This window comes from Desmonostoc vinosum, assembly GCF_059505385.1.
Genome location: NZ_JCACKM010000041.1, coordinates 1 through 50,676 on the forward strand (window position 1 = coordinate 1; position 50,676 = coordinate 50,676).

Below are 50,676 nucleotides of genomic sequence, written 5' to 3' on the forward strand. Positions count from 1 at the left end.
AAAACAGGGAGTAGGGAGTAGGGATACAAAAACATTAAAAACTGTCTTTTGTGGGCATTGCCCACTGTTAGGAAAAGATTTGTGCTGAGATTGCTTGCAACGAGGCACAATGCGTCCTTACTTCAATCCCACGCCTTAAGGCGTGGGTTCCCTACTCCCTACTCCCACATCGCCACTCCCTCTGAAGAATTACGAATTACGAATTGGTATTAAGTCAGTTGGCAACTGCTCTAGAAAAAATTCTGTTTTTCTCATACTCTTTTATTCAGTACTCAGTTAATTTTTTTATGACACCAACTTTATTTGGTCGCTGGCAAACTCGATTATTATTACTAGCAACTGTAGGTGTACTAGTTTCTTTACCCTTTGCCATGGGTTTGATTGGTTCCGGCGCTAACTCAGTCTATTTTTGGATACTCGGCTATATTGCTGTTTTTGGCTTAATTTGGGATGTAGTTTATATCTACATACAACAATTCCGTTGGGACAGAGATTGGCCCGCAGCTTATCAACTTTCAGCTGGTATTTGGGAACTAATTTTTGTCTTCTGTGGAATTAAACTGTTTGGTTTCTTACCAATACCTCTACCCAAGGAAGAACTATCAGTTACAGATTTTCTCTTACACTATAGTGTTGTGTGGCTAGCAGTTTTCCTGATTTCTCAAAGTCTCATGCGGATTATATTTATCCGGTGGCGTTTTCGCGGTGGAGAGTGGTTCTAAAAAATAGGATTTTATGGGGTGCGTTACGGATTTGCCTAACGCACCTTATTACTAGCACAAACAATTTAATTTAATAGACCTCTTGCATAAATCTTTTTTACCGGGCTACGCCCCGCTTCGTTAACACGCAAAGACGCAAAGACGCAAGGAAGAAAGCAATCAACCAACCGTATTTTTAGTTATCTAGCATAGAAAAGAGTATTGTTGAATAACTTTGAGCAGGTTTTAGATAACGGAAACCAGATAGTCAATGTAGAGGAAACCATGCACACAGTTGTTCTTGTTCTGGTTGAGGTGTTGTTTATTATTGGACTGTCACGGCTGGTAGGGCTGGCATTCCGGTCAATTAAACAACCACTAGTAATTGGTGAAATTGTCGCTGGGATTATGCTTGGCCCATCTTTATTTGGGTTGATTGCTCCCCATGCAGCAGCTATCTTGTTTCCACCAGAAACTATTCCTTTTCTGAATGTTTTGTCCCAAGTAGGACTGATATTTTTCATGTTTCTGATTGGGTTAGAACTCAATCCAAAATACCTGAGCAATCAATTAGAAGTAGCGATTCTAACGTCTCATGTCAGCATTTTGGTGCCTTTTTCTTTAGGAACTTTACTAGCAGTACTACTGTATCCTTTAGTTTCCAATGCAAGTGTATCATTTACCGCCTTTGCCTTATTTTTGGGAGCAGCGATGTCGATTACTGCCTTTCCAGTGTTGGCGCGAATTATTACCGAAAATAACTTACAAGGAACACGCTTGGGGACGTTGGCGTTAACTTGTGCAGCGGTCGATGATGTGACAGCATGGTGTGTATTGGCAGTAGCGATCGCCGTAGCTCGAACTGGTGACTTTGCTGGTGCAATACCCACAATCATCGAAAGTATAGTCTATATTGGCTTGATGCTGACTGTAGGACGCTGGTTTCTCCAACGTCTTGCCACCCACTACCAACGAACCGGACGCCTCAGCCAACTGGTTTTAGCTGTGATTTATATGGCAGTGGTAGCATCTGCACTCATCACCGAATTCATTGGTATTCATTTAATTTTTGGAGCATTTTTATTAGGGGCCGCAATGCCCAAGAACGCAGATTTAGTTAGAGAATTGGCAGTAAAGACGGAAGATTTTGTGCTGATATTTCTGCTGCCAGTGTTTTTCGCTTACAGTGGTCTGCGGACGCAGATTGGCTTACTTAATCGTCCCGAATTATGGCTATTGTGTGGATTAGTTTTGGCAGTGGCGATCGCAGGTAAGTATATTGGTACTTATGTAGCAGCTCGTGTCAGTGGCATCAGTCAACGGGAAGCCTCAGCACTGGGTTGGTTGATGAATACCCGTGGTTTGACTGAGCTGATAGTCTTAAACATCGGTCTAGAATTAAAGGTAATCTCACCACTAGTATTTACCATGCTGGTAATTATGGCTTTGGTGACAACATTTATGACCTCGCCACTACTGGAATGGACATATCCCAAAAAGCTCATCAAGCTAGATATGGTTGAACCAGAACCAAAGCAACAAGCCATCGGTATCACAGCTGATGGTGAATCTCATGTCCGTCCTTACCGCGTTTTAGTGCCAGTAGCGAATCCCAATAGCCAACAAGGTTTGGTACAGTTAGCGGTCAAGCTCGCTCTTAATACTCAACAACCTGCGATCGTTTATCCCCTTAGCTTAATTGAATTTGAAGAAGACTACGCTTTTGAGAGTACTCCAGTTGAAGCGAACCGCTTGATTGACCAACGTCGCCAGCAGCTAGAAAATTTGATTAATACTTTACAACCGCCGACAATACACCCTTATGTACATCCTATCGTTCGTACATCCAGTAATGTAGCGCGGGAAACAGCACAGATTGCCGCACTAGAAGACATAGATTTAATTCTTGTGGGATGGCATCGTCCAGCTTTTAGCAACAATCGCTTAGGTGGACGAGTCGGACAAATTCTTGGTACTGCACCAGTAGATGTAGCAGTGTTTGTAGATCGGGGCAATGAGCGTTTAGAAAATTTATTAGTACCCTATTCTGCAAATATCCATGATGATTTAGCACTGATACTAGCCCTCAGATTGCTCATCAACTGCGAAACTTGTACACTACAAGTCTTACAGGTAATCACCGAAAATATTTTGAAAGATGAACTGAGTTACGAGCAGCACACGATGATTGGACAATTGCCAACTAGTGTACGCGATCGCATTGAAATCAAAGTCATCGAAGCTCCAGAGCCAATCCAAGCCGTAGTTGCAGCCTCAGAAAACGTTGATCTCACCATTGCAGGTACTAGCCGCGCTTGGGGTATCGAACGTCAAACATTAGGACGCTACACAGATGCATTAGCCATTCAATGCCGTTCTTCACTGCTAATCACCCGCCGCTACAGCCAAATCACATCTCATTTAGCCGCCGTACTTCCTGAAGTTAATCAACAAGGAAATCCAGTACTTTAATGAATCATTTCAACTTCAAATCATTGACTTTCTATGGAGTAGCAATAGGGTCAGTTCTGCTGTTATTTAAAGCTGTAACTGCCTATGGAGAAAATCATCTTCAAGCTTCTCCCATGATTAGCGATCGCTATCGTCTCACGCTAATTGAAAAGTTACCAAACTGTGAAAAATCAGACAAATTAATGTTAAATATTCAGCAATCGGGTATTTATTTAAATGCTTCACTATTACCGTTAAACACCAACGCAGAGAACGAAAAAAATCTGACTCTTACAGGCATATTTAAAAATCAACAATTAAGTTTATCTGGAAAAATTGACAGTTCCATTTTTTGTTTTGCAACTAAATCTCAGGATACTCCTTTAAAATCAGCCACAATGCAAATGCAACTAGCAGATAAAGGAGATATAACAGGTAAAATAATCATCAATGCTATCCCACGCACTTTAGGATTTACCGCCACACCCCAAAATTCTCAAGAAAAATCTCAGAATACAAACAAGCATTAACGAAAATTAAGAATAGTAAATTAGTGATTGGTAATTAGCCCCATACGCTCTTACCATTGCCGAAACATGTCTTATGGCTCAACACAATAAAGGTTCAAAACAATGGACAAGGGACAAAGGACAAGGACTAGGCAATTCTGCCAATTATACAACCCGCTGTGGGGTGTAAGTCTGTTTAGCTTGTTCACTGCGATCGCCACTGCTAGCACTAGTGCCGGCGTACCAGTTGCCAAACTCAATGAGTGGCACTTCAATCCCAAAGCACTACTACTAGAAGTTAATCTCTCAGCAGGCACAACCCCCACCTACTTTTACCTTGCCCAACCCCCTCGTTTGGTTGTAGATATACCAAATACCAAATTGGGTTATGTTCCTACCCAAAAAAATTATTCGGGAGCAATTCAGAGAATTCGTGTTTCTCAATTAAAAACCGATGTTACTCGCATGGTTCTAGATTTAGCACCAGGAACTGTTTTAGATCCAAAACAGGTGCAACTCCAACCTGTTTCCAAAAAAAATCACACTCGCTGGATATTACGTCCTATTATCGCTAAAAAATCCACTAATCCTGTAAAACCTCAATCCTCTCCACCTACATCTCAAAAGCAACCTCAGCCAACCTACAATAACTCACAGCCACTCAATAACCCAAATAACCAGCAACAGCCCTTACTCACAGTTCCACCTTCATCAAACAATCTACCTCCAACAACAACCAATCCACAACAGCAGCCTTTTGTAACTGTACCCCCCCTAACCCCTAGTCAACCTGCTCAACAACCCGCCTCTGTTCTTCCACCACCTACTTTCCCCACTCAACCCAGTAATTCCAGTAACTCAAATAATATTCCTCCTATTCAACCGCAATTACCAGTCCCAACAACCCCCGACAACCCATCTAATATTCCTAATCCTCAAGTAATTGAATTTGGTCAACCACTGCCTAAGAATGGGGAGTAGGGAGTGGGGAGTGGGGAGTGGGGGGATGAGGGGAAATTTTCTTTGCGTCCTCTTGTCCCCTTCCCAATTCCCCAACCCTAAAACCTATCCGTTTCTTGAGGCGCTGTAACTGCTCCTGGTTGAGATGTAAAGAAGTTTTGAGCAGCTTCGTTTTGATATATACACCTAATATCAGGATTTTCACTGTCTAAATTACCTGTAAAGCCGAAGGTATTCAGACGATTCTTACAATCTCTTACTTGATCTGATGTTACTAATTTGCGTTGTTCCAAGAGTGCCCAGTTATTTTGACGGATAACGCAGCCAGGACGCATACTTGGCTGAGCAACATAAACATTAAATGGGTTGAGAGTTACGAACAGTCTAGCGTCCATCACCATCGCGCTAGCTCCATACTGCACACAAATCTCAGGGTTCGGTGCTTTGGTATCAATGAATTCACGGGAAGCCACATTAGATGGACTTAACGTGGTTGTAGAACTAAAAGCAATACCAATTCCAATACCCAAAATAAACACCCCCGCCAAAATTGCGATGGTGATGGTGTTAAACATAGGGGATTGAAAAGTAGAGGGTTTAGAAGTAGTAGCTGATCTACCAGTAGATTTACGTCTCATTTTTGTTGAATCACCTTCACGCCAATGGCAGGGAGTGGTTTAAGGTTATCTCCCTCTTTCAGTATGCCGATTCTTGAGTGAAATTGTCTGCCACTTTCTTGGCAATATTACTACTAAATGACAAAAATAGCAGATTAGCTAAATGTTTTGCTGCGATCGCCCCTAGTAATTAAGGTCTCAAACAATGTAAATTAATTTTTAATAAAAATTTGATGAGTAGCTAAAAGTAAGTGATAAATCGTAGAGCGCTACACTTGGGCAAAAGGTTAAAAACTTCGCAATTTCAAACCCTCCTTGCTGATAGTTTGACTATTTTTTGGAGAGATTGGCTAGAGTTACGTATAAGATTGTTACCAATTGCTGCGTCAGGCTTAGTATCTCCACTGATATATATTTTAGCTTTTGGCTTAGGTTTAGGTAATTCAATTCAACCCGGCTCAGGAATTAGTAATGATTATGACAACTACTTGGAATTTATATTACCAGGAATGATCGCGCTGTCTTCAATGACGATTAGCTTTGGTGGTACGACATTTTCGATTTGTGGAGACAGACTGTTTAAAAAAACATTTGAAGAAATCTTGTTAACTCCCATACATCCTTTGGCATTACATCTCGGCAAAATGATTGGGGGAGTAGTGCGGGGGTTGATGACTGCTGGTTGCGTGATTTTGATAGCAGTAGTGTTAACAGGTAACTGGAACTTTCTCAGCCCGTTATTTCTAGTTTTGCTAGTGCTGAATTGTGCTGTATTTGCTGGTTTAGGGGTAATTGTGGGGTTGAGTGTGCGATCGCTCGAATCAGTAGGACTCTACAACAATTTTATTATCATTCCTATGTCCTTTTTAGGAGCTACTTTTTTTGACCCTAGTACATTACCAGCTGCCCTCAAAGTTGTAGTTTACCTCATACCATTAACCTACGCAAGCGTTGGATTGCGTGCTGCTGCTCACTTGCCATTGTCTCAGTTTCCTTGGTACAGCATACCGATTTTGCTAGTAACAGCGATCGCCCTTTCTCTTTGGGGCGGTTATAAATTTGCTCATCAGCAAGATTAAATAATTCGTAATTCGTAATTCGTAATTCGTAATTCAGTTTCTGGACTTTGGACTAAAAGGCTAGAGAAAAGCAGTCAGCAGTGACACTGACTGCCGTAAGGTTCAGACAGACCCCAACACAAAACTTGTCGATTATGGAACCGGGAGACTTAAACCCACGGAACTAGTTAACTAGCAACAAACAAAGTTTTCCAAAGTTTATCTTGCAAGGGGTCAACAAAACGATAATCTGACTGGGTAAGTGGATACAAACCCAGTAATGACTCAACCTTCTAATATTCGCCAGTTGTTAACCGATGCCAAGCTAGGACTATTGCCGCATCTAGACGATCGCCTTAGCGAGGTGGAACAATACATGCAGCAGCAGGAAAATCCACAGTTTCAGTCATATGATGTTCAGCTAGGAAACTGCACCACCCTAGCAGCAAACGAACCCAGACCACAGATTACCCAGTCAGTTTCCCTGAGATTTTTCATGACTGGTAGCACCAAAGATAAACTTGAGCTTTTCCTCTTAGGCTCAGAATTACAAAACACAGTAGACGCCGCAGTTTTCGAGTGGAGTAACCGCGAGTGGCATCAATTTGAGAAACCTCTGAAGCGACCAGTAACACAAATTACAGGCGGTTTAGATTACGAATTACTAGAAAATCCTGCCGACTCCTGTCGTGTAATTATCTACCGGGAATTTGATTTAATCTACCCCGTCGCTTTTTAGACGCGGTTAATTGCGTCTAACAAAAGTAAAGACGCGATTAATCGCGCCTTCTATAAATTATTTCAAATGACAAAGGACAAATGACTAACTAGCCAACAGAGTTTTTTCCAGAGATGTCCAACGGAAAGCGCGATCGCCACCTCTCTCAATCACTACCTTGACTCGTGGTTCCAAACTCGGCAAACTCGCCAAATACTCAAGTTCCTGATTGGAAAGAATATGCCCTTCAATAATCCACAAGACCAGTCCCTGAGACTTTGGTGGTAGCTGTTCTACATGCGAACTAACGATTGGTGGTAGATAGTATACATACCCTACCGCCGCACCACTACCAGTACTTTTTTTACCAAGATGAGGAGGTCTCACCCCATGAACTCCTGTCAAATAAGCGGCCACATCACCCAATCCTCTAGCAGTCATGTGGAGAGTGGTATAACCAGCGGCACGTAGTCGACGTTGATACCGACCCTCAAAACCACCTTCTAGAGGTACATACACACCAAGAGCGCCAAATTTCTCCAAGTCGCGAATGAAAGCATTGCCAGTGGTAATTAGTGCCATAAATTATTTGTCGTATCCCACTCAGATATCTCTATTATTTACCGTGAATCGTCATCTTAAGTTCAACAATTAACTTATGAATTAGATTTATGATTTCGCACTCCCCCCCAAATCGCCAACGAAAGCGCAAAAAATCACCTCCCTACTCCTTCCTCGGCGTCCTCGGCAGTTCGTTAAATCCTAAAAAATTTGTAGACAATAGCAAATAGATGATATATATTATTAGATTGTGACCAAACATGGAAATTAAGTTGCGTCTTCATTGCCATTTCTTTAGCTAGCCTAAGCATCAAAATTTGATGACTTAGTTCCAAATGGAAAAAAACTAGCTGAAACTGGTAGGAGGCTGGTAAACTAGAGAATCCTTGAGGTCAACTACTAAACTTGTGGTCTAAAATTAAGACTGGCCACAAAGCAAAAAGTCAACTTCCTCCTGAAACCCCTGAAAAAGTAGGTAAAACCTTAGACGATAGTTTAGGGTGATCAGTGAAGTAGAAACTGAGCGATAATGTTGATTTCATAGCATTGCATCAGTCTCAGTTAAAGGATACTGAGTGGTAAAAACTGCTTAAGTCCCACTACAAACAAGAAGTGCCAGAGCAATTGCTTGGATATGAGCATTGCTGCACGCAGCGTCAAGCTGTAGCGCCTTGCATTGATTCGAGAGGTTACTCCTTTTCAAGGTAAAGGAAATTTTAGCTGTTCTGGTGACTTAGTGATTGAAAGTGAACAAAGTCACCCAGCAGCGCGGACACAATTGATTATTTGTGTCCAAATAAGTATGGAACGGTATAAGACCGCTCCTAATTCGGGGTCTACCCCAAATTTATAGATAGCGCTTTCAAGCGTATTCTCTAGAGTCCGATTCCAAGGTCAGCAAGTAGATAAGGAGAACCAGTTACTGTGTCAGTAGGTATTCTCGGCACCAAGCTGGGCATGACCCAAGTATTTGACGAGGCAGGAGTAGCGATTCCTGTCACCGTGATTCAAGCAGGTCCATGCACCGTTACACAAGTTAAAACGAAACAGACCGACGGTTACTCCGCCATTCAGGTTGGCTATGGCGAAGTCAAACCAAAGGCGCTTAACCAACCATTACTCGGTCACTTAAAAAAATCCTCTGCCCCACCATTACGTCACCTCAACGAGTATCGTACCGATACCTCTGGTGATTATGCTCTGGGTCAAGAGATTAAAGCAGATATTTTTAGTGCAGGTCAAATTGTAGACGTCAGCGGTACAAGCATCGGTCGCGGTTTTGCAGGCAACCAAAAGCGCAACAACTTTGGCCGAGGGCCCATGTCACACGGTTCCAAGAACCACAGAGCGCCAGGTTCCATCGGTGCTGGGACAACGCCAGGACGTGTTTATCCAGGTAAACGGATGGCGGGGCGTTTGGGTGGTACTAGCGTCACCATTCGGAAATTAACAGTAGTGCGAGTAGACGCCGATCGCAACCTATTGTTAATCAAGGGAGCCGTGCCCGGTAAGCCAGGTGCATTGCTGAATATTATGCCAGCAAACAAAGTTGGTAAATAGTCATTGGTCACTTAGTCACTTGTACTGAGCGGCTTGCCTTGAGCGGAGTCGAAAGGAGCCGAAGTATTAGTCATTGGCTGACAAATGACAAAGACAACTGACCCGACAAGTGACGCTCCTATGTCGCTCTAAGCGAAGCTATGCCGTAGGCTTGACGCTGCGAAGATCGCTAGTTGCTCATCAGGGAAACCCCCAAGACCACGCTAGCTCACAAAGTACAAAAAACGAACATGGTTGAAAGTGTAATTAAAAATTGGCAAGGCGAGCAAGTCGGAGAAACTTCCTTCGAGTTGCGAACTGCTAAAGAAGAAACAGCAGCACATATCGTGCATCGAGCCTTGGTACGCCAAACGACCAATGCTCGCCAAGGAACAGCCAGTACAAAAACTCGTTCCGAAGTCCGAGGCGGCGGCCGCAAACCTTGGCGACAAAAAGGTACTGGTCGCGCTCGTGCTGGTTCTATCCGTTCACCGTTATGGCGCGGTGGTGGTGTGATCTTTGGCCCCAAACCCAGAGACTACGAACTGAAAATGAACCGCAAAGAACGACGCCTAGCACTACGGACAGCATTTGTCGGTCGTGCTGACGATTTGATTGTGGTAGAAGAATTTAGTAACGAACTATCCCGTCCCAAAACTAAGGAATTAGTACAAGCACTAGCTCGTTGGGGCGCAGCACCAGAAAACAAGACACTGTTAATTTTGTCTGAATTTCCCGAAAACGTATATTTGTCAGCCCGTAACATCGAGAATTTAAAGCTAATTGCTGCTAATCAATTAAACGTCTACGATTTGTTGCACGCTGACAAAGTTGTCATTACAACATCAGCCATAGAGAAAATTAAGGAGGTCTACAGTGACTAACTTCGACCCCCGCAACCTTCCTGATTTAATCCGTCGCCCCATCGTTACTGAGAAAGCGACTATTTTGATGGAGCAAAATAAGTACACCTTTGAAGTGACTCTCAAAGCCAGAAAGCCAGAAATCAAAGCTGCGATCGAAGACTTATTTCAAGTAAAGGTTGTAAAAATTAATACAGCAATTCCCCCGCGTCGGAAGCGGCGCGTGGGTAAATTTGTCGGTTATAAACCCCAATACAAGCGAGCTATTGTCACACTCGCGCCTGGGGACGAAGAAAAAATTAGACAGGTTCTATTCCCAGAACTCTAATTTTAAAGTTACGAGTCATGGGTTGTCAAACTTAGCACTCAGTAACTAGTACTCAAAACTTAGCACTCAAAACTTAAAAATATGGGTACTCGTTCTTATCGCCCTTATACCCCCAGCACACGCCAAGTCACAATCTCCGACTTTGCAGAAATCACCAAAACCGAGCCGGAAAAATCGTTAACGGTCGGGCTACACCGTGCCAAAGGTCGGAACAACCAAGGGCGAATTACTAGCCGTCGCCGCGGTGGCGGACATAAAAGACTTTACCGGATTATCGACTTTAAAAGAGATAAGCGTAATATCCCAGCCACAGTCACAGCAATTGAATACGATCCCAACCGCAACGCTCGCATTGCCCTGTTAGTTTATGAGGACGGCGAGAAGCGGTATATCCTCCAGCCCAACGGCATGAAAGTGGGGACAAAAATTATTGCTGGCCCTGAGTCGCCCATTGAAGATGGCAACGCCTTACCTCTAGCAAACATCCCCTTGGGTACTAGCGTACATAACGTAGAATTGATTGCTGGTAAAGGCGGTCAAATTGTGCGTGCTGCTGGTGCGACTGCACAAGTCGTGGCAAAAGAAGGCAATTATGTAACCCTCAAGCTACCCTCTGGTGAAGTCCGCATGATTCGGCGCGAATGCTACGCCACCATTGGGCAAGTAGGCAACACCGACGCCAGAAACTTGAGCGCCGGGAAAGCCGGTCGCAACCGCTGGAAAGGTCGCCGTCCCAAGGTCAGAGGTAGCGTCATGAACCCAGTTGACCACCCACACGGCGGTGGTGAAGGTAGGGCCCCCATCGGCAGATCAGGCCCAGTTACACCTTGGGGTAAACCAGCCTTGGGTGCTAAAACACGCAAACCCAAGAAAGCCAGCAGTAAATTGATTGTGCGTCGTCGCCGCAAATCGTCTAAACGCGGTCGTGGTGGTCGTGAGTCTTAATTCAGTGATGAGTGCTGAGTCCAATAACCCAACTCAAGACTCAAAACTGACAACTTGTAAACTTAAAACTTTCTAACTATGGGTCGTTCACTTAAAAAAGGGCCTTTCGTTGCCGACCATTTGCTCAGCAAAATTGAAAAGCTAAACGAGAGAAACGAAAAACAAGTAATTAAAACTTGGTCGAGAGCCTCGACAATATTACCCCAAATGGTTGGTCATACCATTGCTGTTCACAACGGGCGTCAACACGTTCCAGTGTTTGTCAACGATCAAATGGTAGGACATAAATTAGGAGAATTTGCTCCCACACGTACCTATAGGGGTCATGGCAAAAGTGACAAAAAAGCAGGTAGGTAATTAGTCCTTTGTCTTTTGTCCGTTGTCCTTTGTAGCTGACAAATGACGAATGACAAATGACGAATGACAAATGACAAGGAGAAAATTATGGCTACTGATACTAATGAAGTCAAAGCGATCGCTCGTTATATCCGCATGTCACCCTATAAAGTGCGTCGTGTACTCGATCAGATTCGGGGGCGATCCTATCGCGAAGCACTGATCATACTAGAGTTTATGCCCTATCGCGCCACTGAACCAGTATTAAAGTTGCTCAGAAGCGCCGCTGCCAATGCCGAACACAACGCTGGGTTAGACCGGACTCAACTCGTGATTACCCAAGCATACGCCGACCAAGGGCCAGTCCTGAAAAGATTCCAACCCAGAGCGCAAGGTCGCGCTTACCAAATTCGCAAACCGACGTGTCACATTACTCTCGCTGTAGCCGCTGATGCTGCTGCTGAATAAGTAAAATTACACAAAAAATGCCTAAAGTCAGAAATTTTTAGAGGAAGCATTTGTGGGACAGAAGATTCATCCAGTTGGTTTTCGCTTGGGTATTACACACGAACATCAATCCCGTTGGTTTGCTGTTCCTGACCGCTATCCAGAACTACTCCAAGAAGACCACAAACTCCGTAAATATATAGAACAAAAGCTCGGTAGACTCGCTCAAAATAACGCCGGGATTTCCGAAGTGCGAATTGAGCGCAAAGCCGACCAAATCGACTTAGAAGTTCGCACAGCTAGACCAGGCGTAGTCGTAGGTCGTGGTGGACAAGGTATAGAAGCATTACGTACCGGACTCCAAGAACTCTTAGGTGGCAATCGCCAAATTCGCATTAACGTCGTTGAAGTCCAACGAGTTGACGCCGATGCTTATCTGATTGCCGAATATATTGCTCAACAATTGGAACGCCGCGTTTCCTTCAGAAGAGTAGTACGCCAAGCAATTCAACGCGCCCAACGCGCCGGGATTCAAGGCATCAAAATTCAAGTTAGCGGTCGGCTCAACGGCGCAGAAATTGCCCGGACAGAGTGGACTCGTGAAGGGAGAGTACCTCTACATACCCTACGGGCTGACATTGACTACTCTTACTGCACAGCCAAGACTGTTTACGGCATTCTGGGCATTAAAGTCTGGGTATTCAAAGGAGAAATCATCCCAGGACAGGAAGAAACTCCACCGCCACCCACCGCCACCCGCGAACGCGAACGCGAACCCCGCCGCCGTCAACAACAACGCCGTCGCCAGCAATTTGAAGATCGATCAAATGAAGGGTAAACGGGGACTGGGGACTGAGAACTGGGGAGTGGGTAAGAATTTCAACCAATCCCCAATCCCTAATCCCCAATCCCTAATCCCTAATCCCTAATCCCCAGTACCTAGTCATGCTAAGTCCTAGAAGAACTAAATTCCGCAAACAACAGCGCGGACGGATGGAGGGTCTAGCCCACCGTGGAAGTACCCTAAGCTTTGGTGATTTTGCCCTCCAAGCTCAAGAACCCGCTTGGATTACCTCTCGACAAATAGAAGCATCACGTCGAGCTATGACCCGTTATATCCGCCGGGGTGGCAAAATCTGGATTCGGATTTTCCCAGATAAACCTGTTACCATGCGTCCCGCAGAAACTCGGATGGGTTCTGGTAAAGGTTCACCAGAGTTTTGGGTAGCTGTAGTTAAGCCAGGGCGAATTTTGTTTGAAATCGCTGGCGTTTCGGAAGAAACTGCTCGTGAAGCAATGCGCTTGGCTGCATTTAAGCTACCAATTAAAACCAAATTCATTGCACGGACTCAACCGCAGGAGCAGGAGTAGGTTATGCCTCTTCCCAAGATTTCAGAAGCTAGAGAATTAAGTGACGAAAAACTGGCTGAGGAAATTGTCGCCACTAAAAAGCAACTGTTTCAGTTGCGCTTGCAAAAAGCAACCAGACAATTAGAAAAACCTCACCTATTTCGCCACGCCCGCCATCGCCTTGCCCAGCTATTGACAGTAGAGGCAGAACGTCAACGGGCTGTAAGTCAAACGCCCACAGAAGAAAAGTAGGAGATTATGGCAGTCAAAGAACGCGTTGGCTTGGTAGTGAGCGATAAAATGCAAAAAACGGTAGTAGTCGCCGTGGAAAACCGCGCTCCTCACCCCAAGTACGGCAAAATTGTAGTTCAAACCCGGCGCTATAAAGTTCACGATGAAGATAATCAATGCAAAGTGGGCGATCGCGTGCGGATTCAGGAAACCAGACCTCTGAGTAAAACCAAGCGCTGGCAAGTTACAGAAATCCTTACCGTCAAACCTGTTTAAAACTCATAGTTGTTAGTTTGCTAACAACCACCATAAGGGAGACAAATCGTGATTCAACCCCAGACCTATCTCAATGTCGCAGATAACAGCGGTGCCCGGAAACTCATGTGCATCCGCGTTTTAGGCGCAGGTAACAGACGTTACGGTTTCATCGGTGACAAAATTATCGCCGTTGTTAAAGATGCTCAACCCAACATGGCTGTAAAAAAATCCGATGTTGTGGAAGCTGTGATTGTCCGCACCCGCCACAATATCCACCGAGACAGCGGTATGACTATTCGTTTTGACGATAACGCCGCAGTCATCATCAACAAAGACGGTAATCCCAGAGGTACACGCGTCTTTGGCCCTGTTGCCCGCGAATTGCGCGACAAAAACTTTACCAAAATCGTTTCTCTGGCGCCGGAGGTGCTGTAATGGCAACCACAAAGAATACACCCAAAGTATTCCATAAAATGCATGTCAAAACTGGTGACACCGTACAAGTGATTGCCGGTAAAGACAAAGGCAAAGTTGGTGAAGTCATCAAAGCACTTCCCCAACTCAGTAAAGTTGTCGTCAAAGGCGTCAACATTAAAACTAAGCACGTCAAACCCCAGCAAGAAGGGGAATCAGGTAAAATCGTTACTCAGGAAGCTCCCATCCACAGCTCTAACGTCATGCTCTATTCCACGAAGCAAAACGTCGCTAGTCGTGTTTGCTACACCTTCACCCCAGAAGGCAAGAAAGTGAGGATGCTCAAGAAAACTGGCGAAATTCTGGATAAATAAGTAGTTATTAGTCATTGGTCATTGGTCATTTGTCATTATTGACAAAGGACAAAGGACAAATAACATAGACACCCAGAGGGTGGCTTCCCGAAGGGTAAGACAAATAAAGGTTCCCTGACCAAGACCAGGGATAAACAGGACAAAAAACTATGGCGACAACAAGACTTAAAAGCCTATATCAAGAGACAATCGTCCCCAAGCTCACTAATCAGTTTCAATACACCAACATTCATCAAGTACCGAAGTTGCTCAAAGTAACTATTAACCGAGGTTTGGGGGAAGCTGCCCAAAATGCCAAGGCACTAGAAGCTTCCATCAACGAAATTGCGCTGATCACAGGTCAAAAACCAGTAGTGACACGGGCAAAAAAAGCGATCGCAGGCTTTAAAATTCGTCAAGGAATGCCTGTCGGCATTATGGTAACGCTCAGAGGCGAGAAGATGTACGCCTTTCTCGACCGACTTATTAGTTTGACACTACCGAGAATTCGAGATTTTCGCGGCATCAGCCCCAAAAGTTTTGACGGTCGCGGCAACTATACTCTGGGTGTAAGAGAACAGCTAATTTTTCCAGAAGTCGAGTACGATAGCATCGATCAAATCCGTGGTCTAGATATTTCTATCATCACCACAGCAAAAAACGACGAAGAGGGCCGCGCCTTACTTAAGGAAATGGGAATGCCCTTTCGCGATCAATAAGTTCATCTAATAGAGGGAACGATGGCGGCTAACGACACAATTGCAGATATGCTGACGCGCATCCGCAATGCCAACATGGCACGGCATCAAACTACACAAGTGCCAGCAACAAAAATGACTCGTAGTATTGCTAAAGTGCTACGAGAAGAAGGGTTTATCACTGAATTTGAAGAAGCAGGAGAAGGTATAAAGCGTAACTTGGTGATTTCCTTGAAATACAAGGGTAAGAATCGCCAGCCTCTGATTACCGCCTTAAAGCGAGTCAGTAAGCCTGGTTTGCGCGTTTACTCCAATAGAAAAGAATTACCCAGAGTACTAGGTGGTATCGGTATCGCCATTATTTCCACATCCAGTGGCATCATGACAGACCGCGAAGCGCGGCGTCAAAACTTGGGTGGAGAAGTACTTTGCTACGTTTGGTAGTCATTAGTCATTTGTCATTAGTGCAAGACAAATAACAAACGACAAATAACAAACAAAGGACAAAAAAGATCATGTCTCGTATTGGTAAACGTCCAATTACTATTCCCGCTAAAGTACAAGTGGCGATTGATGGCACTAAGGTAGTGGTGAAAGGCCCGAAAGGGGAACTTTCGCGCGACCTCTCCACGGCCGTTATAGTCTCCCAAGAAGGGGAAACATTACTAGTGAACCGTCGGGATGATACCCGTACCTCAAGACAACTGCACGGTTTGAGCCGGACTTTAGTCGCCAACATGGTAGAGGGAGTCTCCCAAGGATTTCAACGCCGCTTAGAAATTCAAGGCGTTGGTTATCGGGCACAAGTTCAAGGGCGTAACCTAGTTTTGAACATGGGTTACAGCCATCAGGTACAAATTGCTCCGCCCGAAGGTGTGCAATTTGCCGTAGAAAATAACACCAACGTCATTGTTAGTGGCTTTGACAAAGAATTAGTCGGCAACACCGCCGCTAAAATTCGTGCTGTTCGTCCACCCGAACCTTACAAAGGTAAAGGTATCCGCTATGCCGGCGAAGTGGTGAGACGTAAAGCTGGTAAGACAGGTAAGAGTGGTAAGAAGTAAAAATGAAACTTACTCGCAGAGAATCAAAACAACGTCGCCATCGACGCGTTCGTGGTAAAGTCGTCGGCTCCCCAGAACGTCCCCGGTTAGCCGTATTTCGCTCCCACGAGCATATTTATGCTCAAGTGATTGATGATACAAAACATCATACATTAGTAGCAGCCTCGACCGTAGAGCCAGAGTTGAAATCGACCATCACATCAGGCTCGAACTGTGAAGCCTCGGTGCAAGTTGGTAAATTGATCGCAGCGCGATCGCTAGAAAAAGGCATCACCAAAGTAGTCTTTGATCGCGGTGGCAACTTATACCACGGTCGCATCAAAGCGCTAGCCGAAGCCGCACGCGAGGCCGGTTTAGATTTCTAAATTGTCCATAGTCAATTGTCCTTTGTATAGCAAACAAATGACTAATGACTAATGACCCTACGGGTTCGCTAGTTGCTCATGGGAAAACCCCCAAGACCGCACTAGCTCACCAATGACTCATGACATTAAGAGAGCATTAATTATGGCAACAGGTGGTCGTCGTAAAGCAAATCGCGCCAAGAAAGAAGAAACAACCTGGCAAGAGCGGGTTATCCAGATCCGGCGTGTCAGTAAAGTAGTTAAAGGTGGTAAAAAACTCAGCTTCCGAGCAATTGTCGTCGTCGGCAACGAACGCGGTCAAGTTGGTGTTGGTGTAGGCAAAGCCTCAGATGTAATTGGTGCCGTCAAAAAAGGCGTAGCCGACGGTAAAAAACATCTCATTGACATCCCCATCACCAAATCCAACTCGATTCCCCACCCCATTGATGGTGTCGGTGGCGGTGCTAAAGTCATCATGCGACCAGCCGCACCCGGTACTGGGGTAATTGCTGGTGGCGCAGTGCGAACTGTGTTGGAATTAGCAGGAGTTCGTAATGTCCTAGCCAAGCAACTCGGCTCTAATAACCCACTCAATAACGCCAGAGCCGCAGTCAACGCCTTATCTACACTGCGTACCTTTGCCGAAGTCGCCGAAGACCGGGGTATCGCTATTGAAAATCTCTACATTTAAGTAGTCATTTGTTCTCAATTTTTAGTTTTTGCCGAGACAAATGACAATTGACAACTGAATACTTCGACTTAGCTCAGTACAAGTAACTGATAACTGATGTTTGGCTTATGAGACTCAATGACGTTAAGCCTCAAAAAGGCTCAAAAAAACGCCGTAAGCGTGTAGGTAGAGGCATTTCTGCTGGTCAAGGTGCCAGCGCTGGTTTAGGGATGCGGGGTCAAAAATCTCGTTCTGGTAGCAGTACCAGACCAGGTTTTGAAGGTGGTCAGCAGCCATTGTACCGCCGCATACCCAAGTTGAAGGGCTTTCCAGTCGTTAATCGCAAGAATTACACTACGATTAATGTAGAGAAGCTAGCCTCCCTCCCTGCTAATACAGAAGTAACTCTCACCTCCCTAAAAGCCGCAGGTATTATCACTGCTGTCAAAGGGCCGTTGAAAATTTTAGGTAATGGGGAATTGAGCGTCCCGCTCAAGGTGCAAGCAGCAGCTTTCACAGGCCAAGCTCGTAGCAAAATTGAGGCAGCTGGTGGGAGTTGTGAAGTCTTATAGTGAGCCAGCACAGCGCACTTAGATGTTAGCCAACTCGCTGCCAGCGCCTGGTTCACTATAAAGGTAGCACTCTATGATCAGTCGAGATAAAGCCCCAACGGCTCAAGAAACTTTTATGCAGATGGCTCAAGCAGCTGGGCTAAGAGGTAGGCTGCTTGTTACCGTCGGTATTTTAATTTTGGTTCGCTTAGGCATTTTCTTACCAGTGCCTGGCATTGATAGAACTAAATTTGCCGAAGCCATTTCCAGCAATAATGCCATATTCGGTTTGTTGGATATCTTTTCCGGGCGGGGACTTTCCACTTTGGGTGTCTTTGCTTTGGGAATTTTGCCCTTCATCAATGCGTCTATTATTATCCAATTGCTGACTGCCGCAATTCCTTCTTTAGAAAATTTACAGAAAAACGAAGGCGAAGCAGGTAGACGTAAAATATCACAAATTACCCGCTATGTGTCTCTAGGTTGGGCAATTATTCAAAGTGTAGCTTTCTCGGCACTGTTCTTGCAGCAATTCGCCTTAAAACCAGGCCCAGTCTTCGTGGCGGAGACAGCGATCGCACTCACAGCAGGTTCAATGTTCGTGATGTGGGCATCAGAATTAATTACCGAACGCGGTATCGGTAATGGCGCATCTCTGTTGATTTTTATCAACATTGTCGCTTCATTACCGAAATCTCTGGGTGACACCATCGAATTGGTACAAGCTGGTGGTCGAGAAATTGTTGGTAGCGTCATTGTATTAGTATTACTATTCCTCGCGACAATTGTCGGGATTGTGTTCGTCCAAGAAGGCATTCGTCGGATCCCGATTATTTCCGCTCGTCGTCAGGTAGGTAGACGAGTTTTAGCAGAGCAACGCAGTTATTTGCCCCTGCGACTCAACCAAGGCGGCGTCATGCCGATTATTTTCGCTGCTGCCATCCTCAGTTTGCCATCACTAATTGCCAATGTGACCAAAAACCCAGAGGTGACGAAGATTGTTAACAACTATCTCAGTCCCAACGGCCCCAACTCTTGGCTGTATAGCTTGGTCTACTTTATTGCAATTATTTTCTTCAGCTACTTCTATTCTTCTTTAATTGTCAACCCAGTTGATGTGGCGCAGAACTTGAAAAAAATGGGTTCTAGTATTCCTGGAATTCGTCCTGGTAAAGCTACCAGCGAGTATATCGAGCGCGTCATTAATCGGCTCACCTTTTTGGGTGCATTATTTCTGGGTTTAGTCGCCATTATCCCCACAGCTGTTGAAAGCAATTTGCCTGTGAAGACTTTTCAAGGCATAGGTGCTACCTCTTTGTTAATCATAGTTGGTGTGGCAATTGACACAGCTAAGCAAATTCAAACTTACGTAATTTCTCAGCGATATGAAGGAATGGTGAAACAATAGTGACGCGATTAATCTTCTTGGGGCCACCTGGAGCAGGTAAAGGAACTCAAGCTCAGACCTTAGCCCAACACTTACATATTCCCCACATTTCTACCGGGGAAATCTTAAGACAGGCGATGAAAGAGCAAACTCCTTTAGGGATAAAAGCTCAAAGCTATGTAGATAGCGGCGAATTAGTCCCTGACCAGCTAGTTCAGGACTTGGTACAGGAGCGGCTAGAACAACCCGATGCTCATTCAGGTTGGATTCTTGATGGTTTTCCCCGCAAGGTGACACAAGCAGCTTTCCTAGAAGAGTTGCTAGAAAAAACGCACCAAGGTGGGGAACAAGTAGTCAACCTCGATGTTCCAGATGAGGTTGTAGTAGAACGCTTACTCACTAGAGGACGAAAAGATGATACCGAAGAGGTAATTCGTCGTCGCCTAGAAGTATACCGCGCCGAAACTGCACCCCTGATTGATTATTACCGCGATCGCCAAAAACTGCTCATGGTCAATGGCAATCAGTCCCTAGAAGAAGTCACCACCAAACTGCAAAATGTCATAGCTTCTTAAACTGATAGAGGGAATGGGGTAAAGAGCAGGCTGCTAAAAGAAGATCTACATATAACCTTCCCCCTGCTCCCTTCCTGATCTCCCCACTCCCCTCACAGAAAGCAAGTCAACTTTAGCTAAGATATATTAATAAACGCTTGAAAAAATTATCAAAGTATGTTCTCTTGCAGATGAATGTACTGCAACAGAATAGGAGATTGTTGAGTTGAGGAAAAAACAAGTTGTCTAAACAAGACCTGATTGAAATGGAAGGCACCGTTACCGAGTCCTTGCCCAATGCCATGTTTCGCGTTGACTTGGACAATGGCTTTAACGTACTAGCACACATTTCTGGCAAGATTCGCCGCAATTACATCAAAATTTTACCCGGCGATCGCGTCAAAGTAGAGTTAACTCCCTACGACCTGACAAAAGGCAGAATTACCTACCGACTAAGGAAAAAGTAAATCTATGTAGAGAATTTTACCACAAAACCATCTTTTTTGGTCTTACTCAATCACTAAACTCAAATATTTTTCCAAGAAATGCTATAATTTAATATTTGGAGTCTACTACAAAGGGCATGAAAGTCAGAGCCTCAGTCAAGAAAATTTGTGAAAAATGTAACGTGATCCGACGTCGTGGTCGTGTCATGGTGATTTGTGTTAACCCCAAGCATAAGCAACGTCAAGGATAACGCCTTCACATCACCACAGCGAGGTACGTAAGACATAACCTCATTAACACTTAAAGACGCGACTAATCACGTTTTTCTAACAGCAATTGCGAGAACAAGAGGGAGAGATTCATTGTGGCACGTATTGCCGGAGTAGACCTTCCACGCGATAAGCGCGTCGAAATTGGTCTGACTTATATATATGGAATCGGATTATCACGGTCGCAAGAAATCCTCGCGGCAACAGGTGTGAATCCAGATACCCGTGTTAAAGACTTGAGTGACGCCGATGTTGCAGCCCTACGAGCAGAAGTAGAAAGTAACTACCAAGTTGAAGGTGACTTGCGGCGCTTGGAGGCAATGAACATCAAGCGCTTAATTGACATTGGTACCTACAGGGGGCGTCGTCACCGAATGGGCTTACCAGTCAGAGGGCAAAGAACTCGCACTAATGCCAGAACCCGTCGGGGGAGAAGGCAGACAGTGGCTGGTAAGAAGAAAGCACCAGGTAAATAATTCTGCAACGCTTGCTGTTTTTAGCAAGCTTTACCTTCAATTAACTAAACAAATATGGCGAGACAACCGACTAAAAAAACCGGTGGCAAAAAGCAAAAACGCAACGTCCCCAACGGGATGGCTTACATCCAGTCTACTTTCAACAATAGCATTGTCACCATTACCGATCAAAACGGAGATGTTATCTCCTGGGCTAGTGCTGGTTCTAGCGGTTTTAAGGGAGCAAAAAAGGGAACTCCTTTTGCAGCCCAAACCGCAGCTGAAAGCGCAGCGCGTCGAGCCATCGATCAAGGAATGCGCCAAATTGAGGTAATGGTCAGTGGCCCAGGAGCAGGCAGAGAAACCGCTATCCGGGCACTCCAAGGAGCAGGACTGGAAATTACCCTGATTCGGGACATTACCCCGATACCTCATAACGGTTGTCGTCCGCCCAAACGCCGCCGAGTTTAAATCTCAATTGGGTAGTGGGGTCGAAAAGTTCCAGCTAGCTAAAGCTTGTGAACACAAAAAAGCTTAAGTAAATAAAAGTGTGTTGAACTCCTTAGAGGAAGAACAACTAATCTAGAGAGAATCCAAGACACGACCCGCACTTATAAGTTTAACGGGAACTTCAAACCCTGTCGTCATCATCATGTTGGCAGTTTGATACCCAAATCCATAGGGCATCAAGTAAATTTTGGAGGACACTGGTAAAGACAGTTTTCCGAAGTTATGATCGCCGTCAGTCGATGCTCAAACTTCTGTTAGCCGTAGCAACCAAGTGTCCATTCAGGCAACTAATTGATTTGCCTGCTAGCAGCACCTGAAAAAAGGGAGGCTAATCCGTGGCGCAGTTTCAAATTGAATGTGTAGAGTCTAGTACAGAGGAAAGTCGGAGCCATTACAGCAAATTTATTCTAGAACCCCTAGAGCGCGGTCAAGGAACAACAGTCGGCAACGCGCTACGGCGGGTTTTATTGTCCAATCTGGAGGGAACAGCAGTCACAGCAGTGAGAATTGCAGGTGTTTCCCACGAGTTTGCCACAGTCACCGGCGTGCGGGAAGACGTGCTAGAAATCCTCATGCGAATGAAAGAGGTGATCTTAAAAAGCTATTCCTCTCAAGCTCAGATTGGCCGATTGCTCGTTAACGGGCCAGCAACAGTTACTGCGGCACATTTTGATTTGCCCAGTGAAGTAGAAGTCATCGATCCGACCCAGTATGTTGCCACCCTAGCAGAGGGTGGAAAACTAGAAATGGAATTTCGGATTGAGAGAGGCAAAGGATATCGCACAGTAGAGCGAGGACGTGAAGAAGCTACATCTTTAGATTTCTTGCAAATCGACTCCATATTTATGCCAGTGCGAAAGGTAAATTATAGTGTCGAGGAAGCTCGTGGAGATGGCTCGATTACAAAAGACAGACTGTTATTAGAAGTCTGGACAAATGGCAGTGTCTCCCCTCAAGAAGCACTATCTTCAGCCGCTGGGATCTTGGTAGATTTATTCAACCCACTCAAGGATATCTCCTTAGAACCAACAGATACAGGTTCAGATATTCCAGACGATCCAACTGCTCAAATTCCCATCGAGGAATTGCAACTTTCTGTCCGGGCATACAATTGTCTCAAGCGGGCACAAGTTAACTCTGTGGCTGACTTGTTAGATTACACCCAAGAAGACTTGTTAGAAATCAAGAACTTTGGTCAGAAATCAGCAGAAGAAGTAGTTGAAGCCTTGCAGCGCCGCTTGGGCATCACACTGCCACAAGAGCGAGGCTCTAAACATCCATAAGCGAAAAACCCTTCCTTAGTTATATATAGTACACGATTATGCGCCACCGTTGTCGCGTCAAACAACTCAGCAAACCAGCCGACCAGCGCCGCGCTTTATTGCGATCGCTCACTACCGAGCTGATCCGTCATGGTCGCATCACCACCACTTTAATTAGAGCGAAAGTTTTACGCTCGGAAGCGGAAAAAATGATTACTCTAGCCAAAAACGGCTCCTTGACAGCACGCCGCGAAGCTTTAGGCTACATCTACGACAAAAAATTAGTTCACGCTCTATTTGAGCAAGCACCCACTCGCTATGGGAATCGCCAAGGAGGCTATACCCGCATCCTGCATACCGTGCCGCGTCGTGGTGACAATGCCCAAATGGCAATAATTGAACTGGTATAAGTCATTTGTCATTGGTGAGCTAGTGCGGTCTTGGGGGTTTTCCCCATGAGCAACTAGCGAACCCGTAGGGTCATTAGTAACGACAAAGGACAGATGACAAATAACCAAATTCTTTATGCTAGAAAGCCACCAGCCTAAACCTACCGAACGAGTAGCCCTGGTAATTCAATACCTGGGCACTCATTTTCATGGCTGGCAAAGGCAAAAGCAGCATCGCACTGTCCAAGAAGAGATAGAAACAGCGATCGCTAAAATTGTGGGGTATCATGTGACACTACACGGTGCCGGGCGAACCGATGCCGGAGTTCACGCAGCTGCTCAAGTCGCCCATTTTGAAGCAGCAAGCATGATTCCACCACACAAGTGGGCAACAGTTCTCAATAGCTACCTGCCCCAAGATATCTTGATCAGGGCTTCAGCTAGTGTAGACAACCGTTGGCACGCTCGTTTTAGTGCAGCGTATCGTCGGTATCGCTACACAATATACACTGAAGGCAGACCGAACTTATTCGTCGAACCCTTCAGTTGGCATTATTATCATGCACCCCTGGATGAATGCTTAATTCAAGCTGCCTTGAAACCACTGATGGGAAAACACCATTTAGCGGCTTTTCACCGCGCTGGCTCCAAAAGAGCGCATTCTTGGGTAGAAGTGCAAGCAGCAGAGTGTCGTCGCAAGGGGCCATTTCTCCATATTGAAATTCAAGCAGATGGATTTTTATACGGCATGGTGCGGCTATTAGTAGGAATGTTAGTACAAGTCGGTGGCAAACAGCGATCGCTGACTAGCTTCACTGAACTGTGGAAAGAACAACGTCGAGAAGAAGTCAAACACGCCGCACCTGCCCAAGGCTTATGCTTATTACGAGTCGGCTATCCCAATTTTCCCTTTTCCCCAGAGATCTGGTATGACACTCTGCCAGAATTCGTCATTGGTCATTAGTGAATGACAAAGGAAACAAATCACAACTTGCCCTGAGCGTTCGCGCAGCGTCTCTGAAAGCAGAAGTCAAAGGGATGACAAATAACAAAGGACAAACGACAAATGACAACCAACAAAACCTACCTTCCCCCTCAAGAATCTCTTGAGCGTGAGTGGTACGTAGTCGATGCTACAGACAAGCGCTTAGGCCGCCTCGCCAGCGAAATCGCTATGGTACTCAGAGGCAAAAAGAAAGCAGAATACACTCCCCACCTGGATACAGGCGACTTCGTAATCGTGGTCAATGCTGAAAAAGTAGCCGTCACAGGTAAAAAGCGTAGCCAAAAAGTTTACCGTAACCACTCAGGTCGTCCTGGCGGGATGAAGACAGAAACCTTCGCCAAACTGCAACAGCGCATTCCAGAACGGATTGTAGAACACGCTGTCAAAGGTATGCTACCTAAAAATAGTCTGGGTAGGCAGCTGTTCACCAAACTCAAAGTCTACGCAGGGCCGACTCATCCTCACGAAGCCCAAAAACCTAAAGAACTCAAGATTAATACAATTCCTGGAGCAGAAAGTTAATGGTAGTAGCAGAAACCACTAGTGGGCGTGCTGTGTACTGGGGTACTGGCCGACGCAAATCCGCAGTAGCACGAGTACGTCTAATTCCCGGTGAGGGGAAATTTATTGTCAATGGCAAAGATGGAAATTTGTATTTCCAATTCAACGCTAACTACCTTGGTCTGATCAAAGCTCCTCTGGAAACTTTGGGACTAGAAAACGAATACGACATTTTGGTAAAAGCTGAGGGTGGTGGCTTAACAGGTCAGGCTGATTCTATTCGCTTAGGAGTTGCCCGTGCCCTATGCCAGCTAGACCCAGACAACCGCTCACCTCTGAAAATAGAAGGCTACTTAACTCGCGATCCTCGGGCAAAAGAACGCAAAAAGTATGGTTTACACAAAGCCCGGAAAGCACCTCAGTACTCCAAGCGATAAGCGATTGGGGATCGGGTATTGTCATTTGTCATTGATTATTCTCCGCGTCCCCCCATCTTTGCGTCTTCCCCAACCCCCAGTCCCAAAAAAGTTATAATTTTTATAGAATCACCACAAATGAACAATGGCTAAATCTGATATTCATCCCAAGTGGTACCCAGACGCAAAAGTTTACTGCAACGGTCAAGTTGTGATGACTGTTGGCTCTACCAAACCAGAATTACACGTAGATGTTTGGTCTGGAAACCACCCCTTTTACACTGGTACTCAGAAGATTATTGACACCGAAGGTCGTGTTGAGCGCTTCCTTCGCAAATACGGTATGTCAAGCGAACAAACCTCCGGCGGCAAAAAGAAAAAGTAGCGGGTTGGCTCTGCTGTTAACGACGGCCCTGCATCAGTTGCTGGGTCGATTGTCATTTTTTGCTGAGCCAACTTGTTATTTTAAGGAGTGTTGTATTTTCATGGCTGAAACATACCTGCTGGAGAAATTAAAATCCGTTGAACAAACTTTTAATGAACTGACTCGTCGCTTGGCAGACCCTGATACGGCCAAAAATCCCGATGAATATCAAAAAATTGCTAGGTCTCGTTCTTCTTTGGAAGAGGTAGTCGATACTTACGAAACTTGGAAAACTGCCCAGGAAGACTTGACAGGGGCACGTCAAGTACTCAAAGAGGCAAGTAGTGATCTAGAACTCCAAGAAATGGCTGCCCTGGAAGTAGATGAGTTAGAACAAAAGCTGGAATATTTAGAAACTCGCTTGAAAATCTTGCTTTTACCCCGCGATCCCAACGATGATAAAAACATCATGTTGGAAATTCGTGCTGGCACTGGTGGTGATGAGGCGAGTATCTGGGCTGGTGATTTACTGCGAATGTACTCCCGCTATGCCGATGTCCAGAACTGGAAAGTAAAACTGGTGAGTGAATCACTCGGAGAAATGGGCGGTTTCAAAGAGGTAATCCTGGAAATTCAGGGTGAGAGCGTTTATAGCAAGCTGAAGTTTGAGGCAGGAGTACATCGCGTGCAGCGTGTACCAGCAACTGAAGCTGGGGGACGAGTTCATACCTCAACTGCCACAGTAGCAATTATGCCAGAAGTAGATGATGTAGAGATTCATATTGATCCCAAAGATATTGAAATGACTACAGCTCGTTCTGGTGGTGCTGGCGGGCAAAATGTCAACAAGGTGGAAACAGCAGTTGACTTGATGCACAAACCTACAGGAATTAGAATTTTCTGTACTGAAGAACGTAGCCAGTTGCAAAACAAAGAACGGGCGATGCAGATTCTACGGGCAAAGTTGTATGAGATGAAGTTACGTGAACAACAAGAGGCTGTAACTTCTATGCGGCGATCGCAAGTAGGTACAGGATCACGATCGGAAAAAATTCGCACCTATAATTACAAAGATAACCGCGTTACCGACCACCGTTTAGGTCAAAACTATTCTCTTAACCCCGTTTTGGAAGGGGATTTAGAGACAGTAATCCAATCTTGTATCTCTTTAGATCAGCAAGAACGGCTGGCGGAGTTAGCAACTTCTGCCACTAACTAATTTTTGCCGTTAAAAATCCTGTCAAACCACTTGTTGTATTGTTACTTTTAACACACAGGTGGTTTTCTCATATCGCGTGGAGTGCATTTTCCATTTCACTGGGATCATCTAAGAAGCTATGGACAAACCTTTTTTGTATGAACAAGACTTCTATGGCTGGACACAGCAGCAGGCTAAAGCGTTAGAGCAGAGGCTGGTTACGGAACTAGACTGGCAACACCTGCAAGAGGAAATTCAAGCTTTGGGCAGACAGGAATATCGGGAACTCGTAAGCCGTCTAAGTGTATTACTCGGTCATCTCTTGAAATGGGAGTATCAACCCGAACAACGCTCTCGCAGTTGGTTTTTAACAATTCGAGAACAGCGTCGCGCCATCCGCAGGCATCTGCGACATAACCCTAGCTTAAAGTCTCGAATAGAAGAAGTTTTGTTAGATGGGTTTGAAGCGGGAGTCGATTTGGCACTACGAGAAACTAACTTACCATTACGAACTTTTCCAGAACATTGCCCCTATCTATTTGATGATGCGATCGCAGACAATTTTCTGTGCGATACTCGTCAAGACTGGGAAGGATAATTCCTGCACATAAACAGACGATACCCCAATTTACTTCGTAGAAGTGCAAGTTAATTTTTGTTAATATTGGAAGCGGTGTTATTACTTCGTCCTCAACCACCCACTCCTACCTGAGAGAAACTCGATGATGCGACTAGAACATATCAGTAAAATTTATCCTACAGGCGAAGTTCTCAAAGATATCAACTGGGAAGTCAAACCAGGCGATCGCATCGGCTTAGTCGGTGTCAACGGTGCGGGAAAATCTACCCAACTGAAAATTATCACTGGGGAAATTGAACCCACTGCTGGCGAAATTATTCGTCCATCTAGCTTACACATAGCCTACCTCAACCAGGAATTTGAAGTAGACCCCAGTCGCACTGTTAGAGAAGAATTTTGGACAGTCTTTAAGGAAGCTAACCAAGTACAGTTATCTCTCGGACAAGTACAGCGAGATATGGAGGTAGCTAGCCCAGAAGAACTGGATAAACTAATTAATAAGTTAGATCGCTTGCAGCGGCAATTTGAAGGCTTGGATGGCTATGGTTTAGATGCACGCATCGGTAAAATTTTACCAGAGATGGGGTTTCAGGTAGAAGATGGCGATCGCCTTGTGAGCGCCTTCAGTGGTGGTTGGCAGATGCGGATGAGTTTAGGTAAAATCCTCTTGCAAGCACCCGACTTATTGCTGCTAGACGAGCCAACTAACCATCTGGATTTAGAAACCATTGAGTGGTTGGAAAATTACCTCAAAGGGCTGACGACTCCAATGGTCATAGTTTCTCATGACCGGGAGTTTCTTGACCGTCTTTGCACTCAAATTGTCGAAACTGAACGCGGTGTTTCCGCTACCTATCTTGGCAATTACTCCACATACCTGCAACAAAAAGCCGAAAATCAATCAGCACAACTCAGCGCCTTTGAACGTCAACAGAAAGAATTAGACAAACAACAAGCCTTTGTAGATAGATTTCGCGCCAGTGCGACGCGCAGTACTCAGGCAAAAAGCCGGGAAAAGCAACTCGAAAAAGTCGAACGCATTGAAGCACCGACAGCGAGTGTGAGAACGTTACACTTCCGCTTTCCTGATGCACCCCGCAGCGGACGAGAGGTGGTAGAAATTAAGGATTTAACTCATATTTATGATGATAAGATTCTGTTTTTGGGAGCGAATCTGCTGATTGAAAGAGGCGATCGTATTGCTTTTCTTGGCCCTAATGGTGCAGGAAAATCTACGCTACTGCGCGTGATTATGGGGATGGAACAACCCACAGAAGGCATTGTCAAATTGGGCGATCATAATGTTATTCCTGGTTACTTTGAGCAAAATCAAGCAGAGGCTTTAGACTTGAAAAAAACCGTCATGGAAACGATCCATGATGAAGTTCCCGATTGGAAAAATGAAGAAGTTCGCACACTTTTGGGAAGGTTTTTGTTCACTGGTGACACAGTATTTAAGCCAGTTGGAGCCTTGAGTGGAGGAGAAAAAGCTCGCCTAGCTTTGGCAAAAATGCTCTTACGCCCCGCGAATTTGATTATTTTAGATGAGCCGACAAACCATCTAGATATTCCAGCTAAAGAAATGATGGAAGAAGCACTGCAAAACTATGATGGCACAGCGATCGTGGTTTCCCATGACCGCTATTTTATCTCGCAAGTAGCTAATAAAATAGTCGAAATTCGTGATGGTGAATTCCGCGTTTATTTAGGAGATTACCATTATTATCTTCAGAAAATTGCTGAGGAAAAAGAGCTAGCAAAATTAGCTGCAATAGAAGCTGAAAAAGCAGCGAAGAAAGCTGCTAAAGCTGCTAAAGCTGGTGGAAAACGTAAATAAAGGGAATAGAAGAAACTCATCTACCCACAAGAAGTGGGGTTTTAAAGCTTCCGTGTCCCCGCATCTGTGCGTCAATTCTAATGAGTAAATCTCCAACGGAACCTGATAAATGTTTAGACAGAATTAATTACGTACATTGTTCTGCTACTCCCTACTCCCTCTCTCCACGAATGAATTTAATTTTGCCCAACTACTTATTACCCTAAAAAATACCATACAAAAATTACTAAACATTAAAAAATGTCTAAAAAAACTGCAAGTTCTTCATAAAAGAAGGTGATAAGCAGAAATTCACTTGCGGCAGGGATTAGCAATGGTATCATTCGGGTATTACAAAAAGTAAAGGGCAATTTTACTATGACCAAAGCACCTGTTGCTCCTGTGGTGCTAGTCATTTTAGACGGATGGGGCTACTGCGAAAAAACGCGAGGAAACGCTATTGCTGCCTCTAAAACTCCAATTATGGAAAGTTTATGGACAGCTTACCCGCATACTCTCATCCGCACATCAGGAAAAGCCGTCGGGTTGCCAGATGGTCAAATGGGTAACTCGGAAGTTGGTCATTTGAACATTGGTGCTGGGCGAGTGGTACCACAAGAATTAGTCCGTATCTCTGATGCGGTTGAAGACGGTTCCATTATTTCCAACCCAGCGCTGGTTAAAGTTTGTCAAGAAGTTCGCTCTCGCAATGGCAAGCTGCATCTAATAGGGCTTTGTTCTGAGGGAGGGGTGCATTCGCATATCACTCATCTATTTGGACTACTTGACTTAGCCAAGGATCAGCGACTTTCCGAGGTTTGTATCCACGCCATTACTGATGGTCGTGACACTACGCCAACCGAGGGTGTAAAAGCAATCACTCTTTTAGAGGACTACATAGACCGCATCGGGATTGGGCGGATAGTTACTGTGAGTGGTCGCTACTATGCAATGGATCGCGATCGCCGGTGGGATCGAGTTAAACGCGCCTATGATGTGATTACACAAGATAGTGCAGGTAGCGGTCTCAAGGCTTTACAAGTCTTGCAAGCATCTTACGCCGAAGGAGTGACCGACGAGTTTGTCGTCCCAGTCCGCATTGCTCCCGGCGCATTAGAACCAGGGGATGGGGTGATATTCTTTAACTTCCGCCCCGATCGCGCCAGACAACTTACTCAAGCTTTTGTCAGCCCCAAATTTAACGGTTTTGAAAGACAGCAAATCAAACCACTGTCTTTTGTAACTTTTACTCAGTATGATCCAGACCTACCAGTATCTATAGCTTTTGAACCGCAGAATTTAAGTAATATTCTGGGAGAAGTCATAGCTAATCATGATCTCAAGCAGTTTCGCACCGCCGAAACAGAAAAATACGCTCATGTTACTTACTTCTTTAATGGTGGTCTAGAGGAACCGTTTGCTGGAGAAGACCGAGAACTGGTAAGCAGTCCAATGGTGGCAACTTACGACAAAGCCCCGGCAATGTCAGCAGACGCAGTTACAGAAGTTGCGATCGCCGCCATCAAAAAAGGGATATACTCTCTGGTGGTGATCAATTATGCCAACCCAGATATGGTGGGGCATACAGGTCAAATTGAAGCTACAGTCACAGCTATTGAAACCGTTGACCGCGTTTTGGGTCGTTTAGTAGAGAGTATATGCAAAGTGGGAGGTACAGCAATTATTACTGCTGACCACGGCAACGCTGAGTATATGCTAGATGAAGAGGGTAATCCTTGGACAGCTCATACTACCAACCCAGTACCGTTAATTTTGGTAGAAGGCGAGAAAGTCAAAATCCCTGGACATGGTACAAATGTCGAGCTACGCAGCGATGGCAAGTTAGCCGATATTGCTCCCACAATTCTAGAGATTTTACAGCTGCCTCAGCCACCAGAAATGACCGGGCGATCACTACTCAAACCAGCAGAATTTGACGTACAACGCCCCCGCACCCCCGCGCAAGTAGGGCTGTAAATTGGGAAACAGTTAACTAATAACAGTTAACTGTTTCTTGACTCCCCTGTTTTAAAACTTGTTATAGATGAGATTACTACCATGACAGTTACTAGTATCGTGCAAGGCATTTGGGCATTTTCCGCTATTGGTGTGATTGTTTTGGTGTTGCTACATAGTCCCAAAGGTGACGGTATTGGAGCCATTGGCGGACAAGCCCAGCTTTTTAGCAGCACTAAGAGCGCAGAAAATACCCTAAACCGAGTCACTTGGGCTTTGACAGTCATTTTTCTTAGTTTAACAGTAGTTTTAAGTGCCAATTGGCTACCCAAATAGCGATAGAGAAATAGGCAGATGGGGAAAAAAATTCAGCACCCAAAACCTGATACCCTGAAAAATTTCATCACACAACCTTTACTAGCAGCTCTTGTCTTAACTATTAGCACAGGGCTGCTAGTTATTTTTACCAATCTCCATTTTAATAAAGCTCTATCAGCAAACTATTTTTTATCACTCTCATCTCCACCAAAACCTCACCCCCTACCCACCACACTAGCCCAATGGCAAGACAGTACTAACAGTGGTGATTATTTTTCCCAAGTCTCACCTACTCAAGTAGGTTATTTAGTTTGGTCAAAGTTTCCCGTTAAAGTCTATGTAGAACCACCAAAAGCAATTAGCGAACAACAGGCTCAAGCATGGGTTACTAAAGTTTTACAAGCCGTCCAAGAGTGGAGTGTTTATTTACTTTTAACAATAGTTGAGCAGCCAGATGGGGCAGATATTACCATTATGCGAAAAGCCCCAACTTTACAAACTTCACCAGGTAGCAACATTCCTCGTGCGCGTTCTGCCCAAACCTTTTATGAGTTGTACACCAGCAATCAAGTTTTATCTCATCGCTTCACCATCTTGCTGAGTCCTAGTCAAACAGGAGAATATATTCAAGCAGCTGCCCGTCATGAACTTGGCCATGCTTTGGGAATTTGGGGACATAGTTCGTTACAAACTGATGCGCTCTATTTTTCTCAAGTTCGCAACTCACCACCGATTTCTGTTAGGGATGTAAATACTTTGAAGCGGGTTTATGAGCAACCAACTAGTTTGGGATGGTCTTCGTGAACTACCTCACCCTAGCAAAGCTAGAGGGTGGGGCTTCTGTACTCACAGGCGAGTGCCTCAAATAAGACTTTCGTCCCATTTTTGGTCTTATCTCCCCTCCTACAGCAGAGACGGCTGAACCTTCCGCCTTTAGCCCTTCGACTTCGCTCAGGGCAAGCATTCTGATACCCTCTACTCTAATAATGACCTCTGAGGCGATCGCATCTCAATAAATATTGTAAATGTATTAGTGTGATATCAAATAAAGATAATATCTTTCACTATCTACCCAAGCTCTCTTAAAATCCTTAATAGGAATAATTTGTAAATCATTTCGATTGGGATTTAGTTTTTTATTTAAAATAAGTAAAACTCTGTTTTTATCCTCTTGATTCTTTAACAAAGAACTGATTTGTTCTAATATCTCAGATTGTTCTACATTTTGGCGTTCTTTATTAAATAGAGTAAAGCTTCCCATTCCTTGAAGTTCGGGATAATAAAACTTTCGATTTAAATAACCTGATAATGGAGCCATATTTGCATCTCGACTGGCAACAATAAACTCCTGATCTAGCTGAGATTCTTGAATATAACGAGCCGTTTCTCGACTGGCAGAAAATGGTATGATTATATCTCTTGAGAAGCTATAAATTCCTACAAATAACTGGATATAAAGGATTAACATAAAAACAATGTGATGCCATTTTTTAACAAGTTTAATTGTATTTGTTCCAATAGAAAATTTATTAGTCAGAAATGTGGATTCTTGATAATAGCTTTCTAGCCATAAAGCTGCTATAAAAACTAAATAAAAATGCCCTAAATGTCGGGTAGTACCTGCGAATCTTAGATATGTAAATGCAAGTATTACAAAATTACCTATAATGTATAAAAACAGAGGGTAAGGCTTTTTGCATAACTTCAATGATGTTAAAGCAACAACAAAAATTCCCATCAAGTTACAAATAATTAAATCTAACCATCTTTTATGTGGAATGATCAAAAAATAACTAGCAAATAATCTGCTAATACTTTTCAATAAATTATGAATATCTAATTCAATTAACCATCTATTATTATTTAACCCACTATGAAGATAGCTATCTGCCGGAGGAATAATAATATAAATAGATAAAATATAGGAAAATACAACAATTGCAATACTTAAAAATAAGTCGAAAATACGGCTTTGATTAAAATACTGTTTCCGGTGTTGACTATCAAAACAAAACTCGACTAGTAAAGTTAATAATAAAGAAAATGATACAAATAAAGCGTAAGCATTACTGTTAGCTAGCAAACCCAATATAACTGCTAAGTAAATGTAAGTTGTTTTTCTAGATGAAAAAATTGTACAAAAAGTAAAAATAAATAGTATACTAAATGCATAATTTCGAGAAATTAAACAGTATTCATAAAAAGGATAAAAACCAAAGGTAAAAAGAATTTTTTGTTGATATTTAAATGGACTACATAAGCAAAAAATAGCTACTGAAATAATTGCAATAATTAAATGAAAAATCTGCATAACAAGAGGTGTGTCAGCAATTTTTCTCAGAATTGCTAGAGAAAAATACCATAGAACAGGATGTCCTTCATAACGAATATTGGCAATTAAATCTCCAAAAGATTCACTATCTCTGACAATTAGCCAGGGATTTAGCTCATCTCGCCACATTGAATGATTGAGAATCCCTATTAAACCGAGAACCGAAAAAATAATTATAATAATCCAAGGAGAATTAAAAGATATCTTTGGAATATAAGTGATTGCTTTTTTAGTTTGTATTTTTAGTTCAGAGTCTTTCATCAAAATTAAAATACTTTATTGAAAGTTTTTCATATTTTTACAGAGTAGATTACAATTTAGAGTAGACAGAAACCTTTGTAGAGATGTAGTATCGTTGCATTTCTACCGTTCATTGAATAAATTAGCCTAGAAATAATAATATCAAGTGCAACGATCGCACTTGATCAAGGCTCAACATGTAAGATTTACCTACGCTCGACGGCTCAGCGGTATCGGTTGCTGCGTTAAAACTTCTTGATAGAGTTCTTCGAGTTGAGTAACATTCTTGCTAAGAGTATAGCGTTCTAATACACGCTTTCTGGCTTTTTGCCCCAGTAAAATTGTTAATTCAGGATGGTCTTGGCACACTGGCAAAAGCGTTCTTAATTGCGATCGCACTGTCTTAGTATTAAGAATTATACCAGCTCCTTTTTCTAATACTTCGCCATCTGCACCCACGTCTGTTGCTAAACAAGCTATTCCACATGCCATTGCTTCTAGCAGAGATAGAGATAAACCTTCTACTAATGAAGGTAAAATAAATACATCTGCACCCCGTAAAATGTCGATCCGCTGGCTTTCATCAGCAACAAATCCTGACCAGATGATGCCGTATTCTGGGCCATAGAATGGTTCTAAAGACGACTTTAAAGGGCCGTCGCCAACAATCAATAACTTACTACCTATTCCCATTTCCGCCTGTTTCCAAGCACGGAGGAGTAATTCAACGTTCTTTTCTGGCGCAATTCGTCCTTGGTAGACAAACAAGCGATCAGCTTGAAGTTCACTTTTAATATTAGAAGGGCCAGGAGAATATTTTGCAATATCGACACCGTTGGGAATGACAGCAATATTTTCTTCTCGCACACCCATTCGCGCCATCAATTCTCGCTGAATTTGCGAAAATACAATCACGCGATCATAGTTAACCAAAAAAGGTGCGTAGAGTTGATAAGCCAAAAGCTGTGTCCCTGAGATTAGTTTTGCTCCCTTACCAGCAAATGGTGTATGAAAAGTAGCAATCAGGGGTAAATTTAATTCCTCACAGATTTCTGGTAATACAAAATCTAGAGGAGATAAGGTTAAAGATGCATGGACTACATCTGGTTTAATTTCCCGTAGCGACTGAGTTAAAACTTTAGTTGCTTTAAAAGTGGGAATTGTGTAGACCTGAGATTTATAAATGAAAGGTAAAGAGACTTCTTGAAAATTTGGCCAATTTTCGGGTTCTGATTCTTCTTGGGCAAAGTGAAGAAAGCTAACTTGATGTCCCCTATCCAGCAACGCATTTGTAATTTCTCTACTGTAGGTGACGTTACCGCAAAATGGTGATTTTTTTCCAATCCAAGCTATACGCATTCTTTGTTTAGCTATTAAGAAAAGCTAGTTTTATTATTTGTTTTGAGCTTTTATTTTTCTTTTATCTGCTATACTTGCTAGTTTTTTAGCTATCATAAAGTTTAACCATAATTCCTCTAACAAGTTGACTTGCAACTTATTAAAATGTGGATTTATGGCTTGATTTATTCTACTTATGAAGTTGTTTTTATATATTTAAACAACTTACTCTGGCTAGTGTCAGATTGATCCCAGCAAGTATGTGATAAACCGCGATAGAGTTTAGTTTACCATGAACACAAAAGCTTTAAATAAATTTTTGATCTGTCAAGATAAGGAATATTGACACTCCCCGACCTAAAGGTACGGGGATTCTGTAATCTGCCTCGTCACTTGCTCTACCAGGTTTTCACCAAGCAAAGTAGAGGTCACGAGTCCTACAGCGTTACTTTGGGGTTGCCCACCCCTAGCAAGTCTAGCAAGATTTAAAATGTTAATTGCTGCGTTTTCGTCTCTATGCAAACTACAGCCACAGCTACAAACATGCGTGCGGGTTGATAGAGATTTTTTCACAATCACACCACAATTTGAACATTTTTGTGAGGTGTAATGTGGTGCTACAGCAACTGCTAACTTACCAAATTTACCAGCAAAATACTCAATCCACTGCCTAAACAAATACCAGCCAGCGTCAGAAATTGACTTAGCCAAACAATGGTTTTTGAGTAAATTACGTACCTGTAAGTTTTCATAGGCTACTAAGTCGTTAGACTTGCACACGTTACGCGCTATTCTCTTAGCGTGTTCATTCCGTTGCCTACTTATTCTTAGGTGCTTTCTGGCAAATATAGCTCTAGCCTTTTTACGTCCTAATGAACCTTTTTTCTTTTTGTAAATGCGTCTTTGAGCGTGCTTAACTGATTTTTCAATCTTTTTTAAAAACTTTGGATTAGCCTCTTGATGACCGTTAGAATCGGTGTAAAAACTTTCAATCCCAACATCTAAACCGATTTCATTACCTGTCAATGGCTGAATATCTGAAACTTCGACATCAACACAAAATTGACAGTAGTAACCATCGGCACGGCGTACCAATCTAACACGCTTAATTGACTTAACCGGGTAGGTTTGAATATCCCACTTGCCTAACAATTTCAACTCACCAATACCTTTTTTATCAGTAATGGTAATACGCCGTTTGTTTGAGTTTAGCTTCCATCCTGATGTTTTGTACTCAACTGAGCGGTTATCATGCTGAAATCTCGGATATCCTGTCTTGGAAAATCGCTCCACTTGGGGAAACCCCAAGACCGCGTTTTCCGCTTTTTTACCGGATACTTTCTTTTTACAATTGTCATAAAACCTTGATATTGCCAACCATGCTCTTTCGGCTGCTGATTGCACAGCCATTGAATTTAGGTTAGTCACAAATTTAAATTCTTTGCGTAGTTCCGTTGAATACTTATTCAAAGCAAACTTATCAATTTTTGCCTCTTTTGGCGCATCTATCCAATATCTCAAACACTTATTTCTAATGAATTGAGTAGTTTTGATAGCTTCCTCAATAGCTAAATATTGAAGTTTTTTGGCTTTAACTTTGTACTCTAAAACTAGCAACTTAATCACCTCCTTGCTGTTTATGTTTTATGTCAATTATACTATATCTATATACAATACTGCAATAGGTTATTCCGTAAAATGGCTACTTTTACAGCAGATGAATATAGACACGAAGGAAATGCTATATCATTACTTAACTACCACTTTGTTTTTATCCCTAAACGTAGAAAAAAAGTTTTAGTTAATGAAATAGCGGAACGATTACAGCAAATCATTTGTGATATTTGCAATGAGAACAGATGGCGAATTATTGCAATGGAGATTATGCCCGACCATGTGCATATTTTTTTAAATGCCAAACCAATAGATAATCCTGCTCAAATGATGAACAAAATTAAAGGGAGGGCTAGCCATCACCTGCGAAAAGAATTTCCCGAATTGCTCAAATTACCAACACTGTGGACACCCAGTTATTTTGTATCCACTGCTGGAAACATCAGCACAGAATCGGTAAAACGATATATTGAACAACAACGTGATTGAAAACGTTACAGAGGCGTAAACGCCTTCTAGCAGCTTTCATCCCTTGCCTAAAGTACGGAATACGGCGCTGTGCGCCTGTTCCTCAAGGGTTTTCAGCTAGCCGTCCTCATAACTCCTGTTTACTGATAGCTACTCATGAGAGTTATACCAGGTTAAGATGCCTCCTGAAAAGACGATCGCTGCTAATCCCAAAAATACTGCTTGTAATCCGACAAATGTTTCTGCTAAACCTGCTAATGCCAGAGGTAAAGAAAGAGCAATATTAATCACATTGTTTTGCAGACCAAAAACTTTACCACGCATTTCTGGTGGAGTTTCTGTTTGAATTGCAGTTTGCATGGGAATACCTACCAGCGCACCAAAAATACCCAGCATCGCTACTAGTAGCAGAACCATCCACAGATGTGTTGTAAATACTGATAATCCGATCAGTGAAGTTGCCATGCCGATGCAACCGCAGAGGCTGAGTTGGTTGTAGGAAAAACGTTGACCAAATTGACCGAGAATTGTTGCGCCTGCGGCAATCCCAACGCCACCTGCTGCCAATAAAAAGCCAAATTGTGAAGCTTTCAAGTTGGGAATGATTTCTGCCATACGAACAGCTAGAACAGTTAACGCTGCAAATACAGAGAATAGGATAATCAATTGCAACAAAGCATCACGAATCCGATGATTTGCTTTAAGATAGCGCAAACCATCCCGCAAGTCAGAAAATACGTGAGGAAATTCTGTTTCGGGAGCGTGGTGTTTTTCGTGAGTCACCAGTAACATCAAAATTATGCCAGCGATCGCATAACTTCCGCCTACCAAAAGTTCTTTACCTAGTCCATTATTACCGCCAAGTTGCTGCCAAACTCCATCAGCTACTGCTAATAAGGGTTCTCCAACAGCAAAACCCACAATCACCGACGCCATCATTGTTGTGGTGTACAGCGAGTTAGCTGAAAGTAAATGCTGTTCTTCTACAACCAAAGGAATTGCCGCCTGTTCTGCTGGAGAAAAAAACTGCGTCAGCGTAGACACTAAAAAAGTTACACCCAAGATAATGGCAAACCCTACAGGCAACACGCCTATGGGTTTCCAATTATGAGTTAACCATAGTAGAAAAGGAATTCCTAAAACCAGAATGCCTCGCCAAGCATTCGTTGCCACTAACACAGCCTTTTTTGACCAGCGATCTACAAACACACCAGCTACAGAACCGAATAGCACGGCTGGAATGGTAAAGGCCATCATTAGCGCTGATACCCAACCACTAATGCTCTGATCACCCGTTTGAAACTGAGTGTTAATCAAAGCAATCATCAATACTAAATAAACTTTATCCGCCAATTGACAGAAAACTTGACCACCCCAAAGAGCTAAAAAATTGGGGTTTTTTAGTACAGGTAAAAACCCTTGGTGTTCTGTATTTCCTGATTTTGCTGAGCCGTCAGAATCGGAAGCATCTAATTTTGGCGGTTCTTTTGGCGAACTTTGCCCATTGCGTTGGTGCAACCCGCCGTAGGCATCGCCATGATCATTGATTTGGGTTGTATTTGATTGGTCATCAGATTGTTTTTCTGATTGCTGAGGAACTTCAGTTGTTGGTATTTCTGAAGGCCAACTCTGATCTTTTTGAGAAACGTCTTCTGAGGACATTTCTCGACCATTAATTTGATGAGGTGTTGGCTTAGGAATAGCACTCAAGTGATTTTTGACTATGGGCACTGATGCTCTATTCTGTCTTGTGGCGTAGCTTGGTGACAAAGGCAGGATCTTGTTATCCAAATCAGACGGTTGCATCATGGTAGGCAGCAAAATAAGAGTCGATCAAGGTAGCAGAGCGAATAGGGCGACCTAAATGATACTGAGCATACTGGCGCAGAACTTGCTCAACAGATAACCAGGCATCATCTTTAGCAGCATTAACTTGCATTATCTCTGGTTGTGACAGCTGTTGGAGCATAGTTAGTTCTGTTGCACTCAGGCGGCTAGAAATTACTGGTATTTCTTGTCTATGGACAACAACTGTTTGGGAATTGGATATTTGAGGTGATGGATTAACTGGGTGATTAGCTACTTTGGTAGGAGTTATATTTTCCTCTACTCCTATAGCCCTCTGTTTTCGTAAGCGTTCCCAAGCTTCCAAGCAAACCGTTCCACCAGCAGGAATGCTAAATCCTACCTGCCAGTGAGGATCTATCAAGTTTGGCTTGAGAGGGTGCTGAGTTAGACAACAGGCTTGGACTTGCGGCGTCAGTCCCCCCAAAGCTAAAAGGTGAAATAACCCATGAGCCAGGTATGCAAAAATACTAGAGGTCTCTTTTATGGGTAATATTTCTAGTCGGTTGAGATGTTCATTGAATAACTCATAGAGTTCTTCTTGGGGTTGTTCGCTTAAAGCTTGACTCAGGACTATTTCTGCTAAATACTGGCCAGCTGCGAGTTTACCCAAATCTTTAGCTAGACCTGGATAAGTTTTTAACGTTTGTGCTTGAGTAATTTTATCGAGCGATCGCCCTTTGGCAATCAGTAGTTCATTTACAACAAACATGCCACTCCTACCGCCAAGGCTAGAGTTGTGCTTGCGTGCCCCTGGTGCAACTGCTCGAATCAGACCAAACTCGCGTGTCAAAATTGTCACTATTTTATCCGATTCTCCTAGCACCTGGGTTTTGAGATTAATTCCAGTTGCTTTATAGGTTCTACTCATTAGTCATTATTCATTAGTCATTAGTCATCGGTCATTGGTCATTAGTCATGAGGTTAGGACAACGGACAAATGACAAAGACAAATAACTATTCCCCCTTCTCCAGGTTATCGCGCTGGCGGATCAAATCGATACTACTAGATGTGCCCAATCTAGTAGCACCCGCTAAGATTAAGTCTAGGGCTTGATTGACAGTACGAATACCCCCTGAAGCTTTAATTCCTACTCTTTCTCTTGCCACTTCTTTTAACAACCGCACATCTGCTACAGTCGCACCACCATTCCAACCTGTACTGGTTTTTAAGAATGCTGCTCCTGCATCCATAGATAATTCTGCTGCTAATTTTTTCTCCGCATCAGTCAACAGGTTGGTTTCTAAAATTACCTTGACTGTTTGCCCGGTTGCCTCGCAAATTTCGGCAATTTCCCGATGCACTTGCTCAGTTTTGCCAGCCTTCAACCAGCCTAAGTTGATCACCACATCCAACTCAGAGGCTCCATTTTCCACAGCTTCTTGAGCCTCATATAGCTTAACGCCTGGAGTTGTCGCTCCCGATGGAAAGCCAATCACAGCACAAACTTTTGGATTTTTACCGTGGAGAAGTTCTGCTGCTAGCTTGACATGAGTAGGGTAAAGGCAAACCGCCGCAAAATCAAATCTGTATGCTTCCTCACACCATTGCTCAACCTGCTCTGAGGTAGCCGTTGGCATCAACAGGGCATGATCAATAAATGGCGCGATATCAATGTCTGGATAGTCTGCTGCCATCGTGCCTTTTGCCAGTAATTGATTATTAATCTTTATAAAAATTTAAGTCGTTTCTCATATATTAACCCATATTTGTTATGAATATCCTGAAAATGCTTTTCTAGCTAGGTTTTATCTGCAAACTTTTCGTGTGTACCTAGATTTAAGAAATCAATAATAGTTTGAGCTAATGCCTGAGATGCTAGATATGGCACACCATTACCAATCGTTTTAAACATATTGGTGAGGGACATATTTTCTGGAAGCATAAAATTTGCTGGCAAAGATTGTATAGCTAAAGCTTCTGCCACAGAAATTCGACGGATTTTGTAAGGATGTAAATGTACTTCATTATTGCCATAACAAGCTGTTGGCGAGTAACGCCATCTGTGCAAACGTTTAAAGGATTTCTTAGAATCATCTCCTTCATCCACAGAGGCAAATCTGATGATACCTGCTCTTGGTTGAAAATAATGTTGAGCATGAGGATGCTTGAGTACATTATTTTTTCTAAACCAATATTCAACAGTTAATTCTTGAGGAATATTATCAGGACAAGGTAGTAGAGAATCTTCTTTAAATGGTTCTTGCTTACACCAAGGATAAGCAAAAACTTTTTGTTGAGGATATATAATATATTTTTGCCAATTAAAAATATTTAGAGATAGTAATTTTTCACTACTAACTTTTATTCCTATATTTTTGATGAAATTCTTTTGAAATCCAATTAAAATAACTCTCTCTCTATTTTGAGGTACACCGTATTCAATAGTATTAATTAATCGTTCTGTTAAAATATAACCTGCTTGATGTAATTTTTGCTGGAGCCATTCAAAAAATAGACGGTGCTTTTTCGTTCTCCATAAACCCTTAACATTCTCGAATAAAAAGAAATCTGGCAAATTACGACAAATTAACTCAACATAACTAGCCGAAAGCTTACCATTATCCCCTAAGTTTCCCCTGTTTTTTCCACCAATAGAAAAATCTGGACAGGGAGGGCCACCAATAAAACCAACAATATAATTAAATTTGCGACAGTCTTTTACTAACTCCAAGAGTCGTTGTGCTTCTACTCCTTGAGTAAGTTTAGTAACATCTGCTGCTTCTCCATGATGATATCCGTATTCAGGTAATGATAGGTTAAGAACTTCCCGTGAATAGCGATATGCTGCCATGAACTGAGATAAAATTTCGTTGACGTAAACAATTTTAAAACCGCTGTTTTCAAAGCCTAAATCAAGAAAACCTGAGCCAGCAAAAAAGGAGAAAATACACGGGCGATCGCTCATTTAGTTAGTCAACAAGAAACGAAGGGTAAATGCTATGTTCAGGGTTAACGCAAACTCGTACCTTGAAAACCAAATATATCAGTGCTTCTAACTTTGGGCGGTTCTAATGTAACCAAAATCCCTATTAGGGATTGAAACTATGGATTCAAAATATGACTGAACCCTTCATAGATATTGATGCAATTTTTAATCTTGCTTTGCAAGAAACCGAAGAACTGATGAAACTCGGCTTTGATATTAGCGATCCTTCTGTTATGACGTCACTTGAATGGTACTCAAATAAATATCCAGAAATTGCAGAACGCTGTAATAATGCCTTGCTAAACCTCATTCATAAGCAAGCGACGGGTACTCTTACATTTGCAAATACTGGATACTCTGAAAATGACTTAGATGCTTTTTAAACTTATATAAATATATCCTTATGCAAAGACGCTAAGAAAACTTTGCGCCTTTGCGTGAGATTATCCAACCGCCTTTTCAGCACCAATAAGTTCACCCTGCTGCGCCTCTGGCAACAAACGCTGCACACCTCGCTTAACAAATCCTTGCAAAAAAGCCATCTGCTGATTTTGCTGAAATACCTTTTGCAAAGTTTGCCGCAACTTATCCAAATTCAAGCCATTTCCAGAATCCAAAGCTATTTCCTGTTGTTGGAAATATTCAACTAAGCTTAACCCTGCAACTCTGGTGAGATAAGCTGCACTTACTCCTTGCACCAAACCACCAGCCACAAAAGTGACAGCATTACTTTTGAGGACAGTACTAACAGCCTTTGTAGAAATTTCCACCAAACCCAACTTCAGCATCAAACTTCCCATCGTTCCAGCGACAGTTTGCGCCTGTTCCCAAGAAAATTTCTGCTGATAGATACTACCCAAGTCTATTACCATCTGGGCATTAATTGCCGCAGTTGCTAAGATATCAAGTGCTGGTACGGGGTTGGCGAAGGCAGCCGCCGCAGCTATCCATTGATATTGTTCTATAACTGGGGTAGCGCGATCGCTTCTGACTCCATTTAACCAGTTTTTCGCTTCAGCTTTGAGCAATTGAGTTTTTCTGTAGGTAGTTGTCCAAACCAGATTTTGCCCTTGCTGTACCAAAACCTCATCTAATCGCTGCGTCAACTGTTGGATGTCTGATGCTGGCTGTTCCAGCCACTCTTGCACAGAACCATCATCCTCATACTTCCTGACTTTGATGGGTATAGGAGAAGCCGCCGTTGCGACTACATTACCAGGCATCCGCTGTTTCAATGACAGCAAGATGCTAGCACGCTCATCTGCTAGATATTGGTCTTGTTTATTGAAAATGAGGATTGTGGGTTGATTTGCTGTCTTTAGTTGCTTTAAAGCTTGAAATTCTGAGTCAGTCAAATCACCATTGGTAAGGAACAGGGCAAAGTCTGATTTTTGGATTTCTAACAAAACATCTGCATCTGACTTTTCACCCGTTTCTCTAAACAAAGGTGCTGTCTCTTGGAAGTTTACAGACTTTGCCTGCAAATTTTCCGCCAGGACTTGAATTAAAGCGGTTTTACCTACCGATTTGCTACCTGTAACAGCAAACTTAATTTCTTGCCTGTCTAATTCCAACAACAATTGGGCAATTTGTCCCCGCAATGTTTCTAAAGCTGTGTGGTTTTCTGCTTCTTGTGCTAATTGGTTAATGATCACTTCAGCTTTGGCGATCGCACTTTCTACAGTCGCCCGGTCTACTAGTTTACCATCTAGCTGCTCTAAACTGCCTGGCGAGCGATTTTTCTGGAATAACCACAAACCACCGCCGACTGCCATCGCACTCAATAAAGCAAATTCGCCTGCTTGCAATATCGAATCATGCCAGCTTTGTAACATCCACAGGGAAAAGGACAGTCCCAATCCTCCCACTAAAATTGGTCGCTGCAACTTCACAACCATGATACTCCGCGCTTTTTGGAAGGTCTCTACTTCAGAATAGATCAAAATAAAACAACTCCCTGCAATTCTTAGAGATTGCGGGGAGTTGCTTGTAACTGATTTTGGTGGCGGGAAGTGGATTTGAACCACTGACCTTCGGGTTATGAGCCCGACGAGCTACCAGGCTGCTCTATCCCGCGTCGCTCATTCACCTCTCTACTATAACCTCTAGTCGGAAGATTGGCAACTATAACAGCGATAATTCTCCAACTACTTCTAGACGCTTGTATTTTCCTAGAGTCATAAACTTTTCTGACAAGCTTTCTGCCACGCTAGGACTAATCCAGCCCATTTGGTGAAGTAAGTGGATAGCAACAGCATATTTGGCTCGTTTTGCGCCATCCATCACTTTAATTGCCAATCCCATACCCTCGCCGAGTCTACCAATGCACTGCACACCTTCGGCACCAGATTTGCTTACCAGTTCTCCTGGGGTTAAGCGCATCAGTTCCGTGTCAAATTCTCCATCTCCTGCCACCATTGATGGGTGATGTGTCATGGCGCGGACAATACGCTCCATATCAACGTTGCTACTAGAGGCTAGTAGGGCATATAAAGAAGCCATTTGTCCAAGTTGCATCAAATAAGTTGGTGCGCCGCAGTCGTCATGAGCGCTGATAAATTCTTCTGCTGGCATTCGGAGCAATTCTGCTACTTTACATAAAATTAGCTGTTGTATGGGGTGCTTACGTTCCAAGTAGTTATTTAAAGGCCAATGGCGTTGCTGACAAACAGCTAACATCCCCGCATGTTTACCAGAGCAATTGTATTCTAGAGGGCTACGCTTGCCTTCGGGAGTTGGACATTGGAGGGCAGTCGGATCGATATCGGCTCGCCAAAGAATGTTAAATGTCTGTCTTACCTGCTCTATTGTTCCTTTGTGGGAACTTGTGATGATTGCCAAGTCGCGATCGCTCAGTTCGTAGCGTTCCAGTGTCCCTGTGGTGGTGACAGCGAGAGCCTGAAATGGTTTGAGCGCTGAACGGACAAATGCAGCCGTTTCGGAGTTGCCGGCAACGGTGAGAACCCGCCCCCGTTCGTCACATACAACAGCTTGGACTATATGCTTCGATTCAGTAATCCCTTCTCGCAGCAGCCGGACTTCCAGTGCTGTCGCTTGAGTTCGTTTTCCCATTGTCATGGGTTAATTTTTATCACTTTTTTGTTATTTGTCATTGGTCATTAGTCATTGGTGAGCTAGTGGGGTCTTGGGGGTTTCCCCATGAGCAACTAGCGAACCCGTAGGGTCATTTGTTTTTGCTCATGACAAATGACTAATGAATTTTTAAATTAAACGCCAAACTATACTACCAATAAGCAACATTCCCGCCAAGCCAGCAAAGGTAAATTGCAATCTTTGCAGAATGGGTTTGATTTCGTAGGCAACAATCAAGCGATCGCGCGTTAGGACTTCTTGTGGCTTAGTCCAAGTTTGACCGTCGTACCAGCCTGACTCTTCATAGAAAACTGTGGAATTATAGAGGCGATCGCGTATATAAAACCAGCCTAGATACAGACGTACTAGCGCTAGTAATACTCCCACACCCGCTCCTGCTGCTCCACAGAGGATAAAATGCCCAATGTGTTTTTGTGGGGTAAAGCTTGCTGCTGCTATGGGCCCTGCCAATAGCCAAGATAAACCCCAAATCCAAGCAATTTTCGTGATGTACTCTCGCCAATTCAAAGTACTATCACGAAACAGCCAGGAAGTTTTTAGCTCTTCGTATTCATTTAGTGGTTGTTGCTCTATGGGAACTGGGCAATTGGAAATTGAGGACTTAATCATATTGGCTTACCCCCACCCTCATCTGACTTTGGAAGGGAAATACGTTCTGCATGAACCCAGAACGCTTCTAAATTATAAAACTCCCGCTCCTTGGGCATCATGATGTGAACAATTACTTCACCATAATCTTGCAGCACCCAACTCCCTTCTGCTTTTCCTTCTGTCCTTAAGGGACGCCGTTGCCACTCACTCTCAACTTTGTCTTCAATTGCTTGAGCGATCGCTCTCACCTGTACCCTAGAGTAGCCAGTCATCATCACAAAGTAATCAGCCAGGTAAGACACATCTGCTACCCTTAGCAATAAAATATCGCCCGCTTTACGGTCTGATGCAGCTTCAGCGATTGTTACAGCTAATTTGCCACTTACCTCTTCGATTCCTACTGGGCTTCTCACTGTACTCTTCATCACTGAGACAGATTGTAATGGGAAATCTCCTTGGAAATAATCAGACATTAAACCTCAGGTGCTTTCTTTTTTTGTAACGATCTATTACATTTACTTACAAACAACAAACAATTGGACTGCAAATCTGTGAATAGGTTTTTTTGAATACTAACAAAAAAACAGGTATGTATGAGGCTAGTGTTTTAGTTGCGAATGGGGAATTGGGAATTGCAAAAAGATACACCGTGCTTTATGCTGGCGCGATCGCATAACCCAATGGGATTTCTATATTACTGTTTAAGTATGTAAAAACGTTAGGGTGTAAGGATTTGAATCACTTACACCCTGACAAATGCTTATTTTTTTGTTTTGATAAATTGCGTGTGGGTTTCGCTGTTCCCTGTTGGCTCTAAATTACTGCATAGGAGTGGGCGAAACTTCCTGTTTTGCTATTATTGCAGTCTGAATTGCTTCACCATCTGCTGTTAATGAGTAACACAAAGACTCATACTGATTTAAAGCCTGTTCAAAAGCATAATGTTCAACAGCATACTGGCGACTCTTACAACCCAAAGTTTTAACTTTTTCTGGGTTTTGGTACAAATCTAAGATTGCCGTTGCTAAAGCTTGAGGGTCTTCTGGGGGAACAACAACTCCGCCACCGCTTTGTCTAATTGCTTTTGCTGCCGTACCATTGTCAGGTACAGATGCCACTAATGCCCGACCACTGGCGAGTAGTACTTGAATTTTGGAGGGCATATTGAAGGAGACAACATTTTTCTTTTGCACTACTAAACCAACATCAGCAGCAGCTAACATTTGTGGTAAATTCTTGCGGGGTTGGAAAGGTAGTAATAAAACGTTATCTGCTCCTTGGTCTAGACATTCCTGTTGTAATCGCTGTAAACCTTTTGCTTCTCCAACAATCACAAAAGCAATATCTGGGATGTGACGCAGCACAGAAGCAGCTTTGATAACGCTTTCTAAACCTTGAGTCAAGGCGATGTTACCAGAATATAGCACTACAAATTTGCCATCTAGATTGTGTGCCAAACGGAAAGGGTTATTTTCTTGAGGTAAGGGACGGATAAAGTTCACATCAACCCAGTTGGGAATCTGCACGATTTTGCCAGCTTCTACGCCCTTAGATCGCAAATTATCTACAAATCCGTCAGCGATGACGCTAATTTTACTAGCACTGTGATATGCAAATTTTTCCAATGCTGCAAATACCTGAATCAGCAATTTATTTTTCAAAAGACCAACATGGACGGCTGCTTCCGGTAATATATCTTGGAGATTTAAGACCACAGGACAAGCACGCAACCATCCTAAAAGAGCAGCTGGTACAGAAGCAGGCAGCGATGGTGATGTTGAAATAATTACATCTGGTCGCCAACCAACCAAAGCAGGTACAAAACTAGTAACAGCAAAACTAGCATCTAGCATGACTCGATCTAGTAAGTTGGGTTGGGGGCGAATCCAAACATAACTACGTTGAATTTGAACGCCATTTTTATATTCAGTAAGATACCACTTTCCTCTATAGCCTTCATAAATTTGCCGCTCAGGGTAGTTAGGCATAGCGGTGACTACGCGCACTTGATGCCCACGCTTAACCAGTCCCTCTGCTAATTCAGTCATCAGTGGGGCGATACCAATAGGTTCTGGGTAGTAGTTGTAAGAATAAATTAAAATTCGCATATCAAATTAATTCAGAAGTCCCTGGTTTTTTTATTTAATGACAATATTTGTCTTAAATATCTTTCAGTGTTTGAAAGCTTGTAAATTTAATTCTCTCCCGAGACTCTTTTTATGTCAGTGTTTTTCATTGAAGTTTGAGTAAACTTTGATATATACTACTTGAAGTAGAGATGATATTTTTTTTACTATTTAAATTAAAATTTAAGAATTATTTTATACTACGCAATTCAGTGTAAACTCGGACTTAAAAAATGGGTTATTTACTTGTTGTGGACTATTATCCATGGATGTTGAGCTTGATTTTTGTAGAGATACTCCGGTTAAACATCTCTAGAATTAGCGATCGCAATTACTTATACCGATTATCTAAAAATAAGATGTAGAATATTCGCAAATAAAAAAAGTAGGGATTATTCACAAACCCTACATAAAAAAATTTTTATCTCAGTAAATTCTTGAGTACAAATTAAGTGAATATCTCTGGAAGATTGCTGTAGAAAAACTAGTACTTACCGAATGATGCTCATGAAGTTTGCAAGTTACCAACTTGCGAATACAGTGAATGGGCTAAACAGCACCACTGTTTTTGCGAAACAGAACGGCAATAGTTTTGAAAATCAGCTTTAAATCGTACACTAAACTCCAATTTTGCTGATACTGTAAATCTAAACGGATCACATCTTCAAAACTACGTACTGTAGATCGCCCATTTACTTGCCACTCGCCAGTCATGCCGGGTTTAACATCCAAACGTTGCCACTCTGGGACTTCATAGCGTTCTACTTCATCAGGTGTAGGTGGTCTAGTTCCGACTAAACTCATCTCGCCTTTGAGAACGTTCCAAAACTGGGGTAGTTCATCTAGACTTGTTCGCCGTAAAAAGCGTCCTACCGATGTAATCCTGGGATCGTTCTCATTTTTGAAAAAAGCGCCTTGTACTTGGTTTTTAACTTGAGATTTTTTTGCTTCCGCATCTACACACATAGAACGGAATTTCCAAATTTTAAAGCGCTTACCCATCCAACCACAGCGGGTTTGACTAAAGAAAATGGGCCCAGGATCGTCAATTTGAATAGCGATCGCGATCGGAATCATCAAAACCCCTGTAATGATTAAACCAATCAGCGATCCCACAATATCTATCAACCGTTTCATCAAAGATGCTACAGAAGCATGAGTTGTGGGTAATTGCTCTACTTGACGAAAACTCGTCTTGCGGTCTTCTGAAAGGTTTTGCTGTTCTACTCGCGATATATCATCAACAGCATCAGTGGGAAAAATCTGATCTAATCCTGTCAGTTTCAGAACTGCCATTACCTGAGGAGTAACATTCCGCAGTGTTAAAGCAATTCCTTTTTCTTGAGCGTACTTAAAATTACTGACCAAAGCACCTAAGCCGCTACTGTCCATGAAAGTAGTTTGGTGAAGGTCAATAATGATTTGCTTGGGACTTGAATTGGCTTGGATTAAGCCTTGGCAGGTTTGCTTAAAGTCTACAGCCTCCAGTACGCTTAAGCGCACGGGTACCTGCACTGTTGCCGTGTCGTTTAGGGAAGAAACTGGAAAATCGACCTCTATGGGTTGGCTAGTCATGAAGCTCTGCACTTTCGTTGCCATATATAATTTAATCTGCCAAACATTATTTTGTCCTAAAATACTGCCTAACCTAATGTTAAATTCAGCAGTAATTAGAAGTTAAGGAGTATTTGCTAGTTATTGAGGGTGAGATTAAAGATAGCTAGCGACAATTCACAATAAAACAAGAAGCCAAAAAACATACTTACTATTGTGCCGACGCAGCGCGATCGCGTTGCTCTCCTCATTATGATTGCTAAAACTACGTTTACACCTACTGCACGCCTGGTTGAGGTCTTTTCTGCCATTCAGGGGGAAGGATTAAATGTTGGGACACGTCAGATTTTTATTCGCTTTGCTTTTTGTGACTTGCGTTGTCACTTTTGCGATAGTGCCCACACCTGGAATGCACCCTCTACCTGTAGGATAGAGCGATCGCCAGGATTGCGCGACTTTGAAATTCACTCTAACCCTGTCCCATTAACCCAATTAATAGAATGGGTTGAAAGGCAAAATCTACCTTGTCTACACGATAGCATTAGCTTAACTGGGGGCGAACCACTTCTTCATGCCTCATTTCTTGAGCAATTTTTACCCATAGTCCGAACTAAAACTGGTCTACCAATATACCTAGAAACTGGCGGTCATCGCCCAGAACAACTGGCTACGATTATTACCTACTTAGATTCTGTGGGTATGGATTTAAAACTGCCCAGTGTCAGCGGTGAAAATTATTGGCAAGAACATGCTAAATTTCTCCAAATATGTCACGACTCACATTTACATGTTTTTGTCAAGATAATTGTGTCTCAACAGACAAATCCAGACGAATTGGAACGCTCAGCTCTGTTGGTAGCAGAGGTGAGTCAAGATATTCCAGTATTTTTACAACCTGTGACGCCTTTACCAGTGTCTGAACAATTGACTCAAATACCTGTGCTTGCACCTTCTCCAGAGCAAGTCTTGATTTGGCAGGCTTTGATGAAACAGTTTGTCAAGCAAGTACGTGTGGTACCCCAGACTCATAAGATGTTGAATCAGCTCTAGATGGGGAGTAGGGGGAGAAATAATACTAATTCGTAATTCGTAATGACGCGACGCTCCTGTGTCGCTCTAAGCGAAGCTAT

60 protein-coding genes, 1 tRNA gene and 1 pseudogene are annotated in these 50,676 nt (G+C 43.2%); 45 read left to right on the plus strand and 17 right to left on the minus strand.

Features of this window, described 5'->3' with window-relative positions; genetic code table 11:
• Window positions 1-287: 287 nt before the first annotated feature.
• From AC5JMF_RS06830 to AC5JMF_RS06845, 4 genes are all read left to right on the plus strand, one after another.
• Window positions 288-722 carry a hypothetical protein gene (locus tag AC5JMF_RS06830; protein ID WP_495794950.1) on the plus strand — a complete coding sequence of 145 codons (435 nt, stop codon included), beginning with the start codon at window positions 288-290 and terminating at the stop codon, window positions 720-722.
• Window positions 723-986: 264 nt separating this feature from the next.
• On the plus strand, window positions 987-3,173 hold the full coding sequence (locus AC5JMF_RS06835) for a cation:proton antiporter (RefSeq protein WP_495795004.1): 2,187 nt from the start codon (window positions 987-989) through the stop codon (window positions 3,171-3,173).
• Entirely contained in the window at window positions 3,173-3,682 is a 510-nt protein-coding gene (locus AC5JMF_RS06840) for a hypothetical protein (protein ID WP_495794951.1), read from the plus strand. The genes AC5JMF_RS06835 and AC5JMF_RS06840 overlap by 1 nt, the downstream gene beginning before the upstream one ends.
• Before the next feature lie 102 nt (window positions 3,683-3,784).
• A complete protein-coding gene (locus AC5JMF_RS06845; protein WP_495794952.1) occupies window positions 3,785-4,642 on the plus strand; it encodes an AMIN domain-containing protein in 858 nt (285 codons plus the stop codon).
• A 77-nt stretch (window positions 4,643-4,719) separates the two neighbouring features.
• Here AC5JMF_RS06845 and AC5JMF_RS06850 read toward each other — a convergent pair whose 3' ends face one another.
• Complete coding sequence (locus AC5JMF_RS06850; protein ID WP_495794953.1) at window positions 4,720-5,259, minus strand: DUF3172 domain-containing protein; 540 nt, start codon at window positions 5,257-5,259, stop codon at window positions 4,720-4,722.
• Between the two features lie 230 nt (window positions 5,260-5,489).
• Between AC5JMF_RS06850 and AC5JMF_RS06855 the strand changes: the two genes are divergently transcribed.
• Entirely contained in the window at window positions 5,490-6,317 is an 828-nt protein-coding gene (locus AC5JMF_RS06855; protein WP_495794954.1) for an ABC transporter permease, read from the plus strand.
• Window positions 6,318-6,576: 259 nt separating this feature from the next.
• Window positions 6,577-7,035 (plus strand): hypothetical protein, encoded by a 459-nt coding sequence (locus AC5JMF_RS06860; RefSeq protein WP_495794955.1) that lies wholly within the window; start codon window positions 6,577-6,579, stop codon window positions 7,033-7,035.
• 84 nt (window positions 7,036-7,119) lie between these two features.
• On the opposite strand, the gene AC5JMF_RS06865 is transcribed toward AC5JMF_RS06860, so the two are convergent.
• Complete coding sequence (locus tag AC5JMF_RS06865; RefSeq protein WP_495794956.1) at window positions 7,120-7,596, minus strand: NAD(P)H-quinone oxidoreductase subunit N; 477 nt, start codon at window positions 7,594-7,596, stop codon at window positions 7,120-7,122.
• Window positions 7,597-8,499: 903 nt separating this feature from the next.
• On the opposite strand from AC5JMF_RS06865, the gene rplC reads away from it, so the two are divergent.
• The 36 genes from rplC to AC5JMF_RS07045 all read left to right on the plus strand — a co-directional run bounded on the left by rplC (window position 8,500) and on the right by AC5JMF_RS07045 (window position 32,198).
• Window positions 8,500-9,135 (plus strand): 50S ribosomal protein L3, encoded by a 636-nt coding sequence (gene rplC / locus AC5JMF_RS06870; RefSeq protein WP_495794957.1) that lies wholly within the window; start codon window positions 8,500-8,502, stop codon window positions 9,133-9,135.
• A 230-nt stretch (window positions 9,136-9,365) separates the two neighbouring features.
• A complete protein-coding gene (rplD, locus tag AC5JMF_RS06875) occupies window positions 9,366-9,998 on the plus strand; it encodes a 50S ribosomal protein L4 (protein WP_495794958.1) in 633 nt (210 codons plus the stop codon).
• Window positions 9,991-10,305 (plus strand): 50S ribosomal protein L23, encoded by a 315-nt coding sequence (locus AC5JMF_RS06880; RefSeq protein WP_495794959.1) that lies wholly within the window; start codon window positions 9,991-9,993, stop codon window positions 10,303-10,305. Before rplD ends, AC5JMF_RS06880 begins: the two co-directional genes overlap by 8 nt.
• A gap of 81 nt (window positions 10,306-10,386) precedes the next feature.
• Window positions 10,387-11,250 carry a 50S ribosomal protein L2 gene (gene rplB / locus AC5JMF_RS06885; RefSeq protein ID WP_495794960.1) on the plus strand — a complete coding sequence of 288 codons (864 nt, stop codon included), beginning with the start codon at window positions 10,387-10,389 and terminating at the stop codon, window positions 11,248-11,250.
• Window positions 11,251-11,328: 78 nt separating this feature from the next.
• A complete protein-coding gene (rpsS, locus tag AC5JMF_RS06890; protein ID WP_495794961.1) occupies window positions 11,329-11,607 on the plus strand; it encodes a 30S ribosomal protein S19 in 279 nt (92 codons plus the stop codon).
• Window positions 11,608-11,694: 87 nt separating this feature from the next.
• Window positions 11,695-12,054: a 50S ribosomal protein L22 gene (gene rplV, locus AC5JMF_RS06895; RefSeq protein WP_495795005.1), complete on the plus strand. Its 360-nt coding sequence runs from the start codon at window positions 11,695-11,697 to the stop codon at window positions 12,052-12,054.
• A 52-nt stretch (window positions 12,055-12,106) separates the two neighbouring features.
• Window positions 12,107-12,871, plus strand: coding sequence for a 30S ribosomal protein S3 (gene rpsC, locus AC5JMF_RS06900; RefSeq protein WP_495794962.1), 765 nt, complete (start codon window positions 12,107-12,109; stop codon window positions 12,869-12,871).
• Between the two features lie 107 nt (window positions 12,872-12,978).
• Window positions 12,979-13,404: a 50S ribosomal protein L16 gene (gene rplP / locus AC5JMF_RS06905; protein WP_495794963.1), complete on the plus strand. Its 426-nt coding sequence runs from the start codon at window positions 12,979-12,981 to the stop codon at window positions 13,402-13,404.
• 3 nt (window positions 13,405-13,407) lie between these two features.
• Complete coding sequence (gene rpmC, locus AC5JMF_RS06910) at window positions 13,408-13,635, plus strand: 50S ribosomal protein L29 (protein ID WP_495794964.1); 228 nt, start codon at window positions 13,408-13,410, stop codon at window positions 13,633-13,635.
• 6 nt (window positions 13,636-13,641) lie between these two features.
• Window positions 13,642-13,890 carry a 30S ribosomal protein S17 gene (gene rpsQ, locus AC5JMF_RS06915; protein WP_495794965.1) on the plus strand — a complete coding sequence of 83 codons (249 nt, stop codon included), beginning with the start codon at window positions 13,642-13,644 and terminating at the stop codon, window positions 13,888-13,890.
• Between the two features lie 48 nt (window positions 13,891-13,938).
• On the plus strand, window positions 13,939-14,307 hold the full coding sequence (rplN, locus tag AC5JMF_RS06920) for a 50S ribosomal protein L14 (RefSeq protein WP_495794966.1): 369 nt from the start codon (window positions 13,939-13,941) through the stop codon (window positions 14,305-14,307).
• A complete protein-coding gene (gene rplX, locus AC5JMF_RS06925) occupies window positions 14,307-14,660 on the plus strand; it encodes a 50S ribosomal protein L24 (protein WP_495794967.1) in 354 nt (117 codons plus the stop codon). The genes rplN and rplX overlap by 1 nt, the downstream gene beginning before the upstream one ends.
• Window positions 14,661-14,809: 149 nt before the next feature.
• The gene (rplE, locus tag AC5JMF_RS06930; protein ID WP_495794968.1) at window positions 14,810-15,358 is read left to right on the plus strand and encodes a 50S ribosomal protein L5; all 549 of its coding nucleotides are present in this window, start codon (window positions 14,810-14,812) and stop codon (window positions 15,356-15,358) included.
• Window positions 15,359-15,379: 21 nt separating this feature from the next.
• Window positions 15,380-15,781, plus strand: a complete 402-nt coding sequence (gene rpsH, locus AC5JMF_RS06935) for a 30S ribosomal protein S8 (protein ID WP_495794969.1) — start codon at window positions 15,380-15,382, stop codon at window positions 15,779-15,781.
• Between the two features lie 71 nt (window positions 15,782-15,852).
• A complete protein-coding gene (rplF, locus tag AC5JMF_RS06940; protein ID WP_495794970.1) occupies window positions 15,853-16,401 on the plus strand; it encodes a 50S ribosomal protein L6 in 549 nt (182 codons plus the stop codon).
• A gap of 2 nt (window positions 16,402-16,403) precedes the next feature.
• On the plus strand, window positions 16,404-16,766 hold the full coding sequence (gene rplR, locus AC5JMF_RS06945; protein ID WP_495794971.1) for a 50S ribosomal protein L18: 363 nt from the start codon (window positions 16,404-16,406) through the stop codon (window positions 16,764-16,766).
• Between the two features lie 142 nt (window positions 16,767-16,908).
• Window positions 16,909-17,436 carry a 30S ribosomal protein S5 gene (gene rpsE, locus AC5JMF_RS06950; RefSeq protein WP_495795006.1) on the plus strand — a complete coding sequence of 176 codons (528 nt, stop codon included), beginning with the start codon at window positions 16,909-16,911 and terminating at the stop codon, window positions 17,434-17,436.
• Window positions 17,437-17,543: 107 nt separating this feature from the next.
• On the plus strand, window positions 17,544-17,987 hold the full coding sequence (gene rplO, locus AC5JMF_RS06955; protein WP_495794972.1) for a 50S ribosomal protein L15: 444 nt from the start codon (window positions 17,544-17,546) through the stop codon (window positions 17,985-17,987).
• Between the two features lie 73 nt (window positions 17,988-18,060).
• Window positions 18,061-19,374 (plus strand): preprotein translocase subunit SecY, encoded by a 1,314-nt coding sequence (gene secY, locus AC5JMF_RS06960; RefSeq protein WP_495794973.1) that lies wholly within the window; start codon window positions 18,061-18,063, stop codon window positions 19,372-19,374.
• On the plus strand, window positions 19,374-19,928 hold the full coding sequence (locus AC5JMF_RS06965) for an adenylate kinase (protein WP_495794974.1): 555 nt from the start codon (window positions 19,374-19,376) through the stop codon (window positions 19,926-19,928). The genes secY and AC5JMF_RS06965 overlap by 1 nt, the downstream gene beginning before the upstream one ends.
• 221 nt (window positions 19,929-20,149) lie before the next feature.
• Window positions 20,150-20,374, plus strand: a complete 225-nt coding sequence (gene infA, locus AC5JMF_RS06970) for a translation initiation factor IF-1 (RefSeq protein ID WP_006276978.1) — start codon at window positions 20,150-20,152, stop codon at window positions 20,372-20,374.
• A 116-nt stretch (window positions 20,375-20,490) separates the two neighbouring features.
• On the plus strand, window positions 20,491-20,604 hold the full coding sequence (gene rpmJ, locus AC5JMF_RS06975; RefSeq protein WP_010998333.1) for a 50S ribosomal protein L36: 114 nt from the start codon (window positions 20,491-20,493) through the stop codon (window positions 20,602-20,604).
• Between the two features lie 114 nt (window positions 20,605-20,718).
• A complete protein-coding gene (gene rpsM, locus AC5JMF_RS06980) occupies window positions 20,719-21,099 on the plus strand; it encodes a 30S ribosomal protein S13 (RefSeq protein ID WP_495794975.1) in 381 nt (126 codons plus the stop codon).
• Between the two features lie 54 nt (window positions 21,100-21,153).
• Window positions 21,154-21,549: a 30S ribosomal protein S11 gene (gene rpsK, locus AC5JMF_RS06985; RefSeq protein WP_495794976.1), complete on the plus strand. Its 396-nt coding sequence runs from the start codon at window positions 21,154-21,156 to the stop codon at window positions 21,547-21,549.
• A gap of 374 nt (window positions 21,550-21,923) precedes the next feature.
• Entirely contained in the window at window positions 21,924-22,871 is a 948-nt protein-coding gene (locus AC5JMF_RS06990) for a DNA-directed RNA polymerase subunit alpha (RefSeq protein ID WP_495794977.1), read from the plus strand.
• A gap of 38 nt (window positions 22,872-22,909) precedes the next feature.
• Entirely contained in the window at window positions 22,910-23,260 is a 351-nt protein-coding gene (rplQ, locus tag AC5JMF_RS06995) for a 50S ribosomal protein L17 (RefSeq protein ID WP_495794978.1), read from the plus strand.
• A gap of 115 nt (window positions 23,261-23,375) precedes the next feature.
• The gene (truA, locus tag AC5JMF_RS07000) at window positions 23,376-24,203 is read left to right on the plus strand and encodes a tRNA pseudouridine(38-40) synthase TruA (protein ID WP_495794979.1); all 828 of its coding nucleotides are present in this window, start codon (window positions 23,376-23,378) and stop codon (window positions 24,201-24,203) included.
• Between the two features lie 102 nt (window positions 24,204-24,305).
• Window positions 24,306-24,767 (plus strand): 50S ribosomal protein L13, encoded by a 462-nt coding sequence (gene rplM / locus AC5JMF_RS07005; protein WP_495794980.1) that lies wholly within the window; start codon window positions 24,306-24,308, stop codon window positions 24,765-24,767.
• Window positions 24,767-25,183 (plus strand): 30S ribosomal protein S9, encoded by a 417-nt coding sequence (gene rpsI / locus AC5JMF_RS07010; protein ID WP_495794981.1) that lies wholly within the window; start codon window positions 24,767-24,769, stop codon window positions 25,181-25,183. Before rplM ends, rpsI begins: the two co-directional genes overlap by 1 nt.
• Window positions 25,184-25,307: 124 nt before the next feature.
• Complete coding sequence (rpmE, locus tag AC5JMF_RS07015; RefSeq protein WP_495794982.1) at window positions 25,308-25,547, plus strand: 50S ribosomal protein L31; 240 nt, start codon at window positions 25,308-25,310, stop codon at window positions 25,545-25,547.
• A 100-nt stretch (window positions 25,548-25,647) separates the two neighbouring features.
• The gene (gene prfA, locus AC5JMF_RS07020; RefSeq protein ID WP_495794983.1) at window positions 25,648-26,745 is read left to right on the plus strand and encodes a peptide chain release factor 1; all 1,098 of its coding nucleotides are present in this window, start codon (window positions 25,648-25,650) and stop codon (window positions 26,743-26,745) included.
• Between the two features lie 118 nt (window positions 26,746-26,863).
• Window positions 26,864-27,322 carry a DUF29 domain-containing protein gene (locus AC5JMF_RS07025; protein WP_495794984.1) on the plus strand — a complete coding sequence of 153 codons (459 nt, stop codon included), beginning with the start codon at window positions 26,864-26,866 and terminating at the stop codon, window positions 27,320-27,322.
• Between the two features lie 124 nt (window positions 27,323-27,446).
• Window positions 27,447-29,141, plus strand: coding sequence for a ribosomal protection-like ABC-F family protein (abc-f, locus tag AC5JMF_RS07030; protein WP_495794985.1), 1,695 nt, complete (start codon window positions 27,447-27,449; stop codon window positions 29,139-29,141).
• A gap of 357 nt (window positions 29,142-29,498) precedes the next feature.
• Window positions 29,499-31,097: a 2,3-bisphosphoglycerate-independent phosphoglycerate mutase gene (gene gpmI, locus AC5JMF_RS07035; RefSeq protein ID WP_495794986.1), complete on the plus strand. Its 1,599-nt coding sequence runs from the start codon at window positions 29,499-29,501 to the stop codon at window positions 31,095-31,097.
• Between the two features lie 81 nt (window positions 31,098-31,178).
• Complete coding sequence (gene secG / locus AC5JMF_RS07040; RefSeq protein WP_495794987.1) at window positions 31,179-31,412, plus strand: preprotein translocase subunit SecG; 234 nt, start codon at window positions 31,179-31,181, stop codon at window positions 31,410-31,412.
• Between the two features lie 18 nt (window positions 31,413-31,430).
• Entirely contained in the window at window positions 31,431-32,198 is a 768-nt protein-coding gene (locus AC5JMF_RS07045; protein WP_495794988.1) for a peptidase, read from the plus strand.
• A 1-nt stretch (window position 32,199) separates the two neighbouring features.
• On the opposite strand, the pseudogene AC5JMF_RS07050 reads toward AC5JMF_RS07045, so the two are convergent.
• The 4 genes and pseudogenes from AC5JMF_RS07050 to AC5JMF_RS07065 form a co-directional block, all read right to left on the minus strand.
• Window positions 32,200-32,379: pseudogene (locus AC5JMF_RS07050) on the minus strand (hypothetical protein); the annotation flags it as partial.
• A gap of 45 nt (window positions 32,380-32,424) precedes the next feature.
• Window positions 32,425-33,987, minus strand: a complete 1,563-nt coding sequence (locus AC5JMF_RS07055; RefSeq protein ID WP_495794989.1) for a hypothetical protein — start codon at window positions 33,985-33,987, stop codon at window positions 32,425-32,427.
• Between the two features lie 189 nt (window positions 33,988-34,176).
• On the minus strand, window positions 34,177-35,325 hold the full coding sequence (locus tag AC5JMF_RS07060) for a glycosyltransferase family 4 protein (protein WP_495794990.1): 1,149 nt from the start codon (window positions 35,323-35,325) through the stop codon (window positions 34,177-34,179).
• 336 nt (window positions 35,326-35,661) lie between these two features.
• Complete coding sequence (locus AC5JMF_RS07065; RefSeq protein WP_495794991.1) at window positions 35,662-36,921, minus strand: RNA-guided endonuclease InsQ/TnpB family protein; 1,260 nt, start codon at window positions 36,919-36,921, stop codon at window positions 35,662-35,664.
• Between the two features lie 81 nt (window positions 36,922-37,002).
• Here AC5JMF_RS07065 and tnpA point away from each other — a divergent pair, with 81 nt between their 5' ends.
• Window positions 37,003-37,407 carry an IS200/IS605 family transposase gene (gene tnpA, locus AC5JMF_RS07070; RefSeq protein WP_495794992.1) on the plus strand — a complete coding sequence of 135 codons (405 nt, stop codon included), beginning with the start codon at window positions 37,003-37,005 and terminating at the stop codon, window positions 37,405-37,407.
• A 129-nt stretch (window positions 37,408-37,536) separates the two neighbouring features.
• On the opposite strand, the gene AC5JMF_RS07075 is transcribed toward tnpA, so the two are convergent.
• The 4 genes from AC5JMF_RS07075 to AC5JMF_RS07090 form a co-directional block, all read right to left on the minus strand.
• Window positions 37,537-39,195: an MFS transporter gene (locus AC5JMF_RS07075; RefSeq protein WP_495794993.1), complete on the minus strand. Its 1,659-nt coding sequence runs from the start codon at window positions 39,193-39,195 to the stop codon at window positions 37,537-37,539.
• Window positions 39,179-40,102 (minus strand): DNA repair protein RecO, encoded by a 924-nt coding sequence (recO, locus tag AC5JMF_RS07080; protein WP_495794994.1) that lies wholly within the window; start codon window positions 40,100-40,102, stop codon window positions 39,179-39,181. Before recO ends, AC5JMF_RS07075 begins: the two co-directional genes overlap by 17 nt.
• An 86-nt stretch (window positions 40,103-40,188) precedes the next feature.
• Complete coding sequence (gene deoC, locus AC5JMF_RS07085) at window positions 40,189-40,869, minus strand: deoxyribose-phosphate aldolase (RefSeq protein ID WP_495794995.1); 681 nt, start codon at window positions 40,867-40,869, stop codon at window positions 40,189-40,191.
• 104 nt (window positions 40,870-40,973) lie between these two features.
• Window positions 40,974-42,140, minus strand: a complete 1,167-nt coding sequence (locus AC5JMF_RS07090) for a DNA cytosine methyltransferase (protein ID WP_495794996.1) — start codon at window positions 42,138-42,140, stop codon at window positions 40,974-40,976.
• Between the two features lie 152 nt (window positions 42,141-42,292).
• Here AC5JMF_RS07090 and AC5JMF_RS07095 point away from each other — a divergent pair, with 152 nt between their 5' ends.
• Entirely contained in the window at window positions 42,293-42,544 is a 252-nt protein-coding gene (locus AC5JMF_RS07095; RefSeq protein ID WP_495794997.1) for a hypothetical protein, read from the plus strand.
• Window positions 42,545-42,604: 60 nt separating this feature from the next.
• On the opposite strand, the gene AC5JMF_RS07100 is transcribed toward AC5JMF_RS07095, so the two are convergent.
• From AC5JMF_RS07100 to AC5JMF_RS07130, 7 genes are all read right to left on the minus strand, one after another.
• A complete protein-coding gene (locus tag AC5JMF_RS07100; protein ID WP_495794998.1) occupies window positions 42,605-44,059 on the minus strand; it encodes a YcjF family protein in 1,455 nt (484 codons plus the stop codon).
• Between the two features lie 102 nt (window positions 44,060-44,161).
• Window positions 44,162-44,238 (minus strand) — tRNA-Met (locus tag AC5JMF_RS07105).
• A gap of 47 nt (window positions 44,239-44,285) precedes the next feature.
• The gene (locus AC5JMF_RS07110) at window positions 44,286-45,239 is read right to left on the minus strand and encodes an asparaginase (protein WP_495794999.1); all 954 of its coding nucleotides are present in this window, start codon (window positions 45,237-45,239) and stop codon (window positions 44,286-44,288) included.
• Window positions 45,240-45,383: 144 nt separating this feature from the next.
• Window positions 45,384-45,884: a CGLD27 family protein gene (locus AC5JMF_RS07115; protein ID WP_495795000.1), complete on the minus strand. Its 501-nt coding sequence runs from the start codon at window positions 45,882-45,884 to the stop codon at window positions 45,384-45,386.
• The gene (rsfS, locus tag AC5JMF_RS07120; protein ID WP_495795001.1) at window positions 45,881-46,339 is read right to left on the minus strand and encodes a ribosome silencing factor; all 459 of its coding nucleotides are present in this window, start codon (window positions 46,337-46,339) and stop codon (window positions 45,881-45,883) included. The genes AC5JMF_RS07115 and rsfS overlap by 4 nt, the downstream gene beginning before the upstream one ends.
• Window positions 46,340-46,684: 345 nt before the next feature.
• The gene (locus tag AC5JMF_RS07125; protein ID WP_495795002.1) at window positions 46,685-47,974 is read right to left on the minus strand and encodes a glycosyltransferase family 4 protein; all 1,290 of its coding nucleotides are present in this window, start codon (window positions 47,972-47,974) and stop codon (window positions 46,685-46,687) included.
• Window positions 47,975-48,541: 567 nt separating this feature from the next.
• A complete protein-coding gene (locus AC5JMF_RS07130) occupies window positions 48,542-49,591 on the minus strand; it encodes an exopolysaccharide biosynthesis polyprenyl glycosylphosphotransferase (protein WP_495795003.1) in 1,050 nt (349 codons plus the stop codon).
• A 207-nt stretch (window positions 49,592-49,798) separates the two neighbouring features.
• On the opposite strand from AC5JMF_RS07130, the gene AC5JMF_RS07135 reads away from it, so the two are divergent.
• Window positions 49,799-50,596, plus strand: coding sequence for a 7-carboxy-7-deazaguanine synthase QueE (locus AC5JMF_RS07135; RefSeq protein WP_495795007.1), 798 nt, complete (start codon window positions 49,799-49,801; stop codon window positions 50,594-50,596).
• Window positions 50,597-50,676: the final 80 nt, after the last annotated feature.

Coding starts and splice junctions, on each gene's coding strand:
- abc-f (WP_495794985.1), top strand. CDS start 27,447: ATGATGCGACTAGAACATATCAGTAAAATTTATCCTACAGGCGAAGTT.
- rpmE (WP_495794982.1), top strand. CDS start 25,308: ATGGCTAAATCTGATATTCATCCCAAGTGGTACCCAGACGCAAAAGTT.
- AC5JMF_RS06835 (WP_495795004.1), top strand. CDS start 987: ATGCACACAGTTGTTCTTGTTCTGGTTGAGGTGTTGTTTATTATTGGA.
- rsfS (WP_495795001.1), bottom strand. CDS start 46,339: ATGTCTGATTATTTCCAAGGAGATTTCCCATTACAATCTGTCTCAGTG.
- rplV (WP_495795005.1), top strand. CDS start 11,695: ATGGCTACTGATACTAATGAAGTCAAAGCGATCGCTCGTTATATCCGC.
- AC5JMF_RS07135 (WP_495795007.1), top strand. CDS start 49,799: ATGATTGCTAAAACTACGTTTACACCTACTGCACGCCTGGTTGAGGTC.
- AC5JMF_RS07055 (WP_495794989.1), bottom strand. CDS start 33,987: ATGAAAGACTCTGAACTAAAAATACAAACTAAAAAAGCAATCACTTAT.
- rplX (WP_495794967.1), top strand. CDS start 14,307: ATGGCAACCACAAAGAATACACCCAAAGTATTCCATAAAATGCATGTC.
- rpsQ (WP_495794965.1), top strand. CDS start 13,642: ATGGCAGTCAAAGAACGCGTTGGCTTGGTAGTGAGCGATAAAATGCAA.
- rplM (WP_495794980.1), top strand. CDS start 24,306: ATGACAACCAACAAAACCTACCTTCCCCCTCAAGAATCTCTTGAGCGT.
- rplP (WP_495794963.1), top strand. CDS start 12,979: ATGCTAAGTCCTAGAAGAACTAAATTCCGCAAACAACAGCGCGGACGG.
- rpsH (WP_495794969.1), top strand. CDS start 15,380: ATGGCGGCTAACGACACAATTGCAGATATGCTGACGCGCATCCGCAAT.
- rplQ (WP_495794978.1), top strand. CDS start 22,910: ATGCGCCACCGTTGTCGCGTCAAACAACTCAGCAAACCAGCCGACCAG.
- AC5JMF_RS06850 (WP_495794953.1), bottom strand. CDS start 5,259: ATGAGACGTAAATCTACTGGTAGATCAGCTACTACTTCTAAACCCTCT.
- recO (WP_495794994.1), bottom strand. CDS start 40,102: ATGAGTAGAACCTATAAAGCAACTGGAATTAATCTCAAAACCCAGGTG.
- AC5JMF_RS07095 (WP_495794997.1), top strand. CDS start 42,293: ATGACTGAACCCTTCATAGATATTGATGCAATTTTTAATCTTGCTTTG.
- truA (WP_495794979.1), top strand. CDS start 23,376: ATGCTAGAAAGCCACCAGCCTAAACCTACCGAACGAGTAGCCCTGGTA.
- tnpA (WP_495794992.1), top strand. CDS start 37,003: ATGGCTACTTTTACAGCAGATGAATATAGACACGAAGGAAATGCTATA.
- AC5JMF_RS07100 (WP_495794998.1), bottom strand. CDS start 44,059: ATGGTTGTGAAGTTGCAGCGACCAATTTTAGTGGGAGGATTGGGACTG.
- rplO (WP_495794972.1), top strand. CDS start 17,544: ATGAGACTCAATGACGTTAAGCCTCAAAAAGGCTCAAAAAAACGCCGT.
- rpsS (WP_495794961.1), top strand. CDS start 11,329: ATGGGTCGTTCACTTAAAAAAGGGCCTTTCGTTGCCGACCATTTGCTC.
- rpsI (WP_495794981.1), top strand. CDS start 24,767: ATGGTAGTAGCAGAAACCACTAGTGGGCGTGCTGTGTACTGGGGTACT.
- rpmJ (WP_010998333.1), top strand. CDS start 20,491: ATGAAAGTCAGAGCCTCAGTCAAGAAAATTTGTGAAAAATGTAACGTG.
- rplD (WP_495794958.1), top strand. CDS start 9,366: ATGGTTGAAAGTGTAATTAAAAATTGGCAAGGCGAGCAAGTCGGAGAA.
- secG (WP_495794987.1), top strand. CDS start 31,179: ATGACAGTTACTAGTATCGTGCAAGGCATTTGGGCATTTTCCGCTATT.
- AC5JMF_RS07115 (WP_495795000.1), bottom strand. CDS start 45,884: ATGATTAAGTCCTCAATTTCCAATTGCCCAGTTCCCATAGAGCAACAA.
- AC5JMF_RS07130 (WP_495795003.1), bottom strand. CDS start 49,591: ATGGCAACGAAAGTGCAGAGCTTCATGACTAGCCAACCCATAGAGGTC.
- prfA (WP_495794983.1), top strand. CDS start 25,648: ATGGCTGAAACATACCTGCTGGAGAAATTAAAATCCGTTGAACAAACT.
- AC5JMF_RS07060 (WP_495794990.1), bottom strand. CDS start 35,325: ATGCGTATAGCTTGGATTGGAAAAAAATCACCATTTTGCGGTAACGTC.
- rpsK (WP_495794976.1), top strand. CDS start 21,154: ATGGCGAGACAACCGACTAAAAAAACCGGTGGCAAAAAGCAAAAACGC.
- AC5JMF_RS06830 (WP_495794950.1), top strand. CDS start 288: ATGACACCAACTTTATTTGGTCGCTGGCAAACTCGATTATTATTACTA.
- AC5JMF_RS06860 (WP_495794955.1), top strand. CDS start 6,577: ATGACTCAACCTTCTAATATTCGCCAGTTGTTAACCGATGCCAAGCTA.
- gpmI (WP_495794986.1), top strand. CDS start 29,499: ATGACCAAAGCACCTGTTGCTCCTGTGGTGCTAGTCATTTTAGACGGA.
- AC5JMF_RS06840 (WP_495794951.1), top strand. CDS start 3,173: ATGAATCATTTCAACTTCAAATCATTGACTTTCTATGGAGTAGCAATA.
- secY (WP_495794973.1), top strand. CDS start 18,061: ATGATCAGTCGAGATAAAGCCCCAACGGCTCAAGAAACTTTTATGCAG.
- AC5JMF_RS07110 (WP_495794999.1), bottom strand. CDS start 45,239: ATGACAATGGGAAAACGAACTCAAGCGACAGCACTGGAAGTCCGGCTG.
- AC5JMF_RS06845 (WP_495794952.1), top strand. CDS start 3,785: ATGGACAAGGGACAAAGGACAAGGACTAGGCAATTCTGCCAATTATAC.
- deoC (WP_495794995.1), bottom strand. CDS start 40,869: ATGGCAGCAGACTATCCAGACATTGATATCGCGCCATTTATTGATCAT.
- rplE (WP_495794968.1), top strand. CDS start 14,810: ATGGCGACAACAAGACTTAAAAGCCTATATCAAGAGACAATCGTCCCC.
- AC5JMF_RS07025 (WP_495794984.1), top strand. CDS start 26,864: ATGGACAAACCTTTTTTGTATGAACAAGACTTCTATGGCTGGACACAG.
- rplF (WP_495794970.1), top strand. CDS start 15,853: ATGTCTCGTATTGGTAAACGTCCAATTACTATTCCCGCTAAAGTACAA.
- AC5JMF_RS07125 (WP_495795002.1), bottom strand. CDS start 47,974: ATGCGAATTTTAATTTATTCTTACAACTACTACCCAGAACCTATTGGT.
- rpsE (WP_495795006.1), top strand. CDS start 16,909: ATGGCAACAGGTGGTCGTCGTAAAGCAAATCGCGCCAAGAAAGAAGAA.
- AC5JMF_RS07075 (WP_495794993.1), bottom strand. CDS start 39,195: ATGATGCAACCGTCTGATTTGGATAACAAGATCCTGCCTTTGTCACCA.
- AC5JMF_RS07090 (WP_495794996.1), bottom strand. CDS start 42,140: ATGAGCGATCGCCCGTGTATTTTCTCCTTTTTTGCTGGCTCAGGTTTT.
- AC5JMF_RS07045 (WP_495794988.1), top strand. CDS start 31,431: ATGGGGAAAAAAATTCAGCACCCAAAACCTGATACCCTGAAAAATTTC.
- rplR (WP_495794971.1), top strand. CDS start 16,404: ATGAAACTTACTCGCAGAGAATCAAAACAACGTCGCCATCGACGCGTT.
- rplB (WP_495794960.1), top strand. CDS start 10,387: ATGGGTACTCGTTCTTATCGCCCTTATACCCCCAGCACACGCCAAGTC.
- rpmC (WP_495794964.1), top strand. CDS start 13,408: ATGCCTCTTCCCAAGATTTCAGAAGCTAGAGAATTAAGTGACGAAAAA.
- AC5JMF_RS06865 (WP_495794956.1), bottom strand. CDS start 7,596: ATGGCACTAATTACCACTGGCAATGCTTTCATTCGCGACTTGGAGAAA.